General features: G+C 67.8%; 62 protein-coding genes (2 of these 62 running past the window's edge). 28 read left to right on the top strand and 34 right to left on the bottom strand.

Features of this window, described 5'->3' with window-relative positions; genetic code table 11:
- Positions 1–480: the 3' portion of a phosphate regulon transcriptional regulator PhoB gene (phoB, locus tag ACW17Y_RS09485; protein ID WP_298161553.1), read on the top strand. Its footprint begins 210 nt before the window's first position; the window shows 480 of its 690 coding nt (coding positions 211–690); the start codon falls outside the window, past its left edge; it ends in the stop codon at positions 478–480.
- Here the strand turns inward: phoB and ACW17Y_RS09480 are convergent.
- Positions 456–1,337 (bottom strand): bile acid:sodium symporter family protein, encoded by an 882-nt coding sequence (locus ACW17Y_RS09480; protein ID WP_492035471.1) that lies wholly within the window; start codon positions 1,335–1,337, stop codon positions 456–458. The genes phoB and ACW17Y_RS09480 overlap by 25 nt on opposite strands.
- Positions 1,338–1,431: 94 nt before the next feature.
- Positions 1,432–2,226, bottom strand: a complete 795-nt coding sequence (locus ACW17Y_RS09475) for a hypothetical protein (protein WP_492035470.1) — start codon at positions 2,224–2,226, stop codon at positions 1,432–1,434.
- A 163-nt stretch (positions 2,227–2,389) separates the two neighbouring features.
- Here ACW17Y_RS09475 and ACW17Y_RS09470 point away from each other — a divergent pair, with 163 nt between their 5' ends.
- Positions 2,390–4,192 (top strand): gamma-glutamyltransferase family protein, encoded by a 1,803-nt coding sequence (locus ACW17Y_RS09470; RefSeq protein ID WP_492035469.1) that lies wholly within the window; start codon positions 2,390–2,392, stop codon positions 4,190–4,192.
- On the opposite strand, the gene ACW17Y_RS09465 is transcribed toward ACW17Y_RS09470, so the two are convergent.
- Positions 4,186–5,121 (bottom strand): Hsp33 family molecular chaperone, encoded by a 936-nt coding sequence (locus tag ACW17Y_RS09465; RefSeq protein WP_492035468.1) that lies wholly within the window; start codon positions 5,119–5,121, stop codon positions 4,186–4,188. The genes ACW17Y_RS09470 and ACW17Y_RS09465 overlap by 7 nt on opposite strands.
- A gap of 171 nt (positions 5,122–5,292) precedes the next feature.
- Here ACW17Y_RS09465 and ACW17Y_RS09460 point away from each other — a divergent pair, with 171 nt between their 5' ends.
- From ACW17Y_RS09460 to ACW17Y_RS09435, 6 genes are all read left to right on the top strand, one after another.
- Entirely contained in the window at positions 5,293–6,738 is a 1,446-nt protein-coding gene (locus ACW17Y_RS09460; RefSeq protein ID WP_492035467.1) for an SDR family oxidoreductase, read from the top strand.
- Between the two features lie 49 nt (positions 6,739–6,787).
- On the top strand, positions 6,788–8,680 hold the full coding sequence (serA, locus tag ACW17Y_RS09455; protein WP_492035466.1) for a phosphoglycerate dehydrogenase: 1,893 nt from the start codon (positions 6,788–6,790) through the stop codon (positions 8,678–8,680).
- A gap of 91 nt (positions 8,681–8,771) precedes the next feature.
- Positions 8,772–10,592 carry an SGNH/GDSL hydrolase family protein gene (locus ACW17Y_RS09450; protein WP_492035465.1) on the top strand — a complete coding sequence of 607 codons (1,821 nt, stop codon included), beginning with the start codon at positions 8,772–8,774 and terminating at the stop codon, positions 10,590–10,592.
- Positions 10,593–10,819: 227 nt separating this feature from the next.
- Positions 10,820–11,440, top strand: a complete 621-nt coding sequence (locus ACW17Y_RS09445) for a M23 family metallopeptidase (protein WP_492035464.1) — start codon at positions 10,820–10,822, stop codon at positions 11,438–11,440.
- 226 nt (positions 11,441–11,666) lie between these two features.
- Positions 11,667–12,632 (top strand): ABC transporter ATP-binding protein, encoded by a 966-nt coding sequence (locus ACW17Y_RS09440; protein WP_492035463.1) that lies wholly within the window; start codon positions 11,667–11,669, stop codon positions 12,630–12,632.
- Complete coding sequence (locus ACW17Y_RS09435; RefSeq protein ID WP_492035462.1) at positions 12,629–14,014, top strand: ABC transporter permease; 1,386 nt, start codon at positions 12,629–12,631, stop codon at positions 14,012–14,014. The genes ACW17Y_RS09440 and ACW17Y_RS09435 overlap by 4 nt, the downstream gene beginning before the upstream one ends.
- 247 nt (positions 14,015–14,261) lie before the next feature.
- Here the strand turns inward: ACW17Y_RS09435 and rpsU are convergent, their stop codons facing one another.
- Positions 14,262–14,501, bottom strand: a complete 240-nt coding sequence (rpsU, locus tag ACW17Y_RS09430) for a 30S ribosomal protein S21 (RefSeq protein ID WP_298161710.1) — start codon at positions 14,499–14,501, stop codon at positions 14,262–14,264.
- 185 nt (positions 14,502–14,686) lie between these two features.
- Here rpsU and ACW17Y_RS09425 point away from each other — a divergent pair, with 185 nt between their 5' ends.
- Entirely contained in the window at positions 14,687–15,349 is a 663-nt protein-coding gene (locus ACW17Y_RS09425) for a COQ9 family protein (RefSeq protein ID WP_492035461.1), read from the top strand.
- Positions 15,350–15,955, top strand: a complete 606-nt coding sequence (locus tag ACW17Y_RS09420) for an SOS response-associated peptidase family protein (protein WP_492035460.1) — start codon at positions 15,350–15,352, stop codon at positions 15,953–15,955.
- Positions 15,956–15,971: 16 nt separating this feature from the next.
- On the opposite strand, the gene ACW17Y_RS09415 is transcribed toward ACW17Y_RS09420, so the two are convergent.
- From ACW17Y_RS09415 to purE, 4 genes are all read right to left on the bottom strand, one after another.
- Positions 15,972–16,196 (bottom strand): hypothetical protein, encoded by a 225-nt coding sequence (locus ACW17Y_RS09415; protein WP_492035459.1) that lies wholly within the window; start codon positions 16,194–16,196, stop codon positions 15,972–15,974.
- 25 nt (positions 16,197–16,221) lie between these two features.
- Positions 16,222–16,476: a hypothetical protein gene (locus ACW17Y_RS09410; protein ID WP_492035458.1), complete on the bottom strand. Its 255-nt coding sequence runs from the start codon at positions 16,474–16,476 to the stop codon at positions 16,222–16,224.
- A 39-nt stretch (positions 16,477–16,515) separates the two neighbouring features.
- Positions 16,516–17,529 carry a 5-(carboxyamino)imidazole ribonucleotide synthase gene (locus ACW17Y_RS09405; RefSeq protein ID WP_492038276.1) on the bottom strand — a complete coding sequence of 338 codons (1,014 nt, stop codon included), beginning with the start codon at positions 17,527–17,529 and terminating at the stop codon, positions 16,516–16,518.
- A gap of 73 nt (positions 17,530–17,602) precedes the next feature.
- Complete coding sequence (gene purE, locus ACW17Y_RS09400; RefSeq protein WP_492035457.1) at positions 17,603–18,094, bottom strand: 5-(carboxyamino)imidazole ribonucleotide mutase; 492 nt, start codon at positions 18,092–18,094, stop codon at positions 17,603–17,605.
- Positions 18,095–18,217: 123 nt separating this feature from the next.
- On the opposite strand from purE, the gene ACW17Y_RS09395 reads away from it, so the two are divergent.
- Positions 18,218–18,793 carry a GGDEF domain-containing protein gene (locus ACW17Y_RS09395; RefSeq protein WP_492035456.1) on the top strand — a complete coding sequence of 192 codons (576 nt, stop codon included), beginning with the start codon at positions 18,218–18,220 and terminating at the stop codon, positions 18,791–18,793.
- Between the two features lie 118 nt (positions 18,794–18,911).
- Here the strand turns inward: ACW17Y_RS09395 and ACW17Y_RS09390 are convergent, their stop codons facing one another.
- The 3 genes from ACW17Y_RS09390 to ACW17Y_RS09380 form a co-directional block, all read right to left on the bottom strand.
- On the bottom strand, positions 18,912–19,136 hold the full coding sequence (locus ACW17Y_RS09390) for a YdcH family protein (protein WP_428149484.1): 225 nt from the start codon (positions 19,134–19,136) through the stop codon (positions 18,912–18,914).
- Between the two features lie 38 nt (positions 19,137–19,174).
- A complete protein-coding gene (locus ACW17Y_RS09385; protein ID WP_492035455.1) occupies positions 19,175–19,594 on the bottom strand; it encodes a TIGR02444 family protein in 420 nt (139 codons plus the stop codon).
- A 98-nt stretch (positions 19,595–19,692) separates the two neighbouring features.
- Entirely contained in the window at positions 19,693–20,295 is a 603-nt protein-coding gene (locus tag ACW17Y_RS09380) for a UbiX family flavin prenyltransferase (protein WP_492035454.1), read from the bottom strand.
- Positions 20,296–20,433: 138 nt separating this feature from the next.
- Between ACW17Y_RS09380 and ACW17Y_RS09375 the strand changes: the two genes are divergently transcribed.
- Positions 20,434–20,607, top strand: a complete 174-nt coding sequence (locus ACW17Y_RS09375; protein WP_303695499.1) for a YdcH family protein — start codon at positions 20,434–20,436, stop codon at positions 20,605–20,607.
- Positions 20,608–20,859: 252 nt separating this feature from the next.
- On the opposite strand, the gene ACW17Y_RS09370 is transcribed toward ACW17Y_RS09375, so the two are convergent.
- Entirely contained in the window at positions 20,860–21,525 is a 666-nt protein-coding gene (locus ACW17Y_RS09370; protein WP_492035453.1) for a DUF1013 domain-containing protein, read from the bottom strand.
- A 216-nt stretch (positions 21,526–21,741) separates the two neighbouring features.
- Between ACW17Y_RS09370 and ACW17Y_RS09365 the strand changes: the two genes are divergently transcribed.
- Positions 21,742–22,479 carry a beta/gamma crystallin-related protein gene (locus ACW17Y_RS09365; protein ID WP_492035452.1) on the top strand — a complete coding sequence of 246 codons (738 nt, stop codon included), beginning with the start codon at positions 21,742–21,744 and terminating at the stop codon, positions 22,477–22,479.
- A gap of 32 nt (positions 22,480–22,511) precedes the next feature.
- Here ACW17Y_RS09365 and ACW17Y_RS09360 read toward each other — a convergent pair whose 3' ends face one another.
- Positions 22,512–23,498, bottom strand: a complete 987-nt coding sequence (locus ACW17Y_RS09360) for an NAD(P)H-quinone oxidoreductase (protein ID WP_492035451.1) — start codon at positions 23,496–23,498, stop codon at positions 22,512–22,514.
- 41 nt (positions 23,499–23,539) lie between these two features.
- On the opposite strand from ACW17Y_RS09360, the gene ACW17Y_RS09355 reads away from it, so the two are divergent.
- Positions 23,540–23,782, top strand: a complete 243-nt coding sequence (locus tag ACW17Y_RS09355; RefSeq protein ID WP_492035450.1) for a DUF1192 family protein — start codon at positions 23,540–23,542, stop codon at positions 23,780–23,782.
- A gap of 117 nt (positions 23,783–23,899) precedes the next feature.
- Positions 23,900–24,409 carry a protease adaptor protein RcdA gene (rcdA, locus tag ACW17Y_RS09350; protein ID WP_492038275.1) on the top strand — a complete coding sequence of 170 codons (510 nt, stop codon included), beginning with the start codon at positions 23,900–23,902 and terminating at the stop codon, positions 24,407–24,409.
- 188 nt (positions 24,410–24,597) lie between these two features.
- On the opposite strand, the gene ACW17Y_RS09345 is transcribed toward rcdA, so the two are convergent.
- The gene (locus ACW17Y_RS09345; protein WP_492035449.1) at positions 24,598–26,175 is read right to left on the bottom strand and encodes a L,D-transpeptidase family protein; all 1,578 of its coding nucleotides are present in this window, start codon (positions 26,173–26,175) and stop codon (positions 24,598–24,600) included.
- Positions 26,176–26,369: 194 nt separating this feature from the next.
- Complete coding sequence (gene rpmE / locus ACW17Y_RS09340; protein WP_309627925.1) at positions 26,370–26,594, bottom strand: 50S ribosomal protein L31; 225 nt, start codon at positions 26,592–26,594, stop codon at positions 26,370–26,372.
- Positions 26,595–26,728: 134 nt separating this feature from the next.
- On the opposite strand from rpmE, the gene ACW17Y_RS09335 reads away from it, so the two are divergent.
- Entirely contained in the window at positions 26,729–28,585 is a 1,857-nt protein-coding gene (locus ACW17Y_RS09335) for an ABC transporter transmembrane domain-containing protein (RefSeq protein WP_492035448.1), read from the top strand.
- On the opposite strand, the gene ACW17Y_RS09330 is transcribed toward ACW17Y_RS09335, so the two are convergent.
- The 6 genes from ACW17Y_RS09330 to ACW17Y_RS09305 all read right to left on the bottom strand — a co-directional run bounded on the left by ACW17Y_RS09330 (position 28,582) and on the right by ACW17Y_RS09305 (position 32,570).
- Positions 28,582–29,592 (bottom strand): glycerophosphodiester phosphodiesterase, encoded by a 1,011-nt coding sequence (locus ACW17Y_RS09330; protein ID WP_492035447.1) that lies wholly within the window; start codon positions 29,590–29,592, stop codon positions 28,582–28,584. The two genes, ACW17Y_RS09335 and ACW17Y_RS09330, sit on opposite strands and share 4 nt — an antisense overlap.
- A gap of 40 nt (positions 29,593–29,632) precedes the next feature.
- Positions 29,633–30,439 carry an inositol monophosphatase family protein gene (locus tag ACW17Y_RS09325; protein ID WP_492035446.1) on the bottom strand — a complete coding sequence of 269 codons (807 nt, stop codon included), beginning with the start codon at positions 30,437–30,439 and terminating at the stop codon, positions 29,633–29,635.
- Positions 30,440–30,544: 105 nt separating this feature from the next.
- Positions 30,545–31,114, bottom strand: coding sequence for an elongation factor P (efp, locus tag ACW17Y_RS09320; RefSeq protein WP_492035445.1), 570 nt, complete (start codon positions 31,112–31,114; stop codon positions 30,545–30,547).
- A 106-nt stretch (positions 31,115–31,220) separates the two neighbouring features.
- Entirely contained in the window at positions 31,221–31,778 is a 558-nt protein-coding gene (locus ACW17Y_RS09315; RefSeq protein ID WP_492035444.1) for a tryptophan-rich sensory protein, read from the bottom strand.
- A 52-nt stretch (positions 31,779–31,830) separates the two neighbouring features.
- Positions 31,831–32,070 (bottom strand): helix-turn-helix domain-containing protein, encoded by a 240-nt coding sequence (locus ACW17Y_RS09310; RefSeq protein WP_492035443.1) that lies wholly within the window; start codon positions 32,068–32,070, stop codon positions 31,831–31,833.
- Positions 32,070–32,570 (bottom strand): DUF2975 domain-containing protein, encoded by a 501-nt coding sequence (locus tag ACW17Y_RS09305; RefSeq protein ID WP_492035442.1) that lies wholly within the window; start codon positions 32,568–32,570, stop codon positions 32,070–32,072. Before ACW17Y_RS09305 ends, ACW17Y_RS09310 begins: the two co-directional genes overlap by 1 nt.
- A 95-nt stretch (positions 32,571–32,665) precedes the next feature.
- On the opposite strand from ACW17Y_RS09305, the gene ACW17Y_RS09300 reads away from it, so the two are divergent.
- Complete coding sequence (locus ACW17Y_RS09300) at positions 32,666–33,607, top strand: ABC transporter ATP-binding protein (protein WP_492035441.1); 942 nt, start codon at positions 32,666–32,668, stop codon at positions 33,605–33,607.
- A complete protein-coding gene (locus ACW17Y_RS09295) occupies positions 33,607–34,332 on the top strand; it encodes an ABC transporter permease (protein WP_492035440.1) in 726 nt (241 codons plus the stop codon). The genes ACW17Y_RS09300 and ACW17Y_RS09295 overlap by 1 nt, the downstream gene beginning before the upstream one ends.
- Position 34,333: 1 nt before the next feature.
- Here ACW17Y_RS09295 and bfr read toward each other — a convergent pair whose 3' ends face one another.
- Both bfr and ACW17Y_RS09285 read right to left on the bottom strand, forming a co-directional pair.
- Complete coding sequence (gene bfr, locus ACW17Y_RS09290) at positions 34,334–34,834, bottom strand: bacterioferritin (RefSeq protein ID WP_492035439.1); 501 nt, start codon at positions 34,832–34,834, stop codon at positions 34,334–34,336.
- 147 nt (positions 34,835–34,981) lie between these two features.
- Entirely contained in the window at positions 34,982–35,167 is a 186-nt protein-coding gene (locus ACW17Y_RS09285; RefSeq protein ID WP_428149465.1) for a (2Fe-2S)-binding protein, read from the bottom strand.
- Positions 35,168–35,288: 121 nt separating this feature from the next.
- Between ACW17Y_RS09285 and thiE the strand changes: the two genes are divergently transcribed.
- The 4 genes from thiE (at position 35,289) to cydB (ending at position 40,280) form a co-directional block, all read left to right on the top strand.
- Positions 35,289–35,921 carry a thiamine phosphate synthase gene (gene thiE / locus ACW17Y_RS09280; protein ID WP_492035438.1) on the top strand — a complete coding sequence of 211 codons (633 nt, stop codon included), beginning with the start codon at positions 35,289–35,291 and terminating at the stop codon, positions 35,919–35,921.
- Between the two features lie 71 nt (positions 35,922–35,992).
- On the top strand, positions 35,993–37,678 hold the full coding sequence (locus ACW17Y_RS09275) for a sensor histidine kinase (RefSeq protein WP_492035437.1): 1,686 nt from the start codon (positions 35,993–35,995) through the stop codon (positions 37,676–37,678).
- 122 nt (positions 37,679–37,800) lie between these two features.
- Positions 37,801–39,243 carry a cytochrome ubiquinol oxidase subunit I gene (locus tag ACW17Y_RS09270; protein WP_492035436.1) on the top strand — a complete coding sequence of 481 codons (1,443 nt, stop codon included), beginning with the start codon at positions 37,801–37,803 and terminating at the stop codon, positions 39,241–39,243.
- Positions 39,243–40,280, top strand: coding sequence for a cytochrome d ubiquinol oxidase subunit II (gene cydB, locus ACW17Y_RS09265; RefSeq protein WP_492035435.1), 1,038 nt, complete (start codon positions 39,243–39,245; stop codon positions 40,278–40,280). Before ACW17Y_RS09270 ends, cydB begins: the two co-directional genes overlap by 1 nt.
- A 212-nt stretch (positions 40,281–40,492) precedes the next feature.
- Here cydB and ACW17Y_RS09260 read toward each other — a convergent pair whose 3' ends face one another.
- Positions 40,493–40,984: a hypothetical protein gene (locus tag ACW17Y_RS09260; protein ID WP_492035434.1), complete on the bottom strand. Its 492-nt coding sequence runs from the start codon at positions 40,982–40,984 to the stop codon at positions 40,493–40,495.
- Positions 40,985–41,084: 100 nt separating this feature from the next.
- Here ACW17Y_RS09260 and ACW17Y_RS09255 point away from each other — a divergent pair, with 100 nt between their 5' ends.
- Positions 41,085–41,450 (top strand): hypothetical protein, encoded by a 366-nt coding sequence (locus ACW17Y_RS09255; protein ID WP_492035433.1) that lies wholly within the window; start codon positions 41,085–41,087, stop codon positions 41,448–41,450.
- Here ACW17Y_RS09255 and ACW17Y_RS09250 read toward each other — a convergent pair.
- From ACW17Y_RS09250 to ACW17Y_RS09215, 8 genes are all read right to left on the bottom strand, one after another.
- The gene (locus ACW17Y_RS09250) at positions 41,447–41,851 is read right to left on the bottom strand and encodes a YkgJ family cysteine cluster protein (protein WP_492035432.1); all 405 of its coding nucleotides are present in this window, start codon (positions 41,849–41,851) and stop codon (positions 41,447–41,449) included. The genes ACW17Y_RS09255 and ACW17Y_RS09250 overlap by 4 nt on opposite strands.
- Positions 41,848–42,189 carry a VOC family protein gene (locus ACW17Y_RS09245; protein WP_492035431.1) on the bottom strand — a complete coding sequence of 114 codons (342 nt, stop codon included), beginning with the start codon at positions 42,187–42,189 and terminating at the stop codon, positions 41,848–41,850. The genes ACW17Y_RS09250 and ACW17Y_RS09245 overlap by 4 nt, the downstream gene beginning before the upstream one ends.
- Positions 42,190–42,384: 195 nt before the next feature.
- A complete protein-coding gene (locus ACW17Y_RS09240; protein ID WP_492035430.1) occupies positions 42,385–43,359 on the bottom strand; it encodes an alpha/beta hydrolase in 975 nt (324 codons plus the stop codon).
- The gene (locus ACW17Y_RS09235; RefSeq protein WP_492035429.1) at positions 43,359–44,540 is read right to left on the bottom strand and encodes a thiolase family protein; all 1,182 of its coding nucleotides are present in this window, start codon (positions 44,538–44,540) and stop codon (positions 43,359–43,361) included. Before ACW17Y_RS09235 ends, ACW17Y_RS09240 begins: the two co-directional genes overlap by 1 nt.
- A 256-nt stretch (positions 44,541–44,796) precedes the next feature.
- Positions 44,797–46,275, bottom strand: coding sequence for an Asp-tRNA(Asn)/Glu-tRNA(Gln) amidotransferase subunit GatA (gene gatA / locus ACW17Y_RS09230; protein ID WP_492035428.1), 1,479 nt, complete (start codon positions 46,273–46,275; stop codon positions 44,797–44,799).
- 2 nt (positions 46,276–46,277) lie between these two features.
- Positions 46,278–46,565 carry an Asp-tRNA(Asn)/Glu-tRNA(Gln) amidotransferase subunit GatC gene (gene gatC, locus ACW17Y_RS09225; RefSeq protein ID WP_492035427.1) on the bottom strand — a complete coding sequence of 96 codons (288 nt, stop codon included), beginning with the start codon at positions 46,563–46,565 and terminating at the stop codon, positions 46,278–46,280.
- A 73-nt stretch (positions 46,566–46,638) separates the two neighbouring features.
- The gene (locus ACW17Y_RS09220) at positions 46,639–47,163 is read right to left on the bottom strand and encodes a hypothetical protein (protein WP_492035426.1); all 525 of its coding nucleotides are present in this window, start codon (positions 47,161–47,163) and stop codon (positions 46,639–46,641) included.
- A gap of 62 nt (positions 47,164–47,225) precedes the next feature.
- Positions 47,226–47,759: a hypothetical protein gene (locus ACW17Y_RS09215; RefSeq protein ID WP_492035425.1), complete on the bottom strand. Its 534-nt coding sequence runs from the start codon at positions 47,757–47,759 to the stop codon at positions 47,226–47,228.
- A gap of 68 nt (positions 47,760–47,827) precedes the next feature.
- Here ACW17Y_RS09215 and ruvX point away from each other — a divergent pair, with 68 nt between their 5' ends.
- From ruvX to pyrC, 4 genes are read left to right on the top strand one after another with little or no spacing between them, the layout of a single operon-like run.
- Positions 47,828–48,307 carry a Holliday junction resolvase RuvX gene (ruvX, locus tag ACW17Y_RS09210; RefSeq protein WP_492038274.1) on the top strand — a complete coding sequence of 160 codons (480 nt, stop codon included), beginning with the start codon at positions 47,828–47,830 and terminating at the stop codon, positions 48,305–48,307.
- On the top strand, positions 48,304–49,227 hold the full coding sequence (locus ACW17Y_RS09205) for an AEC family transporter (RefSeq protein ID WP_492035424.1): 924 nt from the start codon (positions 48,304–48,306) through the stop codon (positions 49,225–49,227). The genes ruvX and ACW17Y_RS09205 overlap by 4 nt, the downstream gene beginning before the upstream one ends.
- Before the next feature lie 50 nt (positions 49,228–49,277).
- Positions 49,278–50,258, top strand: coding sequence for an aspartate carbamoyltransferase catalytic subunit (locus ACW17Y_RS09200; protein ID WP_492035423.1), 981 nt, complete (start codon positions 49,278–49,280; stop codon positions 50,256–50,258).
- The gene (gene pyrC / locus ACW17Y_RS09195) at positions 50,255–51,532 is read left to right on the top strand and encodes a dihydroorotase (protein WP_492035422.1); all 1,278 of its coding nucleotides are present in this window, start codon (positions 50,255–50,257) and stop codon (positions 51,530–51,532) included. The genes ACW17Y_RS09200 and pyrC overlap by 4 nt, the downstream gene beginning before the upstream one ends.
- On the opposite strand, the gene ACW17Y_RS09190 is transcribed toward pyrC, so the two are convergent.
- Both ACW17Y_RS09190 and abc-f read right to left on the bottom strand, forming a co-directional pair.
- Complete coding sequence (locus ACW17Y_RS09190; RefSeq protein ID WP_492035421.1) at positions 51,529–51,771, bottom strand: DUF2164 domain-containing protein; 243 nt, start codon at positions 51,769–51,771, stop codon at positions 51,529–51,531. The two genes, pyrC and ACW17Y_RS09190, sit on opposite strands and share 4 nt — an antisense overlap.
- On the bottom strand, positions 51,771–53,651 hold the full coding sequence (gene abc-f, locus ACW17Y_RS09185; RefSeq protein WP_492035420.1) for a ribosomal protection-like ABC-F family protein: 1,881 nt from the start codon (positions 53,649–53,651) through the stop codon (positions 51,771–51,773). Before abc-f ends, ACW17Y_RS09190 begins: the two co-directional genes overlap by 1 nt.
- 149 nt (positions 53,652–53,800) lie before the next feature.
- Between abc-f and ndk the strand changes: the two genes are divergently transcribed.
- Positions 53,801–53,930, top strand: partial view of a nucleoside-diphosphate kinase gene (gene ndk / locus ACW17Y_RS09180; protein WP_492035419.1) — the 5' end (the start) only. Its footprint extends 290 nt past the window's final position; the window shows 130 of its 420 coding nt (coding positions 1–130); it begins with the start codon at positions 53,801–53,803; its stop codon lies off the right edge, out of view.

Below are 53,930 nucleotides of genomic sequence, written 5' to 3'. Positions count from 1 at the left end.
CGCCCCGAGACGCGCAACCTGCCGGTCATCATGCTGACCGCGCGCGGCGAGGAGAGCGATCGCGTGCGCGGCCTCGACACCGGCGCCGACGACTATCTGACCAAGCCCTTCTCGATGACCGAGCTGATCGCGCGCATCCGCGCCGTTCTGCGTCGCATCCGGCCGGGTCTGGCCGACGACCGGGTCGGTCACGGCGACATCATCATCGACCGGGTCGCCCACCGCGTGCGCCGCTCGGGCAAGGAGGTCCATCTGGGCCCGACCGAGTTCCGCCTGCTCGACCATTTCATGCGCCATCCGGGTCGGGTGTTCAGCCGCGAACAGCTGCTGGACGCCGTCTGGGGTTCGGACGTCTATGTCGAGGCCCGCACCGTGGACGTCCACGTCGGCCGCCTGCGCAAGGCCCTGAATGTCGAGGACAGCGCCAACCCGATCCGCACCGTCCGCTCGGCGGGTTACTCGCTGGATCTGGAAGGCTGAGCCTTCGCTGATCCGCGCGTGATCAGCACCCCGAAGGCGGCCGCCAGCGGGAACATCAGCACGCCGTAGACGGCCGCCGGCATGGACATGTCGGCATTCCGCAGCACCGACTGGGCGATGACGATGGCCAGGGTGGCATTGTGCAGCCCGACCTCGAAGGCGCTGGCGATCGACTGCGGCCTGTCGACCTTCAGTAGCCGGGGAACGAGGAAGCCGATCCCAAGGCTGACCAAGCAGAAGGTCACCACGACACCGGCGATCGCGGCGAAGTGGGCGGTCAGGATATCGATCTGGGCGGCGACGGAGCCGATGATGACCAAGGTCAGGATCACGACCGAGGCGATGCGCACAGGCTTGTCCATGGCCGCCGCGAAGGCGGGCCTCAAACTCCGCACCATCATGCCGAGGGCCACGGGGCCGAGCACGATCAGGAAGACCTCGATGGTCTTCTGCAGCTGCAGTCCGACCTGACCTCCGTCCGGATCGAAATACGCCAGCGACAGGTTGACCACGATCGGCAGGGTGATCACGGCGACCACGGAGTTGATCGCGGTCAGGCTGATGTTCAGCGCCACGTCGCCCCGGAACAGGTGGCTGTAGAGGTTCGCCGTCGTCCCGCCCGGCGACGCCGCCAGCAGCATCATCCCGACAGCCAGGACGGGCGGCAGCTGGAAGGCCAGCACGAGGCCGAAACAGACGAGGGGCAAGAGGATCAGCTGGCAGGCGAGGGCGATGGTCACTGCCTTCGGCCGGCGTCCGATGCGGACGAAATCACCCGGCGTGAGGCTGAGCCCCAGGCCGAACATGATGATCCCCAGCGCGATCGGCAGGCCGATGACGGTGATGGCTGATCCCATGTGTGGTTCCCCCTAGCGCTGTCTCGCGCCTTCAGGGTCAGCGTGTCACGTCATGCCCGCAGCACCAAGCGACGGCGCGTCGCATGCCAGCCGTTTAATCTTCCGGCGCGGTCACCGGCCGGGAGGCCGTCGTGGGCCCCAGCGCGAGAATGCCGTCGTAGGCGCCGTCGCCGCCGGAGTTGATGAACACTCCCCGAGCTTCTGGGGCGTATTGCGACCTGAAATTGTGAGCGGCGCATTCAGGAACGCATCTCCAGGCTCCGCCGCCTTGAGGAGCCACCTCCAGCGTCACGACCTGATCGGCGGGCAGATGCGCGACGGCCGGCAGCCCAAGGCCGGGAAGGTCGGAGTTCCTCGTCTTTCGGGCATGGAGATTGCCGACAAGCACCAACACCTTCGTCCCGGGACGATCCACGGCTGCACGGCTGAGCAGATACCCCATCTCCAGCTCGTAGAACGAAGACGGCAACCCGCGCAGCCGCGAGGAGTCGGGCGCGAAGGCGAGGATGGCGATGTCCCGGCCCTCGGCTTTGAGGCGCCGCAGAGACAGCATCATCTCCAACATCGCCCGACTCGTGCGGCCATCCTTCCAGGCCGGGTCGAAGAACGGCGTGCCTCGCAGAATTGTCAGCGCCTCGGCGTCGTTGTTGGAGACAAGGAAGGCGTCCAATTGCGTCTGCATCGTCCGAGGCATTTCAAGTGCTACGGTGACCGGGCCAGCGGTCGCGGCCTCGCAGACCATCGCTGAGAAGGCGGCCGGAGATTCGGCTGTGCCATGTGACTCGCCGACGATGACGAAGCGTTGATCGCCTTGCAGCAGCGCCGGCACGCCGGGCGGAGCGGCGCACGCGGATTGGGCGAGCGCGAGCGCCAGCAACGAACCGATCATGTCTTTCACCCCACAGCCGAAGGATGACTCGGTCGAGTCGCCTCTATCGCCAAGGTTGAAGGCGAATGCGGCGGTTGCTGGGCCCGCAGGCCAGCGACGACATCTCCCCTTCACAGAACGGCGGAAGCCAATAGGGTTCGCCCTCGTATTCGAGGAGTCGCCCATGCGCCGCCGCACCTTCCTGTCGACCCTGCCCGCCGGGGCGCTGATGGCGACGGCCGGGGCGCCCGCCGTCGCGCGGCCCGTCAGCCAGGCCACGTCCGAAAACCCCTTCGCCGGGGTCACCATGGGGGATCGGATCACAGGGGCGCCGTTCGCGGGGCGGTCGACCGTCTGGGGCGTGAACGGCGCGGCGGCGACGGCGCATCCGACGGCGACCCTGATCGGGATCGACACCCTGAGACGGGGTGGCTCCGCCATCGATGCGGCTATCGCCATCAACGCGGCGCTGGGCTTTCTGGAGCCGACCGCCAACGGCATCGGCGGCGACGCCTTCTGCATGCTGTGGGACCCGGCGCAGCGGAAGGTCGTCGGCTTCAATGGCTCCGGCAACAGCCCGCGCGGGTTGTCGCTGGAAACGGCGCGCAGTCGGGCGGTGGACGGTTACCTGCCTCGCTATGGAGCGGTGACAGTCAACGTACCGGGCACGGTCGATGCCTGGTGGAGCGCGCACCAGCGCTACGGCAAGCTGCCGTGGCGGGACGTGCTGATCCCGGTCGCTGAGTTGTGCGAACAGGGCGTGCCCATGCCCCAGACCATCGCCTGGTACCTGGAACGGAACATGGCCGGGTTCGACCGGGCCGGCGGCATCGAGGAGAACGACAACCGCAAGACCGTCTATGCGCCGGGCGGGCGGACGCCACGCGTCGGCGAGGTCTTCGCCAACCCGCATCTGGGCCGCACCCTGAGGCTGATCGCCGACGGCGGACGGGACGCCTTCTATGAGGGCGAGCTGGCCGAGCAGATGGAGCGGTATTTCCGGCGCATCGGCGGCTGGATGACGCGGGCCGATCTGGCGGCGCACCGGACGGAGTGGGTAGAGCCGATCCGCACCGACTATCGCGGGGTCGATGTCTATGGACTGGGGCCGAACACCCAGGGCCTGTCGACCAACCAGATCCTGAACATCTGCGAGCAGTTCGATCTGAAGGAGATGGGCTTCCAGTCGGCCGCCTCGATCCACCATCAGGCGGAGGCCAAGCGGCTGGCGTTCGAGGACCGGGCGCGCTGGTTCGCCGATGAGCGTTTCTCGCAGACGCCGGTCGAGCGGCTGAACTCCAAAGCCTATGCCGCCGAACGGGCGCGGCTGATCCGTCCGGACCGGGTCATGGACCGCGCCTTCCCGGGCGATGCGCCGACGCAGGGCGACACGACCTATTTCAGCGTCGCCGACAAGGACGGGATGATGGTCAGCTGGATCCAGTCCAACTATCGCGGCATGGGATCGGGACTGGCGCCCGACGACGGCGAGCGGCCGCTGGGCTTCATGTTCCAGGACCGGGGCGAACTGTTCGCCCTGACCGACGGCCATCCGAACGTCTATGCGCCGGGCAAACGGCCCTTCCACACCATCATCCCCGGGTTCGCCTGCAAGGACGGTGAGCCCTGGATGGCGTTCGGCGTCATGGGCGGCGGCATGCAGCCGCAAGGCCAGGCCCAGATCATCATCAACATGGTCGACTACGGGCTGGAGCCGCAGGAGGCCGGGGACAGCCCGCGCTGGCAGCATGAGGGCTCATCCGAACCCACGGGCCAGTCGGCCGAGGGAGTCGGTGTTCTGCATCTGGAGAACGGCGTGCCGCAGGCGACGCGCGCCGGGCTGGAGCAACGAGGCTGGGTCCTGGGGCCGACGAACGGCGGCTTCGGTGGCTATCAGAACGTGGTCATGCAGCAGAACCCCGGCGGCCGCTGGACCTATGGTGCGGCCACCGAGATGCGCAAGGACGGCATCGCCCTCGCTTACTGAGCTTCCGCCGCCGCTTCCACATCGTCGGGCGACAGTTTGTAGACCGTGGCGCAGTACTCGCAGGTGACGTGGATCTTGCCGTCGGGCTCGACCATGTCGGCGCGCTCCTCGGGATCGAACGAGGACAGGACGCTGCTGATGCGGTCGGAGGAGCAGCGGCACTGGGCCTTCAGGGCGCGGGCGTCCTCCAGCCTGACGCCGTCCTCGTGGAACAGGCGGAACAGCAGGGTCTCGGGCGTAATGGTCGGATCGACCAGTTCGTCGTCGGCCAGGGTCTGGAACAGGGCTCGGGTGCGGTCCCAGACTTCCTCGGTCGAGCCGCGCGCGTCGTCGGCGGCGATCAACTGGATCAGGGCGCCGCCCGCGCGCCAGGTCGTGCCGGTCTCGTCGGTGACGGAGCCTACGGCGAGGCGGACCTTGGTCGGAATCTGCTCGGACTGGACGAAATAGTGTTCGGCGGCCAGCGACAGGCTCTCGCCCTCGATGGGGGTGATGCCCTGGGTGCGTTCGAAATCGGGGCCGCGATCCAGGGTCATGACGAAGACACCCTGACCCAGCAGGGTGCGGGCGCCCGGACGTGCGAAGCCCGAGGATACGGCGGCGACCTCGTCGTCGTCGAAGCGGCAATAGCCGCGCAGATGGCCTTCAGTGTCGTAGTCAGCGACGACATACTTCACCGGGCCGTCGCCCTGGGCCTGGACGATCAGCCGGCCTTCGAACTTCAGCGCGGAGCCGACCAGGGCCGCGAGCGCGCAGGCCTCGCCCAGCAGCGCCGCGACGGGCTCCGGATAGGCATGGGCCGACAGGATCTTGTCGATGGCGTCGCCGAGACGGACCAGACGGCCGCGCACGGGCCAGCCCTCGATCTGGAAGGCGGCGGCGAGGTCGTCGGTCGGCGCGGAAACGGCGGCGGGCTCGTGATCGGTCACGGCGGGTCCTTGAAGGGGAGGGTGTCGAGAACGGTGCAAGATAGGAAACGTGAGGGCGGTTGGTAAGGGCGACCGCCTGTCGGCTCGCGCGGGCGCGCTGGCGTGCTATCTGTCGCAACCGGGCGCACGGCCCGCCCGTTCTCGAAGCCGACACCGACGAAAGCGTTGCCCATGCCCGCCAAGCCGAACCTGAAACCCGTCAGCCAGCAAGCCATCGTCATCACCGGCGCCACCTCCGGCATCGGTCTGGCCACCGCGCGTCGGGCGGCCAGGGCCGGGGCCTGTGTCTTCCTGATCGCGCGCGGCGAGGCCGACCTGAGGGCCTTGGTCGAGGAACTGCAGCAGGAGGGGGCGCGGGTCGCATACGCCGTCGCCGACGTCGCCGACTATGAGGCCCTGGCCGAGGCGGCGGACAAGTGCCGGCGGCTGTTTGGCGGCTTCGACACATGGGTGAACAACGCCGGCGTCTCCATCTATGGAGCCATTCGCGAGACGACGCTGGAAGACCAGCACCAGCTGTTCGAGACCAACTACTGGGGCGTGGTGAACGGGTCGCTGATCGCGGCTGAGCATCTGAGGGCGCAGCCGGACGGAGGCACGATCGTCAATGTCGGCTCGGTTCTGGGTGATGCGCCCATGCCGGTGCAGGGTGTCTATTCGGCGTCGAAGCACGCGGTGAAGGGGTTCACCAACGCCTTCCGCATGGAGTTGATGCGGGAGGGCGCGCCCGTCGCCGTCAGTCTGGTCAAGCCGGCGGCTGTGGATACGCCCTATTCGAAGCACGCCCGCAACCTGACGGGGTACGCGGTGCAGAACCCGCAGCCGGTCTATGCGACCCATGTGGTGGCGGACACGGTCCTGTGGTGCGCATCCCATCCCATCCGGGAAATCACCGTCGGCGGGGGAGGGCGCGTCATCGCGTCTTTCTACGCCCTGCTGCCGGGCCTGGCGGAACCACTCTTCGCCCGGTTCGCTCCTGTCCTCATGCGGGACAGGAGTTCCGCCTATCAGCCGTATGACGACGGGCTCTATGACCCGACCGACGACGGCCTCGACGAAGAGGTTCACTATCCCATGGTCCGACAGTTCAGCGCCCTGGCCGAAGTCCGCAAACATCCCGGCTATACAGCAGGCTCGATCGCGTTGGTCGCCACCGCCGCGCTCGTGACCTATCTGCTGACGCAGCGGACGGGACCGCGCCGGTTCGAGGAACTGCGCGACCGGTTCGATCCGCGTGGCTGGATCGACGCCGAGGCCCTGCGTCACCGTTTCGAGGACATCTCGCGCGGCCTGACCGAGCGGGCCGAGGACGTCAGCGATCGCGCCGGCGATCTGGGCGACGATGCCCGCCATCAGGCGAAGAAGCTGCTGAAGCGCGGCCAGCGGGCCGTGTCGGACAAGCAGCGTCAAAAGTATGCTCGCGAAGCACGCCGCTACGCTGAAGAGACCGGTCGTTCCGCCCGTCGCTACGCCGGTGAAGCCGGCCGGTACGCCAGGGATCACGCGCGGGAGGGCGGCGCTCTTCTGGCCGTGGCGACCATCGCGGCGGCCATCGGCGCCGCTGCCCTGGAAAGCCGGCGGCCGGACAGCCGGGTGCGTCGCCTGACGGGCCTCTAAAGACCCACAAACCCGTTGCTGCGACTGCGAAGGTCGGCGAAAGAGGGGCATGACCGCCGCTCCGACGCTGATTTTCGACTTCGATTCGACGCTTGTGCGCATCGAAACCCTCGAAGCCCTCGCAGATATCGCCCTCGAGGGGCATGTCGATGCCGAGTCAATCCGCGCGCGGATCGCGTCGCTGACCGACCGGGCCATGGCGGGTGAGGTCGACTTCGGCGAGGCCTTGCGGACGCGGCTGGCCATGCTGCCGCTGACCAGGGCGCACGTTCAGACGCTGGCGGACCGCATCCTCGACGAGGGCACGCCGTCGGTGCGGCGCAATCTGCGCTTCTTCAACGAGAACGCGGCCAGTATCATCATCCTGTCGGGCGGCTTCCGGGAAGTGATCGCCCCGGTCGCGGAGCGGCTGGGCGTGCCGGCGGACCGGGTGATCTGCAACGACCTGATCTACGACGCCGACGGCGTGGTGACCGGCGTGGACGACGCCAACCCCCTGTCGCACGAGAACGGCAAGCCGACGGTCATCAAGGCCCTCGGTCTGACCGGGCCGGTGGTCATGGTCGGGGACGGCTGGAACGATGCCGAGGTCAAGCTGGGCGGGGCGGCCGACCGATTCTACGCCTTCACCGAGGTCGCCCGGCGCGACAAGGTCGTGGCGGTCGCGGACGGGGAGGCGGCCTCGATCGACGAACTGCTCCACGCCGAGGGGCTGGCCGGGCGCTGGTCCTATCCGCGCAGCCGTATCCGCATGCTGCTTCTGGAGAACATCCACCCCGCCGCGGTCGAGCGGCTGGAGGAGGCGGGCTATTCCGTCGAGACCCTGAAGGGTGCGCTGGATGAGGCGGACCTGATCGAGAAGATCAAGGGCGTCCACGTTTTGGGCATTCGTTCCAAGACCAATGTGACCCAGGCGGTGCTGGAGGCGGCGGACCGTCTGCTGGCCGTCGCGGCCTTCTGTATCGGCACCAACCAGATCGACCTCGACGCTTGCGCGGCCAAGGGCGTGGCGGTGTTCAACGCCCCCTACTCGAATACCCGCAGCGTGGTCGAGCTGGCTATCGGACTGACCATTACTCTGATGCGCGACGTGGTCGACAAGTCGGCGGCGATGCACGAGGGCCGGTGGAACAAGTCGGCCGACGGCTCACGCGAGCTGCGCGGCAAGACCCTGGGCATCGTGGGCTACGGCGCGATCGGATCGCAGCTGTCCGTGCTGGCCGAGGCGCTGGGAATGCGGGTCATCTTCCATGACCTGTCGGAACGGCTGGCGCTGGGCAATGCGAAGCGGATGCGGTCTCTGGACGCCCTGCTGGCAGAGGCGGACGTCGTCACGCTGCACGTCGACGGGCGGCGCGAGAACGCCAATCTGATTGGCGCGTCCGAGTTCCAGATGATGCGCGAGGGGACCCTGTTCCTGAACCTGTCGCGCGGTCATGTCGTCAACGTCGGCGCCCTGGCCCAGGCGATCGGCTCGGGCCGGATCGGCGGGGCGGCGCTGGACGTCTTCCCCGAGGAGCCTCGCACCAACGCCGATCCGTTCGACAGCCCTCTGATGGGGCTGAAGAACGTCATCCTGACCCCCCACATCGGCGGGTCGACCGAGGAGGCTCAGGAAGCCATCGCCGAGTTCGCGGCTGAACGGCTGCTGGGCTATCTGAACCGCGGCGACACCACCTTCTGCGTCAACCTGCCCAATGTGCAGCTGGCCGAGGTCTCGGGTGGCCACCGCATCCTGCACATCCACAGGAATCAGCCCGGCGTCATGGCCGAGCTGAACCGCGAGCTGTCTGCGGCCGGTCTGAACATCCTCGGCCAGCATCTGAAGACCGACGAACGCACCGGCTATGTCATCACCGACGTCGACCGCGACTACGACCCGCAGGCCCTCCGTGTCCTGAAGAGTGTGGCCGGAACGCTGCGCTTCCGACTTCTGCACTAGGAACCTTCCCTCGCGGCATCTTGCGCTCTGGTAAAACGGGCGCAGACTGTCGTGGAACGGTCGTGATCAATCGACCGACGGGAGGAAGACCATGTCACGCTATCTTCGCGGCGCAGCCCTGGCTGCGCTGACGCTCGCCGCGTCCGCCGCACTCGCCACCGCCGCCTCGGCCCAGTCCTACGGCCGTCTGGTCGTGCTGGGCGACTCGCTGAGCGACAACGGCAACCTGTATCTGGCCTCGGGCGGGACCCAGCCGCCGTCGCCGCCCTATTTCCAGGGTCGTTTCTCGAACGGGCGGGTGTTCACTGAACTGCTGGGGTTCAATGCGGTCAACTTCAACGGCGCAGTGACCGGCAGCATCAACCTCGCCTACGGGGGATCGCGGACCGACAACAACGTCGCCTTCCCGCCCGGCATGCGCCAGCAGCTGACGACCTATGTCGGCCGGGGCGGAACGTTCGGCCCGAATGATCTGGTCAGCGTCCTGGGCGGCGCCAATAACATCTTCCAGGGTCTGAGCGCCTTCTCGATCCTTCCGCCGGCGAGCCAGGCAAACCCGCAAGGCTATATGGCCCCGATCCTGGCCGGCGCCGTCACCGACATGAACTTCATCGTCAACGACATCGCCGGCCGCGGCGCGGGGACGATCCTGGTCACAAACCTTCCACGGCTGGGGATCACGCCGCAGTTCTCGCCCACGCCTCTGGCGGCGCTGGCGGACTATTCCGGCTCGACGTTCAACAGCCAGCTTCAGGCCGCGCTTCTGACGACTGCGGCGGCCCGTCCGGGCACGAACATCATCCTGTTCGACCTGGCCAAGGTCAGCGATATCCTGGCGTCCAGTCCGGGACGGTTCGGTCTCACGAACGTGACCCAGTCCTGCCTCGTCGGCGCGACGCTGTGCGCCAATCCGGACAGCTATCTGTATTTCGACGGCGTCCACCCGACGGCTGCGGGCCACAGGCTGGTCGCCACCCTGTCCAGCGACTACCTGTACTACGGCGATCGGGCGGCGGGTTCGACCCTGCAGGGCGAGACCGCCTACCGTCATCGCGAGGACGCACTGGACGCCGCGACGGGCCGGATGTCGGGCCGTGCGGCCTGGACCGCCGGGACCTCGATCTCGATCGGCGGCCTCTACGACCGCTCCGAGACCGACGCGCGCGGCACGGTGTCCTCGGCCGAGTCTGACGGCTACGGCGCCCAGATGATGCTGGAGTCGGGCACCGAGACGATGCGGTTCAGCCTGACCGGCAGCTATCGCAACGCCGACGTCGTCGCCGGCCCGACCAGCTTCCAGCTGCAGACCTTGGGGCTGGACGCCGCCGCAGGCTGGCGGTCGGACGCGATGTTCATCAACGTCGCCGCCGGCTTCGCCAGCGACGACTACAACGACATCGAACGGGTCAGCGCCCTGGCCCCGATCACCCAGACGGGAACGACCCGGGGCTTCAGCTCCGGCGCGCGGGCCCAGGCCGGCATGTGGTTCGACGCGGGCGGCATCGCCATCTCGCCGCGCGTCGCGGTTACCTACGGCAACTCCGACGTCGACGGCTACATCGAGCAGGGGCCGGCGGCTTCGTATGAGTACCGTGATCGCTCGGTGAAGGGCATCACCGCCGAGGCCGTTCTGCGGGCCGAGGGCGACATGGGCGGCTTCGCCGTCTTCGTCGAGGGCGGCTATCGCGACAGCCTCGATGACAGCTCCGACGCCGTGCGGGTCGGCATCGCCGGCAACCCGGCGCAGGTTCTGTCGCGTCGGTTCGACGATCCGTTCGGCGGTTCGGTCCTGGCCTCGGCCGGGCTGACCGGGGATCTGGGTCCGCTCGAGGTCGAGGTCGGCTATCGCGGCCGCTTCGGCGACCACGCTGACAGCCACATGGGCGGGATCACCCTGACCTTGCCGCTTTAAGCGACGGTTCGAGGCTTACTTCGAAGCGCGTCGGCCCCAGTGGCCGGCGCGCTTTTCGTTTGCGCGGTCGCCGGGGTGCGGCGACCTGTCACCCTCGCAGACCCATGGCGCCCCAAAGTCGCCCCATGAATCGTTAATACGGCCGGTCGCCGAAGCGCGCGCCGGTCCTCGACCCGTGCCCACTGGCCTCCGATGCTTGCAAAAAGCGCCACCGAGCCGACGACTTCATGCGCCGACTGTTTCCGACCGCCCGTGCCTTCGTGACCCACTCCAGCCAGACCGCCGCCCTGATCGGCGTCGCCGTCATGGCCATGGCCATGGCGCCGGCGGACCGGGAGCCCCGGATTCAGACCTTCGCCCTGCCGGAGCTCCCGCCCGTCACGGCGGTGGCCGAGCCGGCGGGTCCGCTGACCCGTCCGATGACGTTCGAGGAGCCGGTGCGCGGCTTCGCCATCAACTCCCGCTTCGGGATGCGTCGTCTGGGCGGCGAGCCCGGCGCACGGATGCACAAGGGCGTCGACATCGCCGCTCCGCAGGGCACCAGCGTCTATTCGGCGGCCGAGGGCGAGATCGTTCGCATCGGTCACCAGCCCGAGGGCTACGGCAACTTCATCGAACTGCGCCACCCGAACGGCATGACCACGATGTACGCCCACCTGAGCCGCATCGACGTGGCGTCCGGCGACCGGGTGCTCGCGGGTGAACGCATCGGCCTGGTCGGCTCGACCGGCTATTCCACCGGTCCGCACCTGCATTTCGAAGTGCGCCGCGGCGGAGCCCAGGTGAACCCGTCCCGCGTCGTGGGCGAGACCTTCCAGGTCGTCGTCGCGGATCCCGCCGCCGGCTGATCTGCGGTTGATCGCTTGGACTCCAGTCCAGGGAGTCCAGCTTGTCCAATGAGTCCAGGTCGAGCGCTCCGACCGGCTGACGATGTCAAAGACCTGATCCTGATCTTTGGCACGCGGCGACGCCAGTTTCGGTCGCAGAGTTTCACAGGGCCGGGATCATGAATCCGTTTCCCATGTAAAGCGTCCTTTGCTACCCCTAGGTCTGTAGTTTGACCGGGGGATGAGTATGGCAGCCTTGACGCTCGACGGCGTGAGCAAACGCTACGGCGATTTTCAGGCGGTGAAGGACCTGAGTTTTCAGGTCCGGAAGGGCGCCATCTGCGGCTTCCTGGGTCCGAACGGGGCGGGCAAGACCTCGACGATCCGCATGATTCTGGGTCTGCAGTCGGCCTCGGCGGGGACGATCGACATCCTCGGCGCGTCCGACGGGCGCAAGGTGCGCGACCGGATCGGCTTCCTCCCGGAGGAGCGCGGCCTCTACAAGAAGATGACGCCGGTCGAGGCGATCGCCTTCTTCGGCTCGCTGAAAGGCTTGCCGACGCGCGAGGGCAAGCGCCGCGCCCGCGAGATGCTGGAGGCCCAGGGCCTCGGGGCGTCGCAGAAAAAGAAGATGAAGGAGCTGTCCAAGGGGATGGCCCAGAAGGTCCAGCTGATCGCCTCGGTCGTGCACCGGCCGGAGTTCGTGATCCTGGACGAGCCGTTCAGCGGCCTCGACCCCGTCAACCAGCAGGGTCTGGAGACGGTGATCCGCGATCTGGCGGCCAATGGGGCGACCGTCCTGTTCTCCACCCACGTGATGCAGCATGCTGAGCGTCTGTGCGACCAGGTCGTACTGATGGCGCGCGGGCGTAAGGCCTTCGACGGCACGGTGACGGAGGCGCGGGCGACCTCGCGTCGGTTCCTGGAGCTGGAAGGCGAGATTTCGGCTCAGGCCGTGGCGGCCTTGCCGGGCGTGACCGGCGTTGAGGTCGTGTCCGATCAGGGTGGCGTGCGCGTTCTCAAGGGGGCGCTGGCCAGCGGGGCAGGGGGACAGGAGGCGTTGAAGACCGCCTTCATCAGCGGGCTCGACGTGCGCCGGTTCGAGCTCAAGGAGCCGACCCTGCATGACGCCTTCATCGACCTGACCGGCGATCATCCCGATCAGGACCAGAGTGTCGCCCGATCCGCCACCCCTTCGGAGGTCGCCCGATGAGCCGTATTCTCCTGATCGCCCAGCGCGAGTTCCTCGCCTACGCCAAGACGGTCGGCTTCTGGCTGTCGCTGCTGGCCTTCCCGATCTTCGGCGTTCTGGGCGGAGCCCTGCCCCTGATGATGCGGGGTGCGGACCCGGTGCGCGCTGTCGTCCTGATCGAGGAAGGCCCGACCGCGACCGGTCTGGCCGCCGCCGTGAAGAACGTCCTGGACGCCGACGCTGAACGTCAGGCCGAACGCGCGCGTGAAGCCGCCGAGAAGGCCGCAAAATCTTCGGGAGCGCCTCCCGGGGCCGCGGAAAGTGCGATCGCGTCCATGACCCGCTCGCGCATGCGGTTCGTCGATGCGCCCGCCGACCTGTCCGCAGCCGCGTCCGGCGCGGCCCAGGAGGCGGTGGTGCGGCGTTATCTGACCGACGAGACGCCCAAGGCGCAGCGGCTGGACGCCGTCGTCTTCCTGACCCGCACGCCCGAGGGGCCGGCGGCCCGTGTCTGGGCCGCGCGGGCGACCGACGACACGGTCGAGGACTTCGTGCGGCGGGCCCTGCGCGACGAGAACCGCGACACCGTCCTGCGCGAGGCCGGGATCGACCGGGCCGTGGTCGAACGGGTCGACGCCTTCCGGCCAGAGATCAACGTCTTCTCGCCGCGCTCGGCCAGCGGTGGCGAGGTGTCGTTCAAGGACCGGTTGCCGGGCATCATCGGCCTGGCCTTCAGCTTCATCCTGTGGTCGCTGATCATCACCGGCGCCTCGATCCTGCTGAACAGCGTGATGGAGGAGAAATCGAACAAGATCCTCGAGGTCCTGCTGTCGTCGGCCTCGGCGACCGAGATCCTGACCGGCAAGGTGCTGGGGGTGGCGATGCTGACCCTGTCGGTGCTGGTCGTCTGGGGCGGGATCGGGGCCGTCGGCCTGATCACGGCGGCGCCGTCGGTGGCCGGAGACGTGGCCGCGGTGCTGATGACCAACGGGCTGATCTTCTACTTCATCGGCTATATCGTCGGCGGCTATCTGATGTACGCGGTGCTGTTCGCGGCCATCGGCGCCTTCTGCGAGACGCCGCGCGATGCGCAGACGCTGATGGGGCCGATCATGATGGTGCTGGTGGTGCCCTTGCTGGTCGTCCAGATGGCGCTGGTGAACCCGGATGCGCCGGCGGTGAAATTCCTGTCCTGGGTGCCGTTCTTTACGCCCTTCCTGATGAGCGCGCGTGCGCCGTCCGGGCCACCGCTGATCGAGATCATCGGCACGATGGCGGGGATGTTCGCGGTGGCCCTGCTGATGGTGTGGCTGGCCGGGCGGGCGTTCCGGGCGGGTGCGCTGTCAGACGTGAAACTGAGCTGGAAGAGCTTCGGTCAGGCGATCTCGGGCGGGGGGCGCTGATACCAGTCCCTCTCCCCTTGCGGGAGAGGGCTTGAGCGCCCGCAAGCGCAGCGAGCGGCCTCGCGCGAAAGGGTGAGGGGTTTTGCTGCTGGCCGGTGAGAGCCGGTGTCACCCCTCACCCGATCGCGCCAGGACGGCGGCTGTCGCCGCCGTGCGCGGTCTCCCTCTCCCGCAAGGGGAGAGGGAAGAATCAAAAAGGCCGCCCCGTGAGGAGCGGCCTTTGAATTCTGTACCTGCGTCGCGGCCGTTAGGCGCGCGGGACGCGGGGCTTCGGAGGCGGCAGCAGGCCTTCGCGCTGCATGCGCTTGCGGGCCAGCTTGCGGGCGCGACGAACGGCCTCGGCCTTCTGGCGGGCGCGCTTCTCCGAGGGCTTCTCGTAGTGCACGTGGCGCTTCATTTCACGGAAGCTGCCTTCGCGTTGCATCTTCTTCTTGAGGGCTTTGAGCGCTTGATCGACGTTATTATCGCGAACGAAAATCTGTACCAGGTTGAACTCTCCTTTGGCCGCCCGCCGCGTCCTTGAGAGGCGGGCAGACAAATAAAATCGGTTCCCGCGGGCGACAGCCCGGCGAGCGAAGGCGTGCGGATACACCAAGCCCCGGCCTCTGTCCAGATCGTCGCGGCGCTTCCGTGACGCTCGCGATCCCTCTGGGACAGGCGTATCATGGCCAGATGACCGATACGCCGCACCTGTCGAATGCGCCTGAGCCGGATTGGGCCGACCGGATGGAACAGTCGGTGCTCGATTCGGCGCTGGAACTGGCTCCGCGCCTCGGCTGGAACGGCCGGATGGGGCGCGAAGCCTGCGCCAGGAACGGCCTGAGCGAAGGCGATCAGGAGCTGTTGCTGCCCAATGGCGCGCGCGATCTGGCAGTCCTGTTGTGGCGTCGGCATGACGACCAGGCCCTGGCGGCCCTGGGCGATCCAGCGGCGCTGAAGATCCGGGAGCGAATCGCCCGGGCGGTTTCAACCCGTCTGGAGGTCGCGATGGTGCATCCGGAGGCCGAGAAGCGACTGTCGGGCTTCCTCGCCCTGCCGACCAATGCGGATCTGGTGCTGAGCCTGACCTGGGCGACGGCGGACCGGCTGTGGCGCTGGGCCGGGGATACGGCGACCGACTGGAACCACTATTCGAAGCGGACCATCCTGTCGGGCATCCTGATCCCGGCGATGACCCTGCGGCTGTTCGACGGCAAGGACGCGGCCGACGCCTTTGTGGCGGCGCGGATCGAGAACGTCATGGCCTTCGAGAAATGGAAGGCGGGCAAGGATTTCGATGCGCCGGTGCGCAAGGTCACCGACATGCTGAGCCGGCTGAGATACGGCGCCCGCTAGGTGTGCGCGTCCTACGAGGCCCGGTTCAACATCACCCAGCTGGTCGAACTGTTCGGCAAGGCCCGGGCGCCGCTGGACATGACGACGGGCCTGCCCAACCTGGCTCCGGTCGATGAGGTCAAGCCGACAGACGTGTCGCCTGTCGTAGGCGGAACCGCCGGTTCGGCGCGGCTGGCCATGCTGAAGTTCGGATTCCCGCCGCCCCGTCCCAAGGCCCGCCCCGTGGTCAACCTGCGAGCCGAAGGGCGGGTGTTCGACAACCGCGAGCGCACCGGTCGCTGCCTCGTGCCGGTAAGCGGCTTCTACGAGTTCACCGGCGACCGATATCCCAAGACGCGCTGGGTGTTCCGCGATGCGGAGGCGCCCTTCCTGGCGCTCGCCGGCATCTGGCGCGCGGGGGAAGCGGGCGAGGGGGCTGCCTTCGCCTTGCTGACGACCGAGCCGGGACCTGATGTAGCGCCCTATCACGACAGGGGCGTGATCCCGGTCCTGAGCGAGCGATGGGCGGACTGGCTGTTCGCTGAGTCTGTTCCGGCCGACGTGATCGCACCGCCGGCAGCCGGGCGAATGACGGTCGCCGCCTTTCCGCGCCCGCCGAAGATCTAGAGCGGCTGCAGCAGACCTAGGGCACCGACGGAGCGAGCGCCCTTGCGTCGGCCCGATTGTCGCGCAGGGCGGCGTCACGCCCCGCCTGTGCTCCAAGTCCGTAGAAAATGGCGACGACGGCGCATAGCGCGACCACGCCGGCGATGATCCTGACTCCCCGCCGCTGCCTGAGCCTGGGGGTCAGATACGTGATCGCGACGGCGGCCAGCAGCAGGATCGGCGCAAGGGTGGCGAGACTCATGTCATCCAAAGCCGCCACCATGCGGTCAGCGGACCGTCGCCGCCGCGTCGGCGCGATTGTCGGCGAAGGCCCGCGCCTTGCCTTCCGCATAGCCGAGGGTGAACAGCGTCAGGATCAGGGCGGCAATGGCGACCGCGACATTGAGCCCTACCAACGCCTGGAATTCTGTCCGTCCGTTGACGCGAGCCAGAAACCTGCTCCGGGATGCCCACAGCGCGATCGGGGACATGGCGATCGCAAGCCACATCAGACCGTTGGTGATCCAGACAGAGTTATCCATGCCTCAACCTAGCCGCGAATCGCAAGGCGGCGCAACCGGCTAGAGGCTGGCGACCCGGTTCACATGCGCCATTTTCCGGCCCGGGCGCGCCTCGGCCTTGCCGTAGAGGTGGAGGCGCTGGTCGGGCCTGGCCGCCAGTTTCGACCATTGCTCGACCTCGTCGCCGAGCAGATTGGTCATCTCGACCCTGGCGTGAGCCTTCGTGGGACCCAGCGGCCAGCCGGCGACGGCGCGCACATGCTGTTCGAACTGGTCGCAGACGCAGCCGTCCTGGGTCCAGTGCCCCGTGTTGTGAACGCGAGGGGCGATCTCGTTGACCAGCAGGTTTCCGTCGCCGAGGTCAAACAGCTCTATGCCGATGACGCCGACGTAGGCGAGGCCGTCGAGGACGGCGGCGGCGATGGCCTTGGCGCGCTTCCCGGTCTTCGCATCGACCTGGGCCGGGGCGTTGGTGGTGCGCAGGACGCCGCCGGAGTGCCTGTTCTCGCCCAGCGGATAGACGGCGACAGCGCCGTCCCGGCCCCGGGCGGCGATGATCGACAGCTCGCGTGTGAAGGCGGCCCTCGCTTCGAGGATGGCGGGGCGACCACCGATGGCGGCCCAGGCCTCAGGGACGTCGGCGGCGTCGCGGATCCAGACCTGGCCCTTGCCGTCGTAGCCGTCGCGCCTGGTCTTGAGCAGGCAGGGCAGGCCGACCTGATCCAGATTGGCCATGATGTCTTCCGCGCTGTCGATGGCGGCAAAGTCGACCGTGGTCGCGCCGACGGCATTGAGGAAGGTCTTCTCGTCGACCCGGTCCTGGGCGACGGCGAGGGCGGTGGGGCCGGGGGCGACGAGGGCGCCGGCCTCGGCGAGCCGTTCGACCGAGGCGGCGGGGACGTTCTCGAACTCGAAGGTGACCACGTCGCAGACGCGGCCGAAGACGTTCAGAGCCGTCGGATCGTCATAGGCGGCGACGATCTGGCCGCGTGAGACGCGACCGGCCGGGCTGTTCTCTTCCGGGTCGAGGATGACGACATCGAAACCGAGGCGCGAGGCGGCCTGGGACAGCATCCGGCCCAGCTGGCCGCCGCCGAGGATGCCGATGGTCGAGCCGGGGGCGAGGGGTGCGGGCAGGGTGCTCAAGTCAGTCTTCGACGCTCTCGTGGACCGACTCGGTCTGGGCCTCGCGGAAGGCGTCGAGGCGACCGGCCAGGGTCTCGTCGGACAGGGCCAGGATCTGGGCGGCCAGGATGCCGGCGTTCTTGGCCCCCGCCTCGCCGATGGCCAGGGTGGCGACGGGCACGCCGCCGGGCATCTGGACGATGGACAACAGGCTGTCGAGGCCCTTCAGCGCCTGAGATTGAACAGGCACGCCCAACACGGGCAGGGGCGTCATGGAGGCGGCCATGCCGGGCAGGTGGGCGGCGCCGCCGGCGCCGGCGATAATGACTTTGAAGCCTGCGGCTTTCGCTCCCCCGGCGAAGTCGAACAGGCGTTGCGGGGTGCGGTGGGCCGAGACGACGCGGGCGTCCCAGGCGACGCCCAGACGGTCCAGCATGTCGGCCGCGTGCTTCATGGTGGGCCAGTCCGAGCGGCTGCCCATGATGATCGCCACCGGGGGGGTCGTCGTCGCCATGCTGGAGCGGCCCTTACGAGGAAAGCGGCCCGTTACAGCACGCGCGTTGCGCCCGCAACCAAGGGCGTTAGCTTGGGGGCAGACGGCGCACACATTGAGTCGCGCCCGGAGTTCCTTCTCGACGTGACCGACGCGCCGAACATCGACCAGATCGCTGATCCTCAGGCGGAGATCGCCCGGCTGCGCGCCGAGGTGGCGACCCTGACCGCGCGCGCCGAGGCGGCGGAGGCGGCGGCGGAGCACGACGTGCTGACGCCTGTGCTGAACCGGCGCGGGTTCGTCGCTGCGATGACACGGACCATGGCCTATTGCACCCGCTACAAGGTGCCGGCGGTGCTGCTGTATCTGGACCTCGACGGGTTCAAGGCGGTCAACGACAGCCTCGGCCATGCGGCGGGAGACGCCGCCCTGGTGCGGGTGGCGGAGCTGCTGGTGGAGAATGTGCGGGCGACCGACGCCGTGGGCCGGCTGGGCGGTGACGAGTTCGCCGTCCTCCTGCTGAACGCGGACATGGATGCGGGCAAGGAGAAGGCCGCGGGGCTGAAGGCGGCGCTGGAAGGGGCCGAGTTCCAGTGGGACGGATCGGCCGCGTCGCTGGGCGGATCGTTCGGCGTGCGGGCTTTCGCCGGTCAGGCGGACGTCGAGACCTGGCTGGCCGAGGCGGATGCGGCGATGTGGGTTCGCAAGCGCGGAAGATAGTGCGCAAAAACAACTGTTTATGCGGCAATACGGAGATTGGGTCTAAGGCGATGCACTGTCTGGACCCGGAAAAACAGAGTCCAGCGGGCCCCCCTCTCCCAGCGGGAGAAGGGCAGGTTCAGGCGATGATGTCGGGGAGAATCCGGCTTTCGATCTTCACGATCTCGTCGCGCAGAAGGAGCTTCTTGCGCTTGAGCCGGGCGATCAGGAGCTGGTCCGGGATCGGCATGTGCGACAGGGCCTCGATGGAGGCGTCGAGGTCGGCGTGCTCGAGACGCAGCAGCTTCACCTCTGCGTGCAGGGCGATCTCGTCGTCGGTCAGGAAGGGTTGGTCGTCGTTCATGCGGTCCCCGCGAAGGCGGGCTTATAGCCGAGGCCGCGTCAGGCCGGAAGGCGTTCGGCGAGCGTCGTCAGCGCCGGGCGCGGTACGACCCGGCTCCAGACCCGTGCGACAGCGACAAGAGCCTCTATGGCGGGGCGAGGCGGACCGCTCGACGGCGGCGCGAGCGCTTCCAGACCGGCCATCAGATGGCGTTCGGCGGAGAGTTCGACGGCCTTCACGGCCTCGCGCAGGCTTTCGCGGGCGGCATTGTCGATATCCGGGTTGGTGTTCTTGAGCGTGCGGCGAAGCGTTCGCAGGGGTGAGACTGCGGCTGCGTCCCAGGCGCGGGCGCAGTCGCAGGCGCCTTCGATCGAATCCTCGTCCAGCACCCGGCCGGTCGCGGCGGTCCACCCGGCCCAGAGCAGCAGGGGCACGTTCTGGCCGGTTCCATCCTGAAGCTGGAGGCAGGCGTCGGACACGCCGGGGGCGGCGTAGGCTTTCAGGGCCCAATCCCAGAAAGGGCTTTCTTGAGGGCTACCGTTCGCGGCGCGGCCGCTCACTGCTTGAGCCGGTTCGTTCATTCGGAAGCGGCGCCCTTGAGCCCCTCCCAGCGTTTCACCGGAGCCCAGTCGAGGCCGAACAGGTCCAGGGCGCGGCCCACGGACTGGTCGACCACCTCCTCGATCGAGGCGGGCTTCGCATAGAAGGCGGGCAGGGGCGGGGCGATAGTGGCGCCCATCTCGGCCAGAGCCGTCATGGTGCGCAGGTGGCCCAGGTGGAACGGCGTCTCGCGCACCATCAGGACCAGAGGCCGGCGCTCCTTCAGGACCACATCGGCGGCGCGGGTCAGAAGGGTCGAGGTCACGCCGGTGGCGATCTCGCTCATGGTTCGGACCGAGCAGGGGGCGACGATCATGCCCAGCGACTTGGAGGACCCGGAAGCGATCGAGGCGCCGACATCGTTGAGTTTGTGAACGACCGAGGCCTTGCCGGTCAGGTCGTCAGCGCTGAAGTCCGTCTCCTGCGACAATGTGAGCAGGGCGGCGCGGGTGACGACCAGATGGCTCTCGACGCCCAGTTCGTTGAGCGCGTCCAGGACCCGGATTCCGTAGATGACGCCCGATGCGCCTGAGATTCCGACCACCAGACGGGTCGGCGGGGTCCGTACAGCTACGTTCACATCATGGTCCAGATTGGGGGCCAGGTTCCGACGTGCCCGGAGAAATTTTACGTTCTGTTCACGTCACCGAACCGTGATTTCACAGGCGGCAAATCCGGGCGCTCACTGTGTGGTCCCTTAGACATGGAGGCGCAAGCCATGACCATCGAAGCTCGTATCCGCGAACTGGGAAATCGTCACCGCCAGCTGGATGACACCATCCGGCAGGAGGTGGGACGACCGTCCGTGGATCCGCTGCAGGTCAGGGAGCTCAAGCGAAGGAAGCTCCGGCTGAAGGAGGAAATCACCAGTCTGGAGGCCAGGGCAGGGTAGCCTTAGGTCTCCATTGGAAAAGCGAACGGCCCCGGGAGCGATCCCGGGGCCGTTTTTCGTTTCCGTTTCCCTCTCCCCTTGCGGGAGAGGGAGCCCGCGCACGGCGGCGAAGCCGTCGTTCGGGCGCGGTCGGCTGAGGGGTGACGCAGGCCTGGCCACTTGGCGGCAGCGAGACCCCTCACCCTTTCGAGCAAGTCCGATCGCTGCGCTCTCGGGCTCTCAATCCCTCTCCCGCAAGGGGAGAGGGTAGCATCAGTCGTTCGTGCCGAACACCGATGCAGCGGTCGGCTCCGCCGTGCGGCGTTCGCGTTCTTCGGGGACGAACTCCGGCTCGGCGGGTTCGGCCTCGATCGGCTGGAGGGCGGCGCCGCCCTTTTTCGCGTCGTCCTTGTTCTTCTTGTCGGCGGCCTTGGAGACCAGTTCGTCCAGCACCAGCTGGCCGACCAGGCCGAGCGTCACCGGATCGACCGGCTTGATCTGGGGGCTGTTCCAGTGGGTGCGGTTGCGCACGCTGTCGATCGTCGACTTGGTAGTGCCGAGCAGTTTGGCGATCTGGGCGTCAGTGACCTCCGGGTGGTTCTTGACGAACCACATGATGGCGTCAGGACGATCCTGACGACGCGAGACCGGGGTGTATTTCGGCGCGGGCTTGTGGGTCTTCAGCAGTTCGGCGTGACGGCTGACGACAGCCTTCATCATGTAGGCGTCGTTGTCCTGGGCCTTGTCCAGTTCCTCGCGCGTCAGCTGGCCGCCGGTGATGGGATCGACGCCGCGGATGTCGCGGGCCACGTCACCGTCGGCAATACCGCGCACTTCGAGCGGATGCAGGCCGCAGAAGTCGGCGATCTGTTCGAAGGTCAGCGAGGTGTTGTCCACAAGCCAGACCGCGGTGGCCTTGGGCATCAGGATGTCGGTCATTGGGGCAGTCCCGGAAATGATGGGCCCGGCGATCCCGGGCTCTGGATACGACGGCGCCCGACCTTTCGGCCGGGCGCTGATGATTTCGATATAGGCCGTTTCGGTGCAAAAGAAAACGACGTCTGTCGGTGTCATACAGCAACGGTTCATGCTGATAGTTGGACACTGTCATATCGGACGCGTTCAGCGGCCCTAGGGATCATCTGGAGGAAGACCATGTCTATAGCACTCACCTCGATCGCCGCTCTGGCGATGCTCGCAGGCGGCGCTCAGGAACGCGCCCCGTCGATGGACGACGGCAGCGGACCCCAAAGGGTCGCGCCGCGCGGCAGCTTCGCCGACAGCTGTAGCGGATCCTATGTCAATCAAGGTCGGCTCTATGCCGACTGCCGCGACATGCGCGGCAACGTCCGTGGCACCTCGATCGAACTGGCGCGCTGCTCGTCCAGCGACATCGCGAACAACGACGGCCTGCTGGTCTGCGGCAATGTGCGCGGCGAGTATGAGCGTGGCAGCGGTGGCGGCAACAACGGCGGCGGCTGGGGTAACGGCGGCAACAACGGCGGCAACAACGGTGGCGGCTGGGGCAACGGCGGCAACAATGGCGGCGGCTGGGGCAATGGCGGCAACAACGGCGGCGGTTGGGGCAACGGCGGCAACAACGGCGGCGGCTGGGGCGGCAACAACGGCCGCAATGGCATCACCGTCTACTCCGACTCGAACTACAGGGGGCAGTCGCAATCGTTCCGCAGTGAGATCGGCGATCTGGGTCGCTCGGGTCTCAACGACCAGATCAGCTCGATCGAGGTCAACGGCGCCTGGGAAGTCTGCACCGACGCCTGGTTCCGCGGCCAATGCCAGGTCATCACCTCCAGCACCCGCAACCTGAACAACACGGGCATCAACGACCGCATCTCGTCGATGCGACCGGCCCGTCGCGGGGGCGGCTGGTAGGCGCCTTCTTCAGCCTGCCGCCAGCGACGCGGTCACTCGCTGCTTGAGCTGACCTTCAAGACGATCTTGCCGACGTGCTCGCCCGCCTCCAGCCGGAGGTGGGCGAGTTTCGTTTCGGCCAGGGGGAAGGTCGCCTCGACCGGCGGACGCACGGCGCCCGAGACGACCCAGGGCCAGACCGTCTGCTCGACAGCCGTCGCCAGACGCGCCTTCTCGTCCGCCGACCGGCGACGCAGGGTCGATCCGGTCAGGGTCGCCTGTTTCATCATGATCCGCATCAGGTCGACCTGGGCGAGGCCGCCGCTGAGCGTCGCGATCACGACCCAGCGCCCCCCGGGCTTGAGGGCGCTCAGATTGGTCTCCGCATAGGCCGCGCCGACCATGTCGAGGATGACGTCCGCGCCGCCGGCCGCCTTGATTGCTTCCAACAGGTCCCCGGTGGAGGCGTCGAGACTGACATCGGCTCCAAGAGCCTTGGCGGCGTCGGCCTTTGCCGCGCCGCGTGATGTGGCGATGACGCGGGCGCCCGCCGCCCTGGCCATCTGGATGGCGGTGACGCCGATGCCGGAGGTGGCGCCGTGGATCAGCAAGGTCTCGCCGGCCTGCAGGGCGCCCGCCTCGAACACATTGGCGAAGACGGTGAAGACGGTTTCCGGGAGGGCGGCGGCCTGTATGAAATCGAGGCCGCTCGGGATCGGCAGGGCGTGGCGGGCGTCGACGACGGCGTACCCGGCATATCCGCCGCCGCCGAGCAGGGCGCAAACCCGGTCGCCGACCTGCCAGCGGGTTACGCCGGGACCGACCTGATCGACCTCGCCGGCGACCTCCAACCCCATGATGTCGGACGCGCCCGGCGGGGGAGGGTAGCCGCCGGCGCGCTGGAGCAGGTCGGGGCGATTGACCCCGGCGGCGTGCACGCGGATGCGGATTTCACCCTCTCCGGCCTGCGGATCGGGGCGCTCGGAGAGGCGCAGGGCCTCGGCCGGGCCTGAGCCGCCGTCGATTTCGATGACCCGCATATCCGTCCAAGCCTTGCAATCGTCCGTGTCCGGGAGCGTAAATGGGCTTCTTCGGGGTTCTGGCCAAGGAGGCGACGATGACGTTTGAGGATCTCGAACCCCGTCCGCAACGCGGAGCGGCCGTGTCGGCTCTCGGTCGTGAGGATCTGGACCTGTATTCGGTCGATGAACTGGGCGAGCGGATCGAGGCGCTGGAAGCCGAGATTGCGCGGGTGCGAGCGGCCATCGCCGGCAAGGCCGCCAAGAAGTCCGCCGCCGACGCCCTGTTCAACTTCGGGCGCTGATGCGGTTCCGCAGAGGCCTTTTCCGTGGCATGGCGGTTGCAGGCGAACGGCCTGCGGCGCCGTTCCGGCCCGATGGACCAGCGGACGATCCGGATCACGATGAGTATGGTTGAGTTGATGGGCGACGAGAATTTTGCGCCGAAAACGGCGTCGCGCGCCGGAGAGATCCGCGATTTCGCGCGCTCCGAGCTGTTCGAGCGCACCTTCCAGGAAGGCATGGATCTGGTCGAGGAGACCGCCGCCTATCTGGACGGCGACGGCCGCCGCGAATCCAAGCTGTTGTCGCGCTCCGCCGCCCTGGCCTATGCCGCCGAGAGCATGAAACTGACGACCCGCCTGATGCAGGTGGCGTCCTGGCTGCTGGTGCAGCGCGCCGTGCGCGAGGGCGACATGGCGCCCGAGGCCGCGTGCGAGCCGCGTTATCGCCTGAATGAACGCAAGGTCGAGGGCGAGCCGAGCCATCCTGAGATGCCGATCGCCCTGGTCGAATACCTGGTGCGCGCAGAGAAGCTGCACGACCGCGTCCTGTATCTGGACAAGCGGATGTACCTGGATGCGGCGCCCGAGCCCGACGCCAACCCGGTGCTGAGCCAGCTGGGAATGCTGGAAGCGGCTTTCCGGGCCTAGAGCCAAAAGGCCCTCTCCCCTTGCGGGAGAGGGAGCTCGCGCACGACGGCGATAGCCGTCGTCCTGACGCGATCGGGTGAGGGGTTGCGCTGACCTCGCCGGGAAGCTCACACAAGCCGCCGGTGTGACCCCTCATCCGTCAGCGTTCGGCTGCCACCTTCTCCCGCAAGGGGAGAAGGGAAGCGGACCTACGGCCCGACGTCGTTCGCCACAGCGGTTCCGTCATCCACCACGGTCGGCAGACTGACGGCGATGCCGAGGGCTTCGGCCAGTTTCTGGTCGCGACGGTAGACGTCCTCGCGGAAGGCGACCCGACCCTGGCCATCGACGAAGGCGGTCCAGTAGAGCAGGCGCACGGTGATCTCGCGGCCCGTCTGGATACGGCGGGTGTCGCGGCTGACCTGGGCGTCGTCAAACTGTCCCAGCAGGGTCGCGTCGGGCGACAGCAGGAGGCGGGCGAATTCGACCGCGTTCTGCACGCGGACGCAGCCGTGTGACCGCTGACGCATCGACAGGTTGAAGGCGGCCTTCGACGGGGTGTCGTGCAGGAAGATGGCGTAGCTGTCGCGCAGCTCGAACTTCACATAGCCCAGAGCGGCTCTCGGCCCGGCGCGCTGGATGACGGTGCCGTTCGAGACATACATGTTCTGGCTGGCCAGATAGCCGGGGCCGCGGGGCAGGATCTCGCGACGGGCGATGCCTGCGGGTACGTACCAGGGCGGGTTGGCCACGACCGAGGCGAAGGGTTTCTCGAGGCTCGGCGTCTGGGTCGCCGGAGCGCCGCAGACGACGCGGTTGGAGTGAACCGGGCGGCCGTCCTTCCAGTAGACCATGATCGCGGCGGCGGTGTTGACCTCGATCCGCTCGGGATTCAGATCGCGCTTGAGCCAGCGGCGACGCTCCAGGTTCAGGGCGATCTGCCGGGCGCGGTCCTCGGCCGAGGCGCCGAGCGAGCTCTGGGTGCCCGCGCCGATGCGGCCGTCGGCCGCCAGGCCGTGACGGGCCTGGAAGCCGCGCATCGCGGTCTGCAGTTCCGGGCCATACACGAGGCCCTCGGCCGTCAGGCGTGCGCCGTCGGCGGCTGAGAGGTCGCCCTCGGCCACCAGACGGGCGATCATGGCGGGCACGCGGTTGTCGCTGGCTCCCGGCTCGATCGTGCCCGAGCGGGCGACGAAGCGGGGCCAGCCGCCCTCGCGGATGAGTCGGCGATAGCGAACATAGCCGGCCGACAGGTTGGTGTAGCCGATGTCCGTCGGGGCCAGGCCCTCGTACCATTCGACGATCTTGTTCTGGACCAGGGCGTCGTTCAGCCCGACCGGCAGGTCGACCCGGTTCTTCTCCATTTCCCACAGGTCCTCGACCGTCTCGGGACGGACGCGACCCTCGGCCAGGACACGGGCGTAGGTGATGGCGGCGGCGGTGGTGCGGATGTCCGCGCTGTCGGGATCGGCGGCCAGACCCACGAAGTCGAAGAAGTCCGAACGCGACAGGCCGTGACGCTCGGCGCGGGCAGAAGCCTGGTTCAGGGTGCGCAGGCGGGCGGCGGTCCACACCGGGCGCCAGCCGTTCAGTTCGTAGAAGGCGCGGACGTCAGGCTGGATCGCTGCGGGCAGGCGCTCCAGCTGGGCGCTGAAGGCGGCGTAGTAGGGGCTGGTCGGCGCGGCTGGGGCGGTCTGGGCGGGATAGGGGGCAGCCCCGTTCTGCGCCGCCGCAGAGCCGGCCAGAGCCGAGACGGCGGCGCCGAGGGTGAGTTCGCGTCGATTCATGGTCTCTTGTCGCCTTTGTTCGCCGCCTGGTGGAGCCCCGTGTCCACGCCCGTGCGCCGGACGGGGACATGTTATCGACGTTCCGGACAAACAAAAAGCGCCGGTCGGGCGACCGGCGCTCTTCGTGACGTCTTTGTCGCACCAGTGTGATGCGCCAGCTTCCAGTCGACCGCCCGGCAGAACCAGGCTGGGGCCTACTTCTTGATGAAGCCGCCGAACTTGTTGTTGAAGCGCGAAACGCGACCGCCGCGGTCCAGCATCTGCTGGTTGCCGCCGGTCCAGGCCGGGTGGGTCGAGGGATCGATGTCCAGGTTCAGCACGTCGCCTTCTTTGCCGTAGGTCGAACGCGTCTTGTACGTGTCGCCGTTCGTCAGGGTGACGGTGATGAAGTGGTAGTCGGGGTGCGTATCGGCCTTCATGGTCGTGTTCCGGTCTCTGTACGCGGTGACGATGCCGACCGTCGGTGCGTGAAAATGAGAAAACCCGCCAGACGTTCCGGCGGGAATGAGCGGCGGCGTTTACACCGCAGGGCGTTCCGGGGCAAGAGCCGCGCATGAGCAGCTCTTCGCCGACCCCTGACGCCTATTCCAGCACGGAGGCGGTGGGACGTCCCGGCGCCGGCGCGGTCCTGGCTGAACAGATGGGCGAGGCGGGTGAGCGGCGCGAGAAGCGCAAGGACGTGCGGCCCCTGCTGAGGCTCTGGCCCTATCTGATGCAGCACCGGCTGGACGCCCTGATCGCGGGCTTCTGGCTGCTGGGCTCGACGGCGGCGTCACTGGCCCTGACAGCGACGGCGCGGGGCGCGATCGACCACGGGTTCGAGAACGGCGGGGCCGACATCAACCGCTGGTTCCTGTTTCTGGGACTGAACGCCGTGTTCCTGGGCGTGGCGACGGCGGTCCGGTATTTCTATGTCACCAAGACCGGCGAACGGATGATTGCGGACCTGCGCAAGGCGCTGTTCGATCGCATCCTGACGCTGGACCCCGCCTTCTTCGCGCGGATGCGCACGGGTGAGGTGTTGAGCCGGCTCACGACCGACATCGCGCTCGTCGAGACCCTGCTGACGACCTCGGTGTCGTTCGCGCTGAGGAATTTCCTGACCCTGCTGGGCGGCGTCGCCCTGTTGTTCATTGTCAGCCCCAAGCTGACGGGGCTGGTGCTGCTGACCGCCCCGCTCCTGATGGCGCCGATCTTCCTGTTCGGACGCAGTGTGCGAAAACTGACCGTGAAGTCCCAGGACCGGTTCGCCAACGCCGTGGGCTTCGCCGGCGAGAGCGTCGACGCCATCGAGACGGTGCAGGCCTTCGGCCGGGTTCGCAGCGCCGTCGACCGGTTCGGCGCGGTGGTGGAGGAGGCGTTCGGCGTCTCCATCGTGCGGATGCGCGCGCGGGCCTGGATGACGGCCGTGGTCATCGTGGTGATCTTCGGCGGGGTGACCCTGGTGCTCTGGCTGGGCGCTCAGGACGTCATTCGCGGTGCGATGACGCCGGGAGCCCTGTTGCAGTTCGTGCTGCTGTCGGTGTTCACCGCCGGCGCCGTCGGCGCGCTCGGCGAGAGCTGGGGGGATGTGCAGAAGGCGTCTGGCGCCATGCAGCGGATCGACGAGTTGATGAAGGCGGTGCCCTCGATCATGGCTCCGGAGGCGCCCGTCGCCCTGCCGAGCCCGGCCGAGGGACGCGTCGCCATGGCGGGCGTGCGGTTCGCCTATCCGGGTCGGCCCGATCTGCCGGCGCTCAAGGGCTTCGACCTGACAGTGCGGCCGGGCGAGACCGTGGCCCTGGTCGGACCGTCGGGGGCCGGCAAGTCGACGGTGTTCCGCCTGCTCCTGCGCTTCTACGATCCGCAGGAGGGTGCGGTCAGCGTGGACGGGGTCGATGTCCGGGCGGCCGATCCGGCCGAGGTGCGTGGGCGATTCGCCTGGGTGTCTCAAGAGGCGCCGCTGTTCTCCGGCTCGGCGCTGGAGAACATCCGCTTCGGCCGCGAGGAGGCTTCGGAAGACGATGCGCGCAAGGCGGCGGAGGAGGCGCAGGCCCTGACCTTCATCGACGCCCTGCCGGAAGGATTCGCCACGCCTCTGGGCGAGCGCGGCAAGAGTTTGTCGGGCGGACAGCGCCAGCGGCTGGCCATCGCGCGGGCCCTGGTGCGCGACGCGCCGATCCTGCTGCTCGACGAGGCGACCAGCGCGCTGGACGCCGAGAACGAGCGTCTGGTGCAGGCTGCGCTGGACCAGGCGATGGAGGGACGCACCACGCTGGTCATCGCCCACCGCCTGGCGACGGTGCTGCGCGCCGACCGGATCGTGGTCATGGAAGACGGCGTCGCGGTGGAAGAGGGGACCCACCACGAACTGGTGGCCAGGGGCGGGCTCTACGCGCGTCTTGCGGAGCTGCAGTTCCGCGAGGGCTAGTCCCGCGCCTCGACCGCCACAGCCGGGAAGTCGCTGAATACCGCATCGACGCCCAGATCGTAGAATCGCCGGATCCAGCCGGGCAGGTCGCCGCGATAGTCCGTGGGTACGAACATGTCCTCGGCGCGGAAGGTCCAGACGACGACCTTGAGGCCCGCTGCGTGAGCGTCGGCGACCAGGGTCGTCGGCGCTCCTGCGGCACCAGCGGGCGTGCGGGGGATGATCAGGGCGGTCTCGACCCCGACGGCGTCGGCATAGGCGGCGATCCCGGCGAGGCCTGCCGGCGTGGCCATGGCGGCGTAGGTCATGTCCGGGTGATCGGCCGGACCGCCGGACGCCGACATCAGCTGGAGCAGGGGCGCGTCGGTCTGCTGGTTCAAGGACTGCAGGCAGTCGATCTCGAAACACTGGACCATGATCGGGCTGCTGGATGACATCAGGTCGTTGGCGCGCAGAGCCTCGACGAAGGCGGGCTCCATCGGCAGGCCCAGACCGACGAAATAGCTCGGGTGCTTGAGTTCGGGCGCGACGCCGACGACCCGACCGGTGCGGGCCCTGGCCTCGCGGGCGATGTCGATGACGTCCTGGAAGGTCAGGATCGTTTCTTCGAGATAGGCGGTGTTGCCGGGACGCAGGGTGGCGAGCCGTTCACGGGCACGAAGGGTCAGCAACTCGGCGACGGTGAAGTCCTCGGTGAACCAGCCCGTGGTCTGGACGCCGTCGATGGTCTTCGTCGTGCGACGGGCGGCGAACCCGGGATGATCGGCGACGTTCGTCGTGCCGCCGATCTCGTTTTCGTGGCGGACAATCAGCTGGCCGTCTTTCGACATGACCAGATCCGGCTCGATGAAGTCGGCGCCTTGTTCGATGGCCAGTTCATAGGCCGCGCGGGTGTGCTCCGGCCGCTCGCCGGAGGCGCCGCGATGGGCGATGACGAGCGGATACGGCATGTCTTGTGCGGCGACCGGGCTGGCGAGGAGCAGGGCGGCGAGGATGAACCGGATCATGCCCCAGCGGTAGGGGAGGGTCGTGACGCCCCTGTGAACGCTAGCTGGCCTGCAGCACCTTGCGCAGTTGCGGGTGCAGTTCGGGGTTGCAGGCGAGGACAGACACGCCGGTCTTCGGGTCTCCGTCCGGATCGATGGTGGTGACCAGACCGCCGGCCTCGGTGACGAACAGGATGCCCGCAGCGACGTCCCAAGGCTTCAGGTTGCGCTCGAAGAAGGCGTCGTAACGGCCGCAGGCGACCCAGGCGAAGTCCAGCGACGCGGCGCCCAGGCGGCGGATGCCGGCCGTGCGCTGGCCGATGGCGTGGATGTCCTTGATCGACTGGGCGTGACCGGTCTTGCCGATGAATGGCAGGCCGGTCGAGATCAGGCTTTCCGACAGATCGCGACGGCCTGCGACACGGATGCGCTGGTCGTTCAGATAGCAGCCCTTGCCCTTCTCCGCCCAGAACAGCTCGTTGGCGATGGGATTGTAGGTGACGCCCGCGACGATCTCCGACGAGCCGTCGGGCGCATAACGCTGCAGGCCCACGGTGATGGCGAAGTGGGGCATGGCGTGCATGAAGTTGGTCGTGCCGTCGATCGGATCGACGATCCAGGTGTGGGACTTGTCGGTGCCCTCGATCATGCCGCGCTCTTCGCCGAGGAAGCCGTAGCCGGGGCGGGCCTTCATCAGCAGTTCGTAGAGGGTGTCCTCGGCCTTGACGTCGGCGGCTGTGACGAAGTCGCCGGGGCCTTTGCGCGAGACCTGCAGCTGGGCGACCTCGCCGAAGTCGCGGAGCATCGGGCGGGCGGTCTTGCGGACCGCGTCGATCATGACGGAAACGAGGGCGGAGGACAGGGCCATGGGGATCTCCTGGTCCGTCTGTCCTGAAAAGGCTTTATCGCCCGGACAGACGGAGAAGTTCACAGGGGCGCGACATGCGCCTCCGGTCGTAAGTCGTTCGTCGGCCTATTCGGCGCGGCGGACGTATTCGCCCGTCGTCGTGTCGACGATGATGCGTTCGCCGGCCGACATGTACGGCGGGATCATGATGCGCACGCCGTTGTCGGCGATGGCGGGCTTGTAGGACGACGAGGCGGTCTGACCCTTCACGGTCGGTTCGGTCTCGGCGACGGTCACCGTCACCTGATCGGGCAGGTTGAGGCCGATCGGACGATCGTCGTGCATCTCGATGACGACCTTCATGCCGTCCTGCAGATAGGGGATCGAATCCTCGCCGACCCAGGTCTTCTGCAGCTCGATCTGTTCGTAGGTGGCGTCGTCCATGAAGACCAGGGCGTCGCCCTGTTCGTACAGGTAGGAGAAGTCCTTCTGTTCGAGCGTGACACGCTCGACCTTGTCTTCCGAACGGAAGCGTTCGTTCAGCTTGTTGCCGGTCTCGAGGTTCTTGGCCTCGACGTTGGCGAAGGCGCCGCCCTTGCCGGGCTTGACGTGGCTGGCCTTGGTGACGACCCACAGGCCGTTGTTGTGTTGCAGGACCATGCCCGGCTTGATGGTGTTGCCGTTGATTTTCGCCATGGGAATCACAGGGGGTTGGGGCGCTGCCGGTACGGCGCGCGAAATCGGGCGCGATCCCTAGAGGAAGCGCGCGATCAGGGCAAGCTGAGGGAGACGCGGCCCGAGTTCAATGAACGGTCGTCTGGCTGGCCTCGGCCTTGCGATCGATGAAGTTGGCCATCCTCACGCCCCTGCCGGTTGGAGACGCCAATTTGCCGGCGGTCGCATCCAGCTTGCGAGCCTCGTGGGCGAAGGCGGCGGCGAGCCCCGCTGAGGTCATGGCGGCGGCGATCTGCATGCCGCGGCTGGCAGGGCGCAGCGCGATCCAGGCGGCGTTGATGGCCTGGGCGCCGGCCCACAGGATCATGGCGCTGGTGCGGGTCTTGTTCGACGGGGCGTTCCAGACGCGCACCGCCGAAAGGGTTGTGGCCGAGAAGACGGCCGGCAAGACCAGGCTGAAGGCGCCGCGCGGGCGCTCGGCCACGGGCGCCGAGCCATCTCTCAGCTGGGACGCCGTGCGGCGGGGCGGCTTGATTGCGCCCGTGGCCAGGCCGCTGGCGAGAAGAGCGAATCCTATCGTGACCGCGACGCCAAGCGCGACGTGTCCGGGGCTGCGCTCGCCCGCATTGAGGAAGTCGGCGGCGGCTTCGCGCACGTCGTCGATGGTCTCGTCGATATCGGTCATTCCGGCTCCTCCAGGCAGGAGCGGAATGGTCGGCGGGCGGAGCGGTTCCGGCTCAGGTCTCGTCGTCGGTCGATGCGAGGTCGGCCGGGTCGTGGTCGTAGTCCAGCAGGTCGCCGGGCCGGCAGTTCAGGGCAGCGCAGATCCGGGCCAGGGTGGAGAAGCGGATACCCTTCACCTTGCCCGACCGGAACAGGGACAGCTGTGTCTCGCTGAGGCCCACCTCGGCGGCCAGGTCGCGGGCCTTGATGCCGCGGGCGACGATCAGCCGGTCGAGCGTCACGCGCACGGGCATCAGATGATCTCGTCCAGCTCGGCCTGCACCCGGTCGGCCTGATCCACCACGCGGCCCAGCAGGAACAAGGCTCCGCCGATCATGCCCAGGGTCATGGAGGCGACGTCGAAGTTCAGATAGCCGCCTTTGGTCTCGCCGATCAGGCGCAGCAGGTTGCTGACGGCGAAGACGGCGAGCACGCCGCCGATTCCGAGGGCCAGGCCGACGCGGCGCAGGGCATCGGCGAGGATGGGCTGGATCAGCCGGCCCCTGGAGATCTGGCTGAGGGCCCGTCCGATGGACCAGACGCCGAACAGATAGCAGATCGACGGGGACGCCATGATCAGCCCCGTCAGGACGCGAAAGCCATAGTCCGGCAGCTGTCCGCGCAGGTTCAGCATCAGCGGCGCGACCAAATACATCAGGGTCAGAATCGCCCCGACGCTCAACACCATGAAGACGGCCAGCCAGCGGAACTGGCCGCACATCTGGCGGAAACGGGTGAGGTCCTGAGTGGTCATGGCGTCGCTGAATTCCTGTCTCATCTTTAATCTTGACTTAAAGACGAGGGGTTTGCAACTTTATCTAAGACTTAAACGAAAGCGAGCGCCGGACCATGCCGCCCACGATCGAAACCCAAGGCCTGACGCGCCGCTTCGGACGCCATCTGGCGGTCGATGCGGTGTCGATGACGGTCCCCGAACGCGCCGTCTACGGCTTCCTTGGACGCAATGGGGCGGGCAAGACGACGACCCTGAAGATGCTGCTGGGTCTGATCCATCCCAGCGCGGGCGAGGCGCGGATCTGCGGCCTGGACGTCGTTCGGGACCGCCGGGCGGCCGCGCGAAATATCGGCAGCCTGCTCGAGGCGCACGGCTTCTACGCCAACCTGACCGGACGGGAGAACCTGGAGCTGACCCGGACCCTGCTGGGCGTCCCGGCGACCGAGGTCGACCGTGTGCTGGAAGTCGTCGAGATGCAGGAGAACGCTCGCCGACGGGTGTCTGACTATTCGCTGGGCATGCGTCAGAGGCTGGGGCTGGCCCGCTCGATGCTGGGAGCGCCGCCTCTGCTGGTTCTGGACGAGCCGACCAACGGGCTGGACCCCGACGGTATCGCGGACATGCGCCGCTTCCTGAAGCAGCTGCCCGACCGCACCGGGGCCACGGTCCTGTTGTCCAGCCACCTGCTGGGCGAGCTCGAACAGACCGCCAGTCATATCGGCATCCTCAGCGAGGGCCGGCTCGTGCTGGAAGGCGAACTGAGCCGGCTGAAGGCCGCCCTGACGACGGAGATCGAGATCGGAACCGATGATGCGCCGCGCGCCACAGCCCTGATCTCCGCACGCGGCGTGGAAGTGGTCGGCGGTGATGGCTGCGTGATCGTCCGTCTCAAGCCCGGCGAGGACGCCCGCACGGAGGCGGGTCTGCTGAACCGGATGCTGAACGAGGCCGGCGTCGCCGTCTTCTCCATCGGCGCCCGGCCACGGACGCTTGAGGGGATCTACAGGAAGGTGGCCGGTCCCGGCCCCGTCAACAGCCAGCCGGAGACCGTCTGATGCTCGCTTCGCTCCAGGTCGAGTTCAGGAAACTGAACCGATCCCTCGCGGCCGTCCTGGCCGTCATCGCCCCGACCCTGATCGCCATCTTCCTGTTCTTCATGCTTCTGCGGGACAAGAACCCCAAGGACTGGGGCGAGTGGATGCTCACCGCCGCCGGGATATGGGCCTTCTTCATGCTGCCGATGAGCGTGACGGCCCTGACCGCCCTGGTGGCGCACATGGAGCATGGTCCGAAGTCCTGGGATCATCTCCGAGCCCTGCCGATCCCGCGCTGGCGGCACTATGCGGCCAAGGCGACGAGCGTCCTGACCGTCATCGCCCTGATGAGCATCGCCGTGCCGGTCATGGCCTGGGCGGCCGTCAGGCTGGGCCTGCTGATCCGGCCCGACCTCCAGCCGACGGGCCCGTTCGAGATCGGGCGCTACGCGGGTCTGGCCGCCCAGATGTACCTCGCCGGCCTGCTCCTGACCGCCATACAGCTTTGGACCGCCCTGCGGTTCGCCAGCTTCGTACCGGCCCTGGGGATCGGCATAGGCGGGACATTCTTCTCGGTTGTGGCGACGTCGGCGAAGCAGGGGGTGTTCTTCCCCTGGCAGATGCCGGTGAACATGCTGGCGACCGAAGCCTGGCGCGTGAACACGGCTCTGGCGCTCGGCTGTGGCCTCGGGCTGGTGGTCCTGGTCCTCGCGGTGGCCCACCTGAGCCGCCGCGAAGTCCTGTAGGTCAGTTGCCGGTGGCGGACTTGTCCGGGGCGATCTCGGTCATGGCCGACTGCAGGTAGTTCTGCTCGCCCAGCTGTTCGATCAGCTTGAACTGGGCCTCGAGGAAGTCGATGTGCTCTTCGGTGTCGGCCAGGATTTCCATCAGGATCTGGCGGCTGACGAAGTCGGAGGCGGCTTCGGCCTGGGCCACGCCGGCGACCACGGTGTCGCGACCGCCCAGTTCCAGCTGCAGGTCGGCCCCGAGGCATTCGATCGCCGTCTCGCCGATCTTGAGCTTGTGCAGGTCCTGCAGATTCGGAAGGCCGTCCAGGAAGAGGATGCGCTTGATCAGCTTGTCGGCGTGTTTCATCTCGCCGATCGACTCGTCGTAGATGATCTGGCCGAGGTGCTTCAGGCCCCAGCTCTCGAACATGCGGGCGTGCAGGAAGTACTGGTTGACCGCCGTCAGCTCGTTGGTCAGCACCGCGTTGAGGGTGCGGATGATCGCGGGGTCGCCCTTCATGGCCGTCTCGTCCTTGGCTCTGCCGACGACCCCGTCGGGGGTCGTTCACGGCTGGTGGCATAGCACAGGAAAAATGCCTGTGTTCAGTTGCGAGTGCTTATCGGCTCATTGATATTGCGAATGATTTTGGTCCGCAGGACTGCGAACCTACTCGGCGGCCAGGGCGAAGGCTTCGCGGCTTTCCGAGATCATCTGGCGCATTTCGCAGACGCATTTGGCGCATTGCGCTTCGCATTGATTGCGCTGGAAAACTTCGCGCGGGCGGGTCGCGCCCGCCTCGATCGCGCGCGCCACGTCGCGTTGTCTCAGACCGTTACAGTTGCACACGTACAAGGAAGGGCCGCCCCGGAACATCAGTTGCGATTGGTTCGCTATAGCAGGTGTGCGGGCGATTGCAACGCGTTCGCAACGGCGGGTGGTTGACGCGGCGTCGCAGGCGTCGCACCTGCGACCCATGTCCGCGCCCGCCTGCCAACTGTATCTGATCACCCCTCCCGTTATCGACGACCTGGACGCCTTTGCAGCCCAGCTCGAGGTGGCTCTGGATGCGGGCCCGGTCGCGGCGTTGCAGATCCGGATCAAGCCGGCGTCGGACGAGCAGATCGTTGCGGCCGTGCGCCGGCTCGCCCCCGTCGCCCAGAGCCGGGGCGTGGCGGTGATCCTCAATGATCGGCCGGATCTGGCCTCGGCCCTGGGCTGTGACGGCGTGCACGTGGGTCAGGAGGACGCCTCGGTGGCCTCGGCCCGTCGCATCATGGGCAAGTCGGCGATGATCGGCGCGACCTGCCATGACAGCCGCCATCTGGGCATGGAGGCGGCCGAGCAGGGGGCCGACTACGTGGCCTTTGGCGCCTTCTACCCCACCTCGACCAAGGAGACCGCGCATCGGCCGGAACCGGACATCCTGAGCATCTGGCAGGAGACGATGGAGATTCCGTCGGTGGCCATCGGCGGCATCACCGTCGACAACGCCGCGCTGCTCGTTGCGGCCGGCGCGGATTTCATCGCGGTCAGCGCAGGGGTGTGGTCGCATCCCCTCGGACCCGCTGAGGCCGTGCGCCGGTTTTCGGCGGTTCTGGCCGGATAATCCTGCTTCAGGGGATATTAGGAAGCTGTGGTTAAGGGTCGGGTCCAGTTCCCCGCCCAGAGTCGCCGTTAATGCCTCAAACCCGCGCGATAACCGCGACCGATGTGGAGCCGTTTGAGCCTGCCGCAGCTGCGCGTCCGGGTCGGACATCCACGGCCGCCGCTCTGTTCGCCCAGCCTCTGGCCCCCATGCTGACCGTTCTGGCCGTGGCCGTTCTGGTGATCGTGGCGATCTCGACGGCCCGCACAGCCGACATGGTTGCGGCCCTTTGGGCGGCCAACGGTCTCGCCGTCGCAGTCTGGCTGAGAAGCGGTCGCGGCGTCGGCTACGACCTGGCCTTCGGCGGCTTGATGGCGTTCGGGGTTCTGGCAGGAGAGTTCCTGGCCGGCAACGGGCCGGTTTTGTCGGCGGGATTCACTGCGCTCAACATGCTGGAGATCGTGCTGGCCGTGTGGCTGGCCCGGCGGTTCGCCCCCACCCTCAACCTGGCCACTGTGGCCGGCGCGTGCCGGTTCATTCTATGCACCGCGGTCGTCGCCCCCGCCGTAGCAGGGCTTGCCGCAGCCAGCTTCCTGTTCCTGATCCGTGGGGCTGCGTTCCTGCCGACCTTCCAGACCTGGTGGTTCGGCCATGCTCTGGGCCTGGCGGTGATCGGATCGTTCGTGCTCGCTCTCGACATGCGGGCCATCCGGGCGATGTTCAATCCGTGGCGCGCGCTTGAGACGGTGCTGACGTTCGGTCTGCTGATCGCCGTCTGCGTGACGATCTATTTCGTGCTGAACATGCCGCTGGGCTTCGTCCTGGTGCCCGTGCTCATCGTCATCGCGGCCCGTCTGAGGGTCCTGGGAGCGACCGCCGCCCTGGTGGTCATTTCCGTGATGTCCCTGAGCTCCCTGATCATGGGAGCGGGCCCCTGGCGTCTGGTGGTCGGCGATCTGGCCGAACGCGCTGTGCTGCTGCAACTGACGATCCTGTTCGGCTATCTGCCGATCCTGCTGGTCGCCTCCCTGCTGGAAGAACGCGACCGCCTGTCGGCGCGGGCCAAGGCGGGACAGCTTCGCGCCGAGAAGGCATCGGCCGCCAAGTCGCGGCTGCTGGCCAATGTGGCCCACGAGATCAAGAGCCCCATCGGCGGGGTCATCGGCATCGGCGACCTGTGGGCGAGCGGCCAGCTCGGCCCCGTGACCGAGACCCAGGCCGAGATGGCCGCCATGCTGGTCAAGACGGCCCGGCAGGTCGAGGCCCTGTCGCACGACCTGCTCGACGTCGCCCGCGCCGAGTCCGGAGCGGTCAAGGTTGAGATGCGCCCGACCGACATTCCCGGCATCCTGGAAGACGTGCGCCGCACCACGGCCATGCGTCCGGAAGCCCGGATGCTGTCGGTCAAGGTCATCTGCGAAGGCGACGGTCTGGTGGCCCTGGCCGATTCCCAGCGTCTGGCCCAGGTCGTCGACAATCTGGCGACCAACGCCGTGAAATACGGCGCCGCCGGCGGCGAGGTCCTGTTCCGGGCGAAGCGGGTCTACGACGGCGTCCGCATCGAGGTGGTCGACAAGGGGCCCGGTCTGTCTCCCGAGAAGCAGGCCCAGCTGTTCGAACCGTTCAACCGGCTGGGGCTGGAGCGGTCGGCGATCGAGGGACACGGCATCGGCCTGGCCCTGGCCAAGCGGCTCGTTGAGCTGCAGGGCGGCTCCATCGGCGTGGAGTCCGTAGCGGGCGAAGGCGCGACCTTCTGGATCGAACTGCCCGCCGCCTGACTGCCGATATTCACTGATGGATGAAATACCGCGACGGACTGTCGCGCGTCGCGGCATGCGCTGGACAAGGTTGCCCCGCAGGCCCACGCCGCTGCCCATATACGGCCATCAGGATACCGCCCGTGGACCTCGACGCTCTCTTGTTGTCGCGACTGCAATTCGCCTTCACCATCGCCTTTCACATCCTCTTCCCGGCCTTCACGATCGGGCTGGCGGCCTATCTGGCCGTGCTGGAGGGTTTGTGGCTCTGGACGAAGCGCGAGGCGTTCAAGGTCCTCTACCTGTTCTGGGTCAAGATCTTCGCCCTCAGCTTCGGCATGGGCGTCGTGTCCGGCGTGGTGCTCAGCTACCAGTTCGGCACGAACTGGAGTGAGTTCATCCGCCTGACGGGCGGGGTGATCGGGCCGCTGCTGGCCTATGAGGTGCTGACGGCCTTCTTCCTGGAGGCGTCTTTCCTGGGGGTCATGCTGTTCGGCTGGAAGAAGGTCGGACCGAAGCTGCACTTCGCCTCCACCCTGCTGGTGGCTATCGGGACGACCATCTCGGCCTTCTGGATCCTGTCGGCCAACAGCTGGATGCAGACGCCCCAAGGGTTCCAGATCATGGCCGACGGCCGGTTCCAGGCCACCGACTATATGCAGGTCATCTTCAACCCCAGCTTCCCGTCGCGACTGGCGCACATGCTGCTGGCCGCCTTCCTGACGACAGGGCTGGTCGTCGGCGGGGCCTCGGCCTACCGGCTGCTCAAGGACCGCGCCGCCGGCGTGAAGACCGGGGGCTGGAGCGAGAGCCGGATTGCGCTGGTCATGGCGGTGGGCCTGATCGCCGTACTGGCGCCCCTGCAACTGATCGTCGGCCACGCCTCGGGAGAGGTCGCGCACAAGTATCAGCCGTCCAAGACCGCCGCCATCGAAGGCTACTGGGAAACCCGAGCCGATCAGCCGCTTCACCTGTTCGGCATCCCTGATCGCGACGCGCAAAAGAACCATTTCGAGGTCTCCATCCCTGGCGTCGGCAACTGGATCCAGGGCGTGCCGAAGGATGAGGTCATCCAGGGCCTGGACAGCTGGGCGCGAGAGGATCAGCCGCCGCCCTTCATTCCCTTCTTCGGCTTCCGGATCATGGTCGGCCTGGGTCTGTTGATGATCGGCCTGGGGGCCTGGGGTGCAGTGCTGATCTGGCGGAAGCGGATCTTCGAGAGCCCGCTGTTCCTGCGTTTCGCCGTCCTGATGGGACCGACCGGCTTCATCGCCGTCCTGGCCGGCTGGATGGTCACCGAGGTCGGACGCCAACCGTGGGTCGTCTACGGGGTGCTGAAGACGCGCGACGCCGTCTCGCCGGTCATCGCCAGCCAGGTCGCGACCTCGCTGATCGCCTATATCCTGGTCTACTCCGTGGTGTTCACCGCCGGGGCCATCTTCATCCTGAGATTGATGGCCGAGGGACCGGTCGCCGCCGTGACCGCACCGCCGCCGCGCGGACAGAGACCGCCGGGCACGCCGCTGGCCCAGGCGCCCGAAGACACCACCCCTGACGGACCCGACGGCGTTCGTGGAGGCACGTAATGACCCTCGACCTGCAACTGATCTGGGCCGGACTGATCGCCGTCGCTGTCCTGCTCTACGTGACGCTGGACGGGTTCGATCTCGGCATCGGAATCCTGTTCCCGTTCGCGAAGACGCCGGGCGAGCGGGATGTGATGATGAACACGATCGCCCCGGTCTGGGACGGCAACGAGACCTGGCTGGTGCTGGGAGGAGGGGGGCTGCTGGCGGCCTTCCCGCTGGCCTATTCGGTGCTGATGCCGGCGCTGTACCTGCCGATCCTGCTGATGCTGGCGGGCCTGATCCTCAGAGGGGTGGCGTTCGAGTTCCGCTTCCGGGCGCGGGACAGGGGGCGCAAGTTCTGGACCCAGATGTTCGCCGGAGGATCGATCCTGACGGCGGTGGCGCAGGGGCTGGTGCTGGGGGGTTTCATCCAGGGCGTGACGGTGCGCGACGACCGGTTCGCGGGCGGACAATTCGACTGGCTGACGCCCTATACCCTGCTGGTCGCCGCCGGTCTGGTGGCCGGCTACGCCCTGCTGGGCGGGGCATGGCTGATGATGAAGACGAAGGACAATCTGCATGGTGACGCCAGGCGCTGGACCAGTATTTCAGCGTTGGCGGTGACGGGGCTGCTGGCGGCGGTCAGCGTGGCGACGTTGGCGATCCATCCGCGCATTGCGGCGCGGTGGGGCTTCGACCTGCATGACGGGTTCGCGCTGGAGCTGGCGGATTTGCTGCCGCTTTTGCCGATCCCGCTACTGGGCCTGATCGGTCTGGGCATCGTGTTCGTGATGAGCCGCAAGGGGTCGCACCGCTGGCCCTTCGTCGGCGCCCTGCTGGTCTTCCTGTCCGGCTATCTGGGGCTGGCCGCCGGGTTCGCACCCTATATCGTGCCCTATGCCCTGAACTTCCGACAGGCGGCGGCGCCCGACAATGCGCTGGCTCTGATGCTGGTCGGGACGGCAGTCATCCTGCCCCTGATCCTGGCCTACACCGGCTGGGTCTACTGGGTGTTCCGCGGCAAGATCGACGAGGAGGCCGGCTATCATCATTGAACCCGTACCCCCGCCCGAGGCGGACGAAGACAGCGGCCCCTTGTGGAAGAAGCTGGCCTGGTTCGCGGCCCTGTGCGTCGCCGGATCGGTCGCAGTCGCGGTCGTCGCCTATGTGCTGAGAAGCTTGCCGTTCATGGGCTGAAAGGCGATGGTCTTCCCATGTCGCATGCGCTCGTACTCGCCGCCCTCCTGATTGCCGGATCGGGTCAAAGTCAGACCCCGGCCCAGCCCGCGCCGTCCGTCGGCAGCGCCCTGACCCGCAGCCTGAACTCGGCGCCGCCATCGGCGGTCGCCGCGCCGCCGCGCACCGCGCCCATGCCTCTGCCTGCCGCCAGCGCGCCGCCTTCGGCCACCGCTCCGGCGCCCCTGTCACCGTCCGTCTCGAGCGCGCCGGGTGCATCGGCGCCTGCAGCCGTCACGCCACGATCGACCCCGGCGCCGCCACCGATCATCTCCGGTCCCCCCCGGGCCCGGCCGAGCGGCGACGCTCCCGTCGCGCCGAGACCGTCGGCCCCCGTGACGGCCGCGCCGACGACGCCTGCGCCAACCGTCGTCGCGCCGACGCCTCGTCCCGCGACGGCGGCTCCGGCAACGGCAGTTCCGGTTCCGCGCGCCACGGGTCCTGCGCCCGCCACGGCGGCTCCCGCGCCTCGGGCGACGCCCGCCCCGACCACAACCCCGCGGGCGACGCCCGCGCCAACCACGATCGCTCCGGCTCCGTCCCCGCGAGTGACACCTCCTGTAGCAACTGTGCCCGTAACCGCGCCTCCGGTCGCAGCGCCAGTTGCACCGCCGCCTCCGCCGATGACGGTGCTGGACGCGCCGGCGATCCGGGCCCTGCCGTTCACGGTCGATCTCCCGGCCGGGTTCACCATCACAACCGGCCGACCGGGGCCGAACTTCAACATCTGGACGATCCGCAGGGGCCAGCAGCCGCTGGTGATGGTCTATGCCGGACCGGCGTCGCAGTTCCCGATCTACTCGGGCGAGGTGGTCGAGGCCGGGGCCCGCGCCTCGGTCGTGGCGACCGAGGACGGCCGTCGCGTCGCACTGGAGCACCTGTTCACCCGCACGACCGCGCCGCAGGAGGTCCACGTCTGGATCACCAGCGTGGATGGCGCCGACCGGACCCTGGCGGAACGGATCGGCCAGTCCATCGACGTCCGCTAGGCCCGCCGCACCGGCGTATCCGTCTCGGCCAGTCGGACCCCGCGCTTGCCCGCGAAGACGAGCACTTCCTGACCCTCGGCAGCGGCCCAGCGGCGTAGTTGGGCCTCATAGGGCTCGCGCCGCCAGTCATGGGGCCGGGCGGCGTCGCATTCGACGATCAGGCGCGCGCCGCCCAGCTCGGAATGAAGGACGAAGCCTGAGGTCGTCGGTTTCCAGCTGTCGTCCAGCGCTTCGGTCAGCAGCCACAGGCAGTTGAAGACGCGGCAGTCGTTCGGCCGGTCCTCATAGATGGCGCAGCCGGTCGTCTTGCCGAAATGGCGGCACCAGCGGCCCGCAGGCTTCTCAAGGGCGGTGACGCCCATGATCTTGCAACACAGGCCGCAGTCGCCGCAGGACTTCATCCGCCCTCGGACCAGACCGCCAGCTCGTTTCCGGACGGGTCACGGAAGTGAAAGCGCTGGCCGCCGGGGAAGTCGAAAATGGGTTTCAGGATGGTGCCGCCGGCCGCCTCGACCTTCTCCAGCATGGCCGGGAGGTTCTCGGCGTAGAGGACGGGGAGGGGCGCTGCTGGCCGTTCGGGGTCGGCGTCGAAACCGCCGTCCAAGCCCTGGTCGAAGGCGGCGTAGGTGGGGCCATAGTCCTGGAAGGTCCAGCCGAAGGCGGCGGCATAGAAGGCCTTTGTTTCCGGCAGGCCGGTGGAGGGCAGCTCCAGATAGTCGAGTTTTCCGTCGCTTCGCATGGTCGTCATCCGATCAAAAAGCCGCCGGAAACCGGCTTGCCACGACGCGGAAGACGACGCAATGTTGCGAACAACTCGCAAAAACAGGTGTCAGGGTGATCGTTCTGTCGACAGGCTCGGAAGCCTTGATCCGCCTGATGCGGGAGGTGAAACCACGCCCGGTGACGACGCCTTCGAAACCTGTGGATCGCGCCGTTACGCGGTAAGCCAGCCGTTCCGGCGACCGAAGGCCTGGACCAGTTCGGGCCACACAGCGGCAGGCTTTCCGGCGATCAGGCGGATGCCGAAGCCGTGGCCGCCCTCCTGAAACAGATGGGCCTCCGAGGTCACATGCCCGGCGCGCAGGGCGGCCAGCAGGTGCAGGCTGTTCTCCGGGGGCACGCTGGCGTCGTCGAGGGCGTGGATCAGGACGGTGGGGCCGACGCCGGTCCAGTCCATCCTGTCGAGCGACCATGCGGTGATCTGTTGGGGCGCGGGGGAGGTCCCCAGCAGATGCTCGCGCGATCCCTTGTGGGCGAAGGGATCGGCCAGGGTGGCGACGGGGTAGAGCAGGACGTTCAGGTCGGGCCGATGCGAGACCTCATCGGCCGAATCGACGGCCTCATAGGTCGCGTCGGACCGGGCAGCCAGCAGACCGGCCAGATGGCCGCCGGCGGAGGCGCCCAGGCAGGCGATCCGTGCCGGATCGACGCCGTAGTCATCGGCGTGGGCGCGGATCAGGCGCAGCGCCCGCTGGGCATCCTGCAAGGGCGCATTCGGCCCGGCGGCCCAGCCGTCGGCGGGCAGACGATAGCGCAGGACGAAACAGGTGATGCCTGCGGCCGCGAAGACGCGGGCGACGTCGAACCCCTCCTTGTCCAGCACGGCCCAGCGATAGCCTCCGCCCGGGATCAGCAGCAGGGCCGCGCCGTTCGGTCGGTCGGGCCTCATGACCGTCAGGATCGGGTCGGTCGTGTACTGGGCATAGCGGTCGTGGAACGACGGATCGGTCGACCGTTCGGGCACAACCGGCGTGACGGTGACGGCTTCACCGCCGGGCGCGCCGTTGGGCCAAAGGTGCACGACTTCAGTCGGGTCGGCGGGGGCAATCGTCTGGGCCTGGACGGCGCCGGCCGCCGCAGCGGTCACAGCCGCCGCGCCTAGGAGGGAGCGACGGCTGAGATCGATCATCAGGCCAGCTCGACCGCGAGAGCCACGGCCTCGCCGCCGCCGATGCAGAGGCTGGCGATCCCCTTCGACTTGCCCCGGGTCTGCAGGGCCGAGATGAGGGTCGTCAGCACCCGCGCGCCCGAGGCGCCGATGGGGTGGCCCAGGGCGGTCGCGCCGCCGTTCACGTTCAGCTTCGCGTGGTCGATGCCCATCTCCTGCATGGCGATCATGGGGACGACGGCGAAGGCCTCGTTGATCTCCCACAGGTCGACGTCCTCGACCGACCATCCCGCCTTCTTCAGCGCCTTCTGCATGGCCGGGACCGGTGCCGTGGTGAACAGGCCCGGCTCATGGGCGTGGGCCGCGTGGCTGACGATGCGGGCGACGACGGGCAGGTTCAGCGCCCGGGCCACGCTCTCGCGCGTCATGACCAGGGCGGCGGCGCCGTCACTAATCGAGGAGGCGTTGGCGGCGGTGATGGTGCCGTCCTTCGAGAAGGCGGGCTTCAGGGTCGGGATCTTCTCCGGCATGGCTTTGCCGGGCTGTTCGTCTTCGGTGACCGTGACCGTCCCCTTGCGGCCCGAGACCTCGACCGGAGTGATCTCGGCCTTGAACGCGCCGCTCTCGATCGCCTTCAGCGCACGGCTGAGGCTTTCGAGGGCGTAGGCGTCCTGCTGCTCGCGCGTGAACTGGTAGGTCTGCGCCGAGTCCTCGGCGAAGTTGCCCATCAGCTTGCCGGGCGTATAGGCGTCCTCCAGCCCGTCCATATACATGCTGTCGACGATGACATCGTGGCCGATGCGCGCGCCGCCGCGGTGCTTGTTCATCAGGTACGGGGCGCCGGTCATCGACTCCATGCCGCCCGCAACGATGATGTCGGCGCTGCCGGCCGCGAGGCTGTCGGACGCCATCATCACGGCCTGCAGGCCCGAGCCGCACATCTTGTTCACGGTGGTCGCCTCGACATGCTGGCCGAGACCGGCGCCGATGGCCGCCTGACGCGCCGGGGCCTGGCCGAGGCCGGCCGGCAGGACGCAGCCCATGTAGATCTGCTCGATCTTGTCCGGCGACACGCCCGACCGCTCGACCGCCGCCCGAACCGCTGTGGCCCCGAGTTCGGTCGCCTTCACGCCGTTGAAGGCTCCCTGGAAGCCGCCCATGGGCGTGCGGGCGAAGGCGACGATGACGACGGGATCGGACATGGATGGGCTCTCACGGTGACGTGGTGCGGATGTAGCGCTCACCGGGGGGGATTGCGAGGGGAGCGATTTTCCTTCTCCCCCTGAGGGAGAAGGTGGCCGAGCGAAGCGAGGTCGGATGAGGGGTCAAGCTGGCGTTGAAGCTCAGCATCGATCCGCCCATTCCGGCTTTGGGTGGGACCCCTCACCCGACCGCGCAAGGACGACGGCTACGCCGCCGTGCGCGGGCTCCCTCTCCCGCAAGGGGAGAGGGAAGAGGTCACCACCAGCGCTCGGCCTTGCCGACGCCGCCCGCCGCCTGTTCCAGCGCTGCGCCAACCTGGAGCACCGTCGCCTCGTCCAGCGCCTTGCCGATCACCTGCAGACCCAGCGGCAATCCGTTGGAATCCACGCCCGCGGGCACCGAGATCCCCGGCAGACCGGCGAGGTTGGCTGTCACCGTGAAGACGTCGTTCAGATACATCGTCACCGGATCGATCTGCTTGTCGCCCAGGGCGAAGGCGGCCGACGGGGTCGACGGAGTCAGGATGGCGTCGACCTGACCCCAGACCTTGTCGAAGTCCTCGGCGATGCGACGGCGGACCTTCAGGGCCCGGACGTAGTAGGCATCGTAGAATCCGGCCGACAGCACATAGGCGCCGATGACCAGGCGGCGCTGGACCTCCTTGCCGAAGCCCTCGGCGCGGCTGGTCTCATAGAGGTCGGTCAGGCTGGTCGCCTTTTCCGCCCGATGACCGAAGCGCATGCCGTCATAGCGGGCCAGGTTCGACGACGCCTCGGCCGGGGCCACGATATAGTAGGTCGGCAGGGCGTATTTGGTATGCGGCAGGGAGATGTCGACGATCTCGCAGCCGGCGTCGCGCAGCCAGGCCACGCCCTGATCCCACAGGGCCTGGATCTCGGCGGGCATGCCGTCGACGACGTATTCGCGCGGCACGCCGATGCGCAGCCCCTTGACCGACTTGCCGACCGAGGCGGACCAGTCGGGCGTCGGGATGTCGAGGCTGGTCGAATCCTTGATGTCGAAGCTGCACATGGACTGCAGCATCAGGGCGGCGTCCTCGACCGTCTTCGTGATCGGCCCGGCCTGATCCAGCGAGGAGGCGAAGGCGACCATGCCGAACCGGCTGGCGCGGCCGTAGGTGGGCTTGATCCCGACCGTCCCGGTGAAGGCGGCGGGCTGGCGGATCGAGCCTCCCGTGTCCGAGGCCGTGGCCGCCAGGCACAGGTCGGCGGCGACGGCCGAGGCGGACCCGCCCGACGACCCGCCGGGGGTCAGGTCGGCGTTGGACGCCTTGGATTTCCACGGGTTCACGACCGGACCGAAGGCCGAGGTCTCGTTCGACGAGCCCATGGCGAACTCGTCCATGTTGAGCTTGCCGAGCATGACCGCCCCGTCGCGCCACAGGTTGGCGGTGACGGTGGATTCATAGGGCGGCACGAAGCCGCGCAGCATGTTGGAGCCGGCGGTCGTCTGGACGCCCTCGGTGCAGAACAGGTCCTTGATGCCCAGAGGCGCGCCTTCCAGGGCGCCGGCGGTTCCAGCCGCGATACGGGCGTCGGAGGCCTTCGCCATGTCGATCGCCTTCTCCGGCGTGGTCACGACATAGGCGTTCAGGGTCGGGTTGGCGGCCTCGATGTTCGAGACGAAGGCGCGGGTGATCTCTTCCGAGGAAAAGGCCTTGGCTTTCAGGCCGTCGACGGCGGCCTTGAGGGTCAGTTTGGTCAGGTCGCTCATGACTATTCGACCACCTTGGGCACGACGTAGAAACCGTCCGCGGATTGCGGCGCGTTCGACAGGACCGCCTCGACCTTCGCGCCGTCCGTGACGACGTCATCGCGCAGGCGAAGCGGCTGGGCGACATTGGAGGTCATCGGCTCAACGCCGACGACGTCGACTTCGTTGAGCTGGTCGATCCAGGCCATGATGCTGTTCAGCTCGCCGGCGAGAGGCTCCAGCCGGTCGTCGGGGGTCTTGATGCGGGCGAGGTGCGCGACCTTCCTCACCGTCTCTGCGTCGATGGCCATGCGGCCCTCCGATAGTCTCAGTGCAAGCGGGCGGGATTAGCCGCCCGTGCCGCGCTGCACAAGGACCGCAGGCCTACTGAGCGGGCGTTACGGTGAGGTTGGTCGGAGGCGCCCCCTCGTCGCCCGGCGTCCACGAGACGATGACCTTGCGGTGGCGGTCGCCGATCTCGCCGGTGGCCTCGTCGTAGACGCTTTCATGCAGGTCGAGATCGACGCGGCCGATCTCGGACGCCAGGACCGTATAGTCCAGAATGTTTCCGAGGTTGTAGATTACCCAGCCGTCGCCGGGCGAGGTGAAGAAGGCGATGTAGGTGTACAGTCCATTCGCGGCCGGATCGCCGCCCGCCGTTCCGAACATCTTGGCGCTGCCAGCGCCAACCCAGTCGACCCGCACGACGCTGGCGGCGGACATCAGGCTCTCGTCAGTTTCCGGTTCCGGGGTCAGCGGCGTCGCGGTTCCCGTTGCGGTCAGCGGGGCGGCCTGGGCGGCGGCGGGGGCCTCGGTCGTGGAGGCGACCTTGGCCGCCGGTGTGGCGTCACAGGCGCCGGCGGAGACAGCGATCGACAGGGCAATGGCGGCAGGCAGGCGAGACGACATGAAACTCTCTCCGTTATGGTGAAGCTTCACTTTCGCGCTCCCCAAACGGCATGGCAAGCCGGTCAGGTCGCGGGCGTGACGGTCAACGCCGTCGGCGGGCCGCCGTTGGGGCCGTCGGTCCAGGCGAGGATGATCTTGCGTTCGTGCGGAACCAGCTCGCCCTTCGCCTCGTCGTAGGCGGCTTCGCTGAGCGTGATGCCGATCTTGCCCGCCTGCACCGAGACCACCTCATAGGCCTCGACATCGGCGATCGGATAGATCGCGGACGACTGTCCATCGACCATGAAGCTGGCGTAGACGTGCAGGCCGTTGACGCCCGGGTCATTGCCCCGCACGCCGAACAGATGGACCGGCTGTTCCGAAAAATCATCGACCTGTACGACGCCGGCGGCCAGTTGCAGGTCGTCATTGTCCGGGTTGATCGCGGCGATCGTCTCCGCGGCTCCGGCGGCCGTCAGGGGCGGGGCCAATTCGGCAGCCTTCGCCGCCACTTCGTCGTTCGTTCGGGTCGTGTCGACCGCCGGCGCAGGCTTGCAGGCGGCGAGCGAGATCGACGCGGCGAGAACGCCGGCGGCAAGAATCAGACGATGCGGCATGGGGGCCCTCCAAGGCTGACATTATGCTGGGCTTTGACAGGGGGGATGGCAACGCCTACCGCGCCCCTGTGCCCGTATTGAATCTGACAGACCTGCCCGCCGCCTGCCCGCCCGGCACCGCCTGGATGGGGCTGGATCTCGGCGAGACGACCATCGGGATCGCCGTCTCGGACACCACCCGCCTGATCGCCAGCCCGCTGCAGCTCATCCGGAAATCGAAGTTCACCGCAGAGGCCCAGGCCCTGTTCAAGCTGATGGATGCGAGGAAGGTGTCGGGCCTCGTCATCGGCCTGCCCGTCAATATGGACGGGACCGAGGGGCCGCGCGCCCAGTCGTGCCGGGCCTTCGCGCGCAATCTGGAGCGGTTCCGGCCCGTGAACGTCGCCTTCTGGGACGAGCGGCTGTCGACCTCGGCGGTCGAGCGGTTCCTCATCGACGAGCTGGACCTGTCGCGAAAGCGGCGCGCAGGGGTGGTCGATCGGACGGCCGCCGCCTGGATCCTGCAGGGAGCGCTGGATCGGGTTCGCGATCAGCAGACCTGGGTATGATCGCCCTGTTCGCCGGGGTCCTGCCGGTCTTCATCATGATCGCACTCGGCTACGGGTTGAAGAAGACAGACTTCCTGCCCGATGCGACGTGGCGGCCGATCGAGAAGCTGTCGATCAATCTGCTCTATCCGGGCTTTCTGATCCCGGCGATCTGGGGCGCGGACCTCTCGGGCGGCAGCGCGGGCGCGGCGGCGGGGGCGGCGGTGATCGCGGTCCTGATCGTGTCGGCCGGGACCCTGCTAGCCAAACCGCTGATGACGATCGAGGGCCCGGCCTACACCAGTGTTTTCCAGGGCGTGATCCGCTGGAACAGCTTCGTCTTCCTGCCGGTGATCCAGACCTCGTTCGGGGCCGAGGGGTTGGCGCTGGCGGCGGTGATGATCGCCTGCATCATTCCGGTGACCAACATCTCCTGCGTCGCCGTGCTGGCGAAGTGGGGCGCGGATCAACGCGTCGTGACGCCGTGGGCGCTGGGCAAGGCGATGCTCGCCAATCCCATCCTGCTGGCCTGTCTGATCGGACTGGCGCTGAATTTCGCCCGTGTGCCGAGGCTGCCGGGGATTTCGGATACGCTGGAACTGCTGGGGTCCGCCGCCCTGCCGCTGGGGCTGATTATCGCCGGCGCGGGCCTGAGCTTTGCCGAGGTGGCGCGGCGCAAGTTCACCATCGCGGGCGTCACGTTCGTGAAGCTCATCATCATGCCGCCCCTGATGTGGGGCCTGTGCATCCTGCTGGGCGGGGATCATCTGGCGCAGGGCGTAGCGATGCTGTGCGGAGCCGCCCCGGGCGCAGCGGCCTCCTATCTGCTGGCGCGTCAGATGGGCGGGGATGCGCCCCTGATGGCCGGAGTCATTGCCCTGACGACCGTGGTCAGCGCCGCGATGATCCCGCTCTTGCTGTTCATCTATCACCTGACTTGAGGCCCATCCTTCTTGAGATCGGGCGTCGGGGTCCGTATAGCCGGGCTTTAATGACCCAGCATGATGCAGCCGCCGACCTGATCGCCGACCGGCTGGTCCCGTTCCCGAAATCGCATTTCCTCGCCGCGGCGGATCTGAACCCGCCGTTCGTGCTGAGCCTGCTCGATCTCGCGGATGCGTTCGTCGATCTGAACCGGCAGTCGACCAAGCAGCTCGACCTGCTGCGAGGCCGGACGGTCATGAACCTGTTCTTCGAGAACTCGACCCGTACCAGCTCCTCGTTCGAGATCGCGGCCAAGCGACTGGGCGCCGACGTCGTGACCATGCCGGTGCAGGCGTCGTCGGTGAAGAAGGGCGAGACCCTGATCGACACCGCCGTCACCCTGAACGCCATGAAGCCGGACATCCTCGTCGTTCGCCATGGCGCCTCGGGCGCGGCGGCCCTGCTGTCGCAGAAGGTCGGGTGCGCGGTCGTCAACGCGGGCGACGGCCGTCACGAACATCCGACCCAGGCCCTACTGGACCTCTTGAGCCTGCGCCGCGCCTTCGGGGACGTTGGCGGGCTGACCGTCGCCATCTGCGGCGACATCGCCCACAGCCGGGTGGCGCGCTCCAATGTTGCGCTGTTGTCGATGATGGGCGCGAGGGTGCGGCTGATCGGGCCGCCGACCCTGGTGCCCGGCGATGCCGACCGCTGGGGCTGCGAGGTCTTCCATGACATGCGCGAGGGCCTGGCGGGCTGCGATGTCGTCATGATGCTGAGGCTGCAGCTGGAGCGGATGGACGGGGCGCTGGTCCCCTCGACACGTGAGTATTTCCGCTTCTGGGGCCTCGACCGCGAGAAACTGGCCTGGGCCAACGCCGGGGCCAGGGTCATGCATCCGGGACCAATGAACCGGGGGGTGGAGATCGATTCCGACGTCGCCGACGACCTGACAGTGTCGCTGATCCAGGACCAGGTCGAGATGGGGGTCGCGGCGCGGATGGCGGTGCTGGCCTCGCTGTCGGCTCGTCTGGAGGGCGCGGCATGAGCTCGCAGGCCATCATCAACGCCCGCCTGCTGGACCCGGCGAGCGACTACGACGGCCCCGGCTCGGTGGTCATCGAGGACGGCGTCATCACCCGCGTCGAGCGCGGGTCTGTCGCGGTCTCGGCCACGGAAATCCTCGACGCGCGCGGCCTCTGCCTTTCGCCTGGCCTGATCGACATTCGCGTGCGCACCGGCGAGCCGGGCGCCGAGCCCAAGGAGACGCTGAAGTCCGCCAGCCTGTCCGCAGCGGCCGGCGGGGTCACCACGGTGGTCATCCAGCCGGACACCGATCCGGCTGTGGATGATCCGGCCATGGTTGATTTCATCCAGAGGCGGGGCGCGGCCCTGAACCTGGTCAACGTGCGGGCGGCGGGCGCGGCGACGAAGGCGCGCGACGGCAAGCGGATGGCCGAGATCGGCCTGATGCACGAGGCCGGCGCCCTGTATTTCACCGACGGCGACCACGTCATCGCCGACAGCCGCGTGCTGCAGCGGGTCATGGCCTATGCGACGGCCTTCAATGCCCTGATCGCCTGTCGGCCGGCCGATCCGTGGCTGACCGAAGGCTCGGTGGCGACATCGGGCGAACTGGCGACACGGCTGGGCCTGTCGGGGGCCCCGGCCATCGCCGAGCGCATCCAGCTTGAGCGCGACCTGGCCCTAGTCGAACAGACGGGCGTGCGCTTCCTTGTGGATCAAATCTCGACCGAGGCGGCGCTGGAGGTGCTGGCGCGGGCGCGGGGCAGGGGGCTGGAGGTCGCGGCCTCGGTCTCGATCAACCACCTGTGCTTCAACGAGATCGATATCGGCGACTACCGCACCTTCTTCCGCCTGGAGCCGCCGCTGCGGCCCGAGAGCGACCGGCGGGCCCTGATCGAGGCGGTCCGCGACGGCCTGATCGAGGCCATCACCTCGGCCCACACCCCCGCGCCCGCCGAGGACAAGCGTCGCCCGTTCGCCGAGGCCGCGCCTGGAGCCGTGGGTCTGGAGACCTTGCTGCCCGCGGCCCTGAGCCTGCATCACGAGGAGGGGCTGGATATCCTCGACGTGCTGCGGCCGCTGACCCATGGGCCAGCGACCTTGCTGGGGCTGGACGCGGGCGTGCTGGAAGCCGGAGCGCCGGCGGACCTGATCCTGTTCGACCCCGGCGCGCCGGTGATCGTGGATGCCGCGACGCTGCGGTCAAAATCGAAGAACTCGCCCTTCGACGGGCGCAGGCTTCAGGGACGGGTGGAGATGACGATCGTCGGCGGACGAGTGGTGTTCGGGGGCTAGGGTTTCCGCTCCAGGGCATACAGCGCCTCGGCCATCTCGTCGGCCTTCGCTGCGATCAGGGCCTGAGCGTCGTAAACCGCGCGATTGTAGACGGCATGGCCCAGTGTGTTGGCGAAGAAATCCATCAGCATCGACGCCTGCAGGTCGCCGATCTCCTGATCCAGTTCGTCGCGCACGAAGGCCTTGATGCGCGGTATCAGGTCGCGCTGCTCTTCCTTCGAAAAGACGATCGGCTTCATCAGGAGATCTCGGCGAGGGTTTCCTCCGCGGTCATCCAGGCGGCTTCGGCGGCGTCGAGGTCGATCTGGGTCCTGGCGCGGGCGCGGGTCAGGCCTTCCAGAGCCTTCGGATTGGACACGGCGGCGTTGGCGAGGTCGTCGTCGATACGGGCGATCTCGGCGGTCAGGGCGACGACGCGTTCCTCCGCCTTCTTGACTGCGTGGCGCAGGGTCGACGGCGAAGGGCCGGACTTCTGCTTCTGGGGCCTGGCAGCCGGAGCGGAGGCGACAGCCGCCTCTTCCTTCTTGATCTGGCTGGGCTTCACCGCGGCCTGTTTGGCGCGGTCGAGGACGAACCTGGCGTAGTCGTCCATGTCGCCGTCGAATGGCTTCACCGTGCCGTCGGCGGCCAGCCAAAGCCGGTCGGCGACCATCTCCATCAGCGACCGGTCGTGGGTGATCAGGATGACGGCGCCCGTGTAGTCGTTGAGTGCATCCAGCAGGGCCCGGCGACTGTCGATGTCCAGGTGGTTGGTCGGTTCGTCGAGGATCAGGACGTGCGGCGCCTCCATGGCCACCATGTTCAGCAGCAGGCGCGCGCGCTCGCCGCCGGACAGGCTGTCGACCGTGGTCTCCTGCTTCTCATAGTTCAGGCCGAACTGGGCCAGCTTTGACCGACGCGCGCTTTCGGGCGCATCCGGCATGGCGCGGCGGATGATCTCCAGCGGCGTGTCCGTCGGGTCCATCGCCTCGATCTGGTGCTGGTGGAACCAGCCCACGCGCATCTTCTTGTCGCGGTGCAGTTCGCCCTCGGTGACCTTGAGCGCGCCCGCGATCATCTTGGCGAAGGTCGACTTGCCCGCGCCGTTGACGCCCAGGAGGCCGATGCGGTCGTCCAGATCCATGCGCAGGTTCAGATTGCGCAGGATCGGCCGGCCGGGCTCGTAGCCGACATTGGCGCGCTCCAGCCGGATCAGCGGCGGGGCCAGAGGACGCGGCGGGGAGGGCAGGGTGAAGGGGGCGACGCGTTCCTCGATCGTGGTCGAGACCGGCTGCATCTTGGCCAGACGCTTCATGCGCGACTGGGCCTGGGCGGCCTTGGAGGCCTTGGCCTTGAACCGGTCGACGAAGGACTGGAGGTGGGCGCGTTCGGCGTCCTGCTTGGCCTTTGCCGACAGCTGCAGGCGGGCCTTCTCGGCACGCGCCTGTTCGAACTGGTCGTAGTTGCCGGTGTAGATTTCCAGCTTGCGGTTCGCCAGGTGCAGGATGTGGGTGCAGACCTCGTTCAGCATCTCGCGGTCGTGGGAGATGATCAGCGCCGTCGCCGGGTATTTCTTCAGCCGCGCCTCGAGCCACAGGGCGCCTTCGAGGTCGAGGTAGTTGGTCGGTTCATCCAGCAGCAGCATGTCGGGCTGGGCGAACAGGGCGGCGGCCAGGGCGACGCGCATGCGCCAGCCGCCGGAGAACTCCGACATCGGACGCTGCTGGTTCTCGTGGTCGAAGCCGAGACCGGCGAGGATTTCAGCGGCCCGGGAGGGCGCGCCGTCGGCGTCGATCTCGATCAGCCGTGTCCAGATCTCGCCCATCTCCTCCGGCTCGGCGGTCTCCAGACGGCCCAGCAGGTCGTGGCGCTCGGTATCGGCTTCCAGAATCGTCTCGACCACGCTGACGGGGGTGGCCGGGTGCTCCTGATCGACCGAGCCGATGCGGGCCGTCTTCGGCAGGGAGACCTCGTCGCCGTTGCCGGCCAGTTCGCCCAGGATGATCTTGAACAGGGTCGACTTGCCGATGCCGTTGCGGCCGACCAGACCGACCTTGGAGCCCGGCGGCAGGCTGACCGAGGCGTCGTCCAGAAACTGGCGACCCCAGGCGTTGAACGTCAGGTTGGTGATCTGGAGCATGGCGAAGACAAACGTCCGAAGGGCGAAAATCCGCTCCTCAAGCAGCGAGCCGCCGCGCGGGGAACGATAGGAGCCAACATCATGTTGGAAACCGGGGAGGCGGCGTCTATAAGCCCGCGACCTTCAAACTCCCAACAAGAAGTCTCCTCATGACCGACCGTACCTTCTCGATCATCAAGCCCGACGCCACGCGCCGCAACCTGACGGGCGCCATCAACGCCGTGATCGAGGGCGCCGGCCTGCGCATCGTCGCCCAGCGCCGCATCAAGCTGACCGAGG

The sequence above is a fragment of the Brevundimonas sp. AVps7 genome, assembly GCF_058681545.1.
The sequence above is the reverse complement of the archived record's forward strand: the minus strand, read 5'-3'. Positions and strand labels throughout refer to the sequence as shown.

Coding starts and splice junctions, on each gene's coding strand:
- ACW17Y_RS09480 (WP_492035471.1), bottom strand. CDS start 1,337: ATGGGATCAGCCATCACCGTCATCGGCCTGCCGATCGCGCTGGGGATC.
- ACW17Y_RS09475 (WP_492035470.1), bottom strand. CDS start 2,226: ATGATCGGTTCGTTGCTGGCGCTCGCGCTCGCCCAATCCGCGTGCGCC.
- ACW17Y_RS09470 (WP_492035469.1), top strand. CDS start 2,390: ATGCGCCGCCGCACCTTCCTGTCGACCCTGCCCGCCGGGGCGCTGATG.
- ACW17Y_RS09460 (WP_492035467.1), top strand. CDS start 5,293: ATGCCCGCCAAGCCGAACCTGAAACCCGTCAGCCAGCAAGCCATCGTC.
- serA (WP_492035466.1), top strand. CDS start 6,788: ATGACCGCCGCTCCGACGCTGATTTTCGACTTCGATTCGACGCTTGTG.
- ACW17Y_RS09450 (WP_492035465.1), top strand. CDS start 8,772: ATGTCACGCTATCTTCGCGGCGCAGCCCTGGCTGCGCTGACGCTCGCC.
- ACW17Y_RS09445 (WP_492035464.1), top strand. CDS start 10,820: ATGCGCCGACTGTTTCCGACCGCCCGTGCCTTCGTGACCCACTCCAGC.
- ACW17Y_RS09440 (WP_492035463.1), top strand. CDS start 11,667: ATGGCAGCCTTGACGCTCGACGGCGTGAGCAAACGCTACGGCGATTTT.
- ACW17Y_RS09435 (WP_492035462.1), top strand. CDS start 12,629: ATGAGCCGTATTCTCCTGATCGCCCAGCGCGAGTTCCTCGCCTACGCC.
- ACW17Y_RS09425 (WP_492035461.1), top strand. CDS start 14,687: ATGACCGATACGCCGCACCTGTCGAATGCGCCTGAGCCGGATTGGGCC.
- ACW17Y_RS09415 (WP_492035459.1), bottom strand. CDS start 16,196: ATGAGTCTCGCCACCCTTGCGCCGATCCTGCTGCTGGCCGCCGTCGCG.
- ACW17Y_RS09410 (WP_492035458.1), bottom strand. CDS start 16,476: ATGGATAACTCTGTCTGGATCACCAACGGTCTGATGTGGCTTGCGATC.
- ACW17Y_RS09405 (WP_492038276.1), bottom strand. CDS start 17,529: ATGCTGTCCCAGGCCGCCTCGCGCCTCGGTTTCGATGTCGTCATCCTC.
- purE (WP_492035457.1), bottom strand. CDS start 18,094: ATGGCGACGACGACCCCCCCGGTGGCGATCATCATGGGCAGCCGCTCG.
- ACW17Y_RS09390 (WP_428149484.1), bottom strand. CDS start 19,136: ATGAACGACGACCAACCCTTCCTGACCGACGACGAGATCGCCCTGCAC.
- ACW17Y_RS09375 (WP_303695499.1), top strand. CDS start 20,434: ATGACCATCGAAGCTCGTATCCGCGAACTGGGAAATCGTCACCGCCAG.
- ACW17Y_RS09370 (WP_492035453.1), bottom strand. CDS start 21,525: ATGACCGACATCCTGATGCCCAAGGCCACCGCGGTCTGGCTTGTGGAC.
- ACW17Y_RS09365 (WP_492035452.1), top strand. CDS start 21,742: ATGTCTATAGCACTCACCTCGATCGCCGCTCTGGCGATGCTCGCAGGC.
- ACW17Y_RS09360 (WP_492035451.1), bottom strand. CDS start 23,498: ATGCGGGTCATCGAAATCGACGGCGGCTCAGGCCCGGCCGAGGCCCTG.
- ACW17Y_RS09355 (WP_492035450.1), top strand. CDS start 23,540: ATGGGCTTCTTCGGGGTTCTGGCCAAGGAGGCGACGATGACGTTTGAG.
- rcdA (WP_492038275.1), top strand. CDS start 23,900: ATGGGCGACGAGAATTTTGCGCCGAAAACGGCGTCGCGCGCCGGAGAG.
- ACW17Y_RS09345 (WP_492035449.1), bottom strand. CDS start 26,175: ATGAATCGACGCGAACTCACCCTCGGCGCCGCCGTCTCGGCTCTGGCC.
- rpmE (WP_309627925.1), bottom strand. CDS start 26,594: ATGAAGGCCGATACGCACCCCGACTACCACTTCATCACCGTCACCCTG.
- ACW17Y_RS09335 (WP_492035448.1), top strand. CDS start 26,729: ATGAGCAGCTCTTCGCCGACCCCTGACGCCTATTCCAGCACGGAGGCG.
- ACW17Y_RS09330 (WP_492035447.1), bottom strand. CDS start 29,592: ATGATCCGGTTCATCCTCGCCGCCCTGCTCCTCGCCAGCCCGGTCGCC.
- ACW17Y_RS09325 (WP_492035446.1), bottom strand. CDS start 30,439: ATGGCCCTGTCCTCCGCCCTCGTTTCCGTCATGATCGACGCGGTCCGC.
- efp (WP_492035445.1), bottom strand. CDS start 31,114: ATGGCGAAAATCAACGGCAACACCATCAAGCCGGGCATGGTCCTGCAA.
- ACW17Y_RS09315 (WP_492035444.1), bottom strand. CDS start 31,778: ATGACCGATATCGACGAGACCATCGACGACGTGCGCGAAGCCGCCGCC.
- ACW17Y_RS09310 (WP_492035443.1), bottom strand. CDS start 32,070: ATGCCCGTGCGCGTGACGCTCGACCGGCTGATCGTCGCCCGCGGCATC.
- ACW17Y_RS09305 (WP_492035442.1), bottom strand. CDS start 32,570: ATGACCACTCAGGACCTCACCCGTTTCCGCCAGATGTGCGGCCAGTTC.
- ACW17Y_RS09300 (WP_492035441.1), top strand. CDS start 32,666: ATGCCGCCCACGATCGAAACCCAAGGCCTGACGCGCCGCTTCGGACGC.
- ACW17Y_RS09295 (WP_492035440.1), top strand. CDS start 33,607: ATGCTCGCTTCGCTCCAGGTCGAGTTCAGGAAACTGAACCGATCCCTC.
- bfr (WP_492035439.1), bottom strand. CDS start 34,834: ATGAAGGGCGACCCCGCGATCATCCGCACCCTCAACGCGGTGCTGACC.
- thiE (WP_492035438.1), top strand. CDS start 35,289: ATGTCCGCGCCCGCCTGCCAACTGTATCTGATCACCCCTCCCGTTATC.
- ACW17Y_RS09275 (WP_492035437.1), top strand. CDS start 35,993: ATGCCTCAAACCCGCGCGATAACCGCGACCGATGTGGAGCCGTTTGAG.
- cydB (WP_492035435.1), top strand. CDS start 39,243: ATGACCCTCGACCTGCAACTGATCTGGGCCGGACTGATCGCCGTCGCT.
- ACW17Y_RS09255 (WP_492035433.1), top strand. CDS start 41,085: ATGACGGTGCTGGACGCGCCGGCGATCCGGGCCCTGCCGTTCACGGTC.
- ACW17Y_RS09250 (WP_492035432.1), bottom strand. CDS start 41,851: ATGAAGTCCTGCGGCGACTGCGGCCTGTGTTGCAAGATCATGGGCGTC.
- ACW17Y_RS09245 (WP_492035431.1), bottom strand. CDS start 42,189: ATGCGAAGCGACGGAAAACTCGACTATCTGGAGCTGCCCTCCACCGGC.
- ACW17Y_RS09240 (WP_492035430.1), bottom strand. CDS start 43,359: ATGATCGATCTCAGCCGTCGCTCCCTCCTAGGCGCGGCGGCTGTGACC.
- ACW17Y_RS09235 (WP_492035429.1), bottom strand. CDS start 44,540: ATGTCCGATCCCGTCGTCATCGTCGCCTTCGCCCGCACGCCCATGGGC.
- gatA (WP_492035428.1), bottom strand. CDS start 46,275: ATGAGCGACCTGACCAAACTGACCCTCAAGGCCGCCGTCGACGGCCTG.
- gatC (WP_492035427.1), bottom strand. CDS start 46,565: ATGGCCATCGACGCAGAGACGGTGAGGAAGGTCGCGCACCTCGCCCGC.
- ACW17Y_RS09220 (WP_492035426.1), bottom strand. CDS start 47,163: ATGTCGTCTCGCCTGCCTGCCGCCATTGCCCTGTCGATCGCTGTCTCC.
- ACW17Y_RS09215 (WP_492035425.1), bottom strand. CDS start 47,759: ATGCCGCATCGTCTGATTCTTGCCGCCGGCGTTCTCGCCGCGTCGATC.
- ACW17Y_RS09205 (WP_492035424.1), top strand. CDS start 48,304: ATGATCGCCCTGTTCGCCGGGGTCCTGCCGGTCTTCATCATGATCGCA.
- ACW17Y_RS09200 (WP_492035423.1), top strand. CDS start 49,278: ATGACCCAGCATGATGCAGCCGCCGACCTGATCGCCGACCGGCTGGTC.
- pyrC (WP_492035422.1), top strand. CDS start 50,255: ATGAGCTCGCAGGCCATCATCAACGCCCGCCTGCTGGACCCGGCGAGC.
- ACW17Y_RS09190 (WP_492035421.1), bottom strand. CDS start 51,771: ATGAAGCCGATCGTCTTTTCGAAGGAAGAGCAGCGCGACCTGATACCG.
- abc-f (WP_492035420.1), bottom strand. CDS start 53,651: ATGCTCCAGATCACCAACCTGACGTTCAACGCCTGGGGTCGCCAGTTT.